The 54,334-nt window shown below is 68.4% G+C and carries 51 protein-coding genes; 20 read left to right on the plus strand and 31 right to left on the minus strand.

What is annotated here, in order from left to right; genetic code table 11:
• Positions 1 to 1,259, plus strand: a 1,259-nt coding sequence (locus PUN71_RS20140; RefSeq protein WP_277799834.1) for a C40 family peptidase, incomplete at its 5' end; no start/stop codon positions are given.
• 55 nt (positions 1,260 to 1,314) lie between these two features.
• Here the strand turns inward: PUN71_RS20140 and PUN71_RS20145 are convergent.
• Genes PUN71_RS20145 through PUN71_RS20165 form a run of 5 tightly spaced genes read right to left on the minus strand, consistent with a single transcriptional unit; the run spans position 1,315 to position 8,362 of the window.
• Positions 1,315 to 2,208: an ABC transporter permease gene (locus tag PUN71_RS20145; RefSeq protein ID WP_052260024.1), complete on the minus strand. Its 894-nt coding sequence runs from the start codon at positions 2,206 to 2,208 to the stop codon at positions 1,315 to 1,317.
• Positions 2,198 to 3,220 (minus strand): ABC transporter ATP-binding protein, encoded by a 1,023-nt coding sequence (locus PUN71_RS20150; RefSeq protein ID WP_043451272.1) that lies wholly within the window; start codon positions 3,218 to 3,220, stop codon positions 2,198 to 2,200. The genes PUN71_RS20145 and PUN71_RS20150 overlap by 11 nt, the downstream gene beginning before the upstream one ends.
• Before the next feature lie 16 nt (positions 3,221 to 3,236).
• Positions 3,237 to 4,364, minus strand: coding sequence for a LolA family protein (locus tag PUN71_RS20155; protein WP_277799835.1), 1,128 nt, complete (start codon positions 4,362 to 4,364; stop codon positions 3,237 to 3,239).
• A gap of 57 nt (positions 4,365 to 4,421) precedes the next feature.
• Positions 4,422 to 7,277, minus strand: coding sequence for a PEP/pyruvate-binding domain-containing protein (locus tag PUN71_RS20160; protein WP_277799836.1), 2,856 nt, complete (start codon positions 7,275 to 7,277; stop codon positions 4,422 to 4,424).
• A 44-nt stretch (positions 7,278 to 7,321) separates the two neighbouring features.
• Complete coding sequence (locus tag PUN71_RS20165) at positions 7,322 to 8,362, minus strand: universal stress protein (RefSeq protein WP_043451277.1); 1,041 nt, start codon at positions 8,360 to 8,362, stop codon at positions 7,322 to 7,324.
• Positions 8,363 to 8,790: 428 nt separating this feature from the next.
• Here PUN71_RS20165 and PUN71_RS20170 point away from each other — a divergent pair, with 428 nt between their 5' ends.
• On the plus strand, positions 8,791 to 9,429 hold the full coding sequence (locus tag PUN71_RS20170; protein ID WP_043451278.1) for an FAD-dependent monooxygenase: 639 nt from the start codon (positions 8,791 to 8,793) through the stop codon (positions 9,427 to 9,429).
• 55 nt (positions 9,430 to 9,484) lie between these two features.
• Here PUN71_RS20170 and PUN71_RS20175 read toward each other — a convergent pair whose 3' ends face one another.
• The gene (locus PUN71_RS20175; protein WP_277799837.1) at positions 9,485 to 10,135 is read right to left on the minus strand and encodes a copper resistance CopC family protein; all 651 of its coding nucleotides are present in this window, start codon (positions 10,133 to 10,135) and stop codon (positions 9,485 to 9,487) included.
• Positions 10,136 to 10,246: 111 nt separating this feature from the next.
• Between PUN71_RS20175 and PUN71_RS20180 the strand changes: the two genes are divergently transcribed.
• On the plus strand, positions 10,247 to 11,686 hold the full coding sequence (locus PUN71_RS20180) for an NCS2 family permease (protein ID WP_043451281.1): 1,440 nt from the start codon (positions 10,247 to 10,249) through the stop codon (positions 11,684 to 11,686).
• Here the strand turns inward: PUN71_RS20180 and PUN71_RS20185 are convergent, their stop codons facing one another.
• Positions 11,687 to 12,991, minus strand: coding sequence for a cation:proton antiporter (locus PUN71_RS20185; protein ID WP_277799838.1), 1,305 nt, complete (start codon positions 12,989 to 12,991; stop codon positions 11,687 to 11,689).
• Between the two features lie 196 nt (positions 12,992 to 13,187).
• Between PUN71_RS20185 and hutG the strand changes: the two genes are divergently transcribed.
• Positions 13,188 to 14,180: a formimidoylglutamase gene (hutG, locus tag PUN71_RS20190; protein ID WP_277799839.1), complete on the plus strand. Its 993-nt coding sequence runs from the start codon at positions 13,188 to 13,190 to the stop codon at positions 14,178 to 14,180.
• A gap of 19 nt (positions 14,181 to 14,199) precedes the next feature.
• On the opposite strand, the gene PUN71_RS20195 is transcribed toward hutG, so the two are convergent.
• Together PUN71_RS20195 and PUN71_RS20200 are read right to left on the minus strand one after the other, a co-directional pair.
• Entirely contained in the window at positions 14,200 to 14,868 is a 669-nt protein-coding gene (locus PUN71_RS20195) for a response regulator (protein ID WP_277799840.1), read from the minus strand.
• Positions 14,865 to 16,445 carry a sensor histidine kinase gene (locus PUN71_RS20200; protein WP_277799867.1) on the minus strand — a complete coding sequence of 527 codons (1,581 nt, stop codon included), beginning with the start codon at positions 16,443 to 16,445 and terminating at the stop codon, positions 14,865 to 14,867. Before PUN71_RS20200 ends, PUN71_RS20195 begins: the two co-directional genes overlap by 4 nt.
• Positions 16,446 to 16,752: 307 nt before the next feature.
• Between PUN71_RS20200 and PUN71_RS20205 the strand changes: the two genes are divergently transcribed.
• Genes PUN71_RS20205 through PUN71_RS20220 form a run of 4 tightly spaced genes read left to right on the plus strand, consistent with a single transcriptional unit; the run spans position 16,753 to position 20,234 of the window.
• A complete protein-coding gene (locus PUN71_RS20205; protein ID WP_277799841.1) occupies positions 16,753 to 17,763 on the plus strand; it encodes a Bug family tripartite tricarboxylate transporter substrate binding protein in 1,011 nt (336 codons plus the stop codon).
• On the plus strand, positions 17,760 to 18,263 hold the full coding sequence (locus tag PUN71_RS20210) for a tripartite tricarboxylate transporter TctB family protein (protein WP_043451292.1): 504 nt from the start codon (positions 17,760 to 17,762) through the stop codon (positions 18,261 to 18,263). Before PUN71_RS20205 ends, PUN71_RS20210 begins: the two co-directional genes overlap by 4 nt.
• Positions 18,264 to 19,802: a tripartite tricarboxylate transporter permease gene (locus PUN71_RS20215; RefSeq protein WP_043451293.1), complete on the plus strand. Its 1,539-nt coding sequence runs from the start codon at positions 18,264 to 18,266 to the stop codon at positions 19,800 to 19,802.
• Positions 19,803 to 19,841: 39 nt separating this feature from the next.
• Positions 19,842 to 20,234 (plus strand): universal stress protein, encoded by a 393-nt coding sequence (locus tag PUN71_RS20220; protein WP_277799842.1) that lies wholly within the window; start codon positions 19,842 to 19,844, stop codon positions 20,232 to 20,234.
• Here the strand turns inward: PUN71_RS20220 and PUN71_RS20225 are convergent.
• The gene (locus PUN71_RS20225) at positions 20,231 to 21,130 is read right to left on the minus strand and encodes a fumarylacetoacetate hydrolase family protein (protein WP_277799843.1); all 900 of its coding nucleotides are present in this window, start codon (positions 21,128 to 21,130) and stop codon (positions 20,231 to 20,233) included. The two genes, PUN71_RS20220 and PUN71_RS20225, sit on opposite strands and share 4 nt — an antisense overlap.
• A gap of 219 nt (positions 21,131 to 21,349) precedes the next feature.
• Here PUN71_RS20225 and PUN71_RS20230 point away from each other — a divergent pair, with 219 nt between their 5' ends.
• A complete protein-coding gene (locus tag PUN71_RS20230) occupies positions 21,350 to 21,610 on the plus strand; it encodes a hypothetical protein (RefSeq protein WP_052260025.1) in 261 nt (86 codons plus the stop codon).
• A gap of 116 nt (positions 21,611 to 21,726) precedes the next feature.
• Here the strand turns inward: PUN71_RS20230 and PUN71_RS20235 are convergent, their stop codons facing one another.
• From PUN71_RS20235 to PUN71_RS20250, 4 genes are all read right to left on the minus strand, one after another.
• Positions 21,727 to 21,972, minus strand: coding sequence for a hypothetical protein (locus PUN71_RS20235; protein WP_043451299.1), 246 nt, complete (start codon positions 21,970 to 21,972; stop codon positions 21,727 to 21,729).
• Positions 21,973 to 22,134: 162 nt separating this feature from the next.
• Complete coding sequence (gene hutH / locus PUN71_RS20240; RefSeq protein WP_043451300.1) at positions 22,135 to 23,739, minus strand: histidine ammonia-lyase; 1,605 nt, start codon at positions 23,737 to 23,739, stop codon at positions 22,135 to 22,137.
• Positions 23,740 to 23,835: 96 nt separating this feature from the next.
• Positions 23,836 to 25,545, minus strand: coding sequence for a urocanate hydratase (gene hutU, locus PUN71_RS20245; RefSeq protein ID WP_277799844.1), 1,710 nt, complete (start codon positions 25,543 to 25,545; stop codon positions 23,836 to 23,838).
• 195 nt (positions 25,546 to 25,740) lie between these two features.
• Positions 25,741 to 26,598, minus strand: a complete 858-nt coding sequence (locus PUN71_RS20250; protein WP_043451303.1) for an IclR family transcriptional regulator — start codon at positions 26,596 to 26,598, stop codon at positions 25,741 to 25,743.
• Positions 26,599 to 26,904: 306 nt separating this feature from the next.
• Between PUN71_RS20250 and PUN71_RS20255 the strand changes: the two genes are divergently transcribed.
• On the plus strand, positions 26,905 to 28,392 hold the full coding sequence (locus PUN71_RS20255) for an amino acid permease (protein WP_277799845.1): 1,488 nt from the start codon (positions 26,905 to 26,907) through the stop codon (positions 28,390 to 28,392).
• Between the two features lie 49 nt (positions 28,393 to 28,441).
• Positions 28,442 to 29,077 (plus strand): LysE family translocator, encoded by a 636-nt coding sequence (locus tag PUN71_RS20260; protein ID WP_277799846.1) that lies wholly within the window; start codon positions 28,442 to 28,444, stop codon positions 29,075 to 29,077.
• A gap of 67 nt (positions 29,078 to 29,144) precedes the next feature.
• On the opposite strand, the gene PUN71_RS20265 is transcribed toward PUN71_RS20260, so the two are convergent.
• A complete protein-coding gene (locus PUN71_RS20265; RefSeq protein ID WP_277799847.1) occupies positions 29,145 to 30,008 on the minus strand; it encodes an SDR family oxidoreductase in 864 nt (287 codons plus the stop codon).
• A gap of 118 nt (positions 30,009 to 30,126) precedes the next feature.
• On the opposite strand from PUN71_RS20265, the gene PUN71_RS20270 reads away from it, so the two are divergent.
• Together PUN71_RS20270 and PUN71_RS20275 are read left to right on the plus strand one after the other, a co-directional pair.
• Positions 30,127 to 30,501, plus strand: coding sequence for a winged helix-turn-helix transcriptional regulator (locus PUN71_RS20270; RefSeq protein WP_277799848.1), 375 nt, complete (start codon positions 30,127 to 30,129; stop codon positions 30,499 to 30,501).
• 167 nt (positions 30,502 to 30,668) lie between these two features.
• Positions 30,669 to 30,932, plus strand: coding sequence for a hypothetical protein (locus PUN71_RS20275; RefSeq protein WP_043451308.1), 264 nt, complete (start codon positions 30,669 to 30,671; stop codon positions 30,930 to 30,932).
• An 18-nt stretch (positions 30,933 to 30,950) separates the two neighbouring features.
• Here the strand turns inward: PUN71_RS20275 and PUN71_RS20280 are convergent, their stop codons facing one another.
• Complete coding sequence (locus PUN71_RS20280) at positions 30,951 to 31,700, minus strand: 3-hydroxybutyrate dehydrogenase (protein ID WP_043451309.1); 750 nt, start codon at positions 31,698 to 31,700, stop codon at positions 30,951 to 30,953.
• 51 nt (positions 31,701 to 31,751) lie between these two features.
• Positions 31,752 to 33,128, minus strand: a complete 1,377-nt coding sequence (locus tag PUN71_RS20285; protein ID WP_277799849.1) for an MFS transporter — start codon at positions 33,126 to 33,128, stop codon at positions 31,752 to 31,754.
• 127 nt (positions 33,129 to 33,255) lie between these two features.
• On the opposite strand from PUN71_RS20285, the gene PUN71_RS20290 reads away from it, so the two are divergent.
• Positions 33,256 to 34,152: a LysR family transcriptional regulator gene (locus PUN71_RS20290; protein ID WP_277799850.1), complete on the plus strand. Its 897-nt coding sequence runs from the start codon at positions 33,256 to 33,258 to the stop codon at positions 34,150 to 34,152.
• Between the two features lie 47 nt (positions 34,153 to 34,199).
• Here PUN71_RS20290 and PUN71_RS20295 read toward each other — a convergent pair whose 3' ends face one another.
• The 11 genes from PUN71_RS20295 to PUN71_RS20345 all read right to left on the minus strand — a co-directional run bounded on the left by PUN71_RS20295 (position 34,200) and on the right by PUN71_RS20345 (position 46,229).
• Positions 34,200 to 35,135 (minus strand): spermidine synthase, encoded by a 936-nt coding sequence (locus PUN71_RS20295; RefSeq protein ID WP_043451311.1) that lies wholly within the window; start codon positions 35,133 to 35,135, stop codon positions 34,200 to 34,202.
• 54 nt (positions 35,136 to 35,189) lie between these two features.
• Positions 35,190 to 36,722 (minus strand): D-glycero-beta-D-manno-heptose 1-phosphate adenylyltransferase, encoded by a 1,533-nt coding sequence (gene rfaE2 / locus PUN71_RS20300; protein WP_277799851.1) that lies wholly within the window; start codon positions 36,720 to 36,722, stop codon positions 35,190 to 35,192.
• Positions 36,719 to 38,176 (minus strand): aldehyde dehydrogenase family protein, encoded by a 1,458-nt coding sequence (locus PUN71_RS20305; RefSeq protein WP_277799852.1) that lies wholly within the window; start codon positions 38,174 to 38,176, stop codon positions 36,719 to 36,721. Before PUN71_RS20305 ends, rfaE2 begins: the two co-directional genes overlap by 4 nt.
• 82 nt (positions 38,177 to 38,258) lie before the next feature.
• Positions 38,259 to 38,975 carry an SDR family oxidoreductase gene (locus PUN71_RS20310; protein ID WP_043451317.1) on the minus strand — a complete coding sequence of 239 codons (717 nt, stop codon included), beginning with the start codon at positions 38,973 to 38,975 and terminating at the stop codon, positions 38,259 to 38,261.
• Between the two features lie 46 nt (positions 38,976 to 39,021).
• Positions 39,022 to 40,419 carry a PfkB family carbohydrate kinase gene (locus PUN71_RS20315; RefSeq protein WP_277799853.1) on the minus strand — a complete coding sequence of 466 codons (1,398 nt, stop codon included), beginning with the start codon at positions 40,417 to 40,419 and terminating at the stop codon, positions 39,022 to 39,024.
• A complete protein-coding gene (locus PUN71_RS20320) occupies positions 40,416 to 41,126 on the minus strand; it encodes a D-sedoheptulose-7-phosphate isomerase (protein ID WP_277799854.1) in 711 nt (236 codons plus the stop codon). Before PUN71_RS20320 ends, PUN71_RS20315 begins: the two co-directional genes overlap by 4 nt.
• The gene (locus tag PUN71_RS20325; RefSeq protein ID WP_277799855.1) at positions 41,123 to 42,376 is read right to left on the minus strand and encodes a glycosyltransferase; all 1,254 of its coding nucleotides are present in this window, start codon (positions 42,374 to 42,376) and stop codon (positions 41,123 to 41,125) included. The genes PUN71_RS20320 and PUN71_RS20325 overlap by 4 nt, the downstream gene beginning before the upstream one ends.
• Positions 42,373 to 43,407 carry a glycosyltransferase gene (locus tag PUN71_RS20330; protein WP_277799856.1) on the minus strand — a complete coding sequence of 345 codons (1,035 nt, stop codon included), beginning with the start codon at positions 43,405 to 43,407 and terminating at the stop codon, positions 42,373 to 42,375. Before PUN71_RS20330 ends, PUN71_RS20325 begins: the two co-directional genes overlap by 4 nt.
• Positions 43,404 to 44,492, minus strand: coding sequence for a glycosyltransferase family 9 protein (locus PUN71_RS20335; RefSeq protein WP_277799857.1), 1,089 nt, complete (start codon positions 44,490 to 44,492; stop codon positions 43,404 to 43,406). The genes PUN71_RS20330 and PUN71_RS20335 overlap by 4 nt, the downstream gene beginning before the upstream one ends.
• Positions 44,492 to 45,028 carry a D-glycero-alpha-D-manno-heptose-1,7-bisphosphate 7-phosphatase gene (locus PUN71_RS20340; protein WP_277799858.1) on the minus strand — a complete coding sequence of 179 codons (537 nt, stop codon included), beginning with the start codon at positions 45,026 to 45,028 and terminating at the stop codon, positions 44,492 to 44,494. Before PUN71_RS20340 ends, PUN71_RS20335 begins: the two co-directional genes overlap by 1 nt.
• 250 nt (positions 45,029 to 45,278) lie before the next feature.
• Positions 45,279 to 46,229, minus strand: coding sequence for a sigma-70 family RNA polymerase sigma factor (locus tag PUN71_RS20345; RefSeq protein ID WP_277799859.1), 951 nt, complete (start codon positions 46,227 to 46,229; stop codon positions 45,279 to 45,281).
• Between the two features lie 148 nt (positions 46,230 to 46,377).
• Between PUN71_RS20345 and PUN71_RS20350 the strand changes: the two genes are divergently transcribed.
• Positions 46,378 to 47,433 carry an NAD-dependent epimerase/dehydratase family protein gene (locus tag PUN71_RS20350; RefSeq protein ID WP_277799860.1) on the plus strand — a complete coding sequence of 352 codons (1,056 nt, stop codon included), beginning with the start codon at positions 46,378 to 46,380 and terminating at the stop codon, positions 47,431 to 47,433.
• 129 nt (positions 47,434 to 47,562) lie between these two features.
• Here the strand turns inward: PUN71_RS20350 and PUN71_RS20355 are convergent, their stop codons facing one another.
• Positions 47,563 to 48,408 carry a hypothetical protein gene (locus PUN71_RS20355; protein ID WP_277799861.1) on the minus strand — a complete coding sequence of 282 codons (846 nt, stop codon included), beginning with the start codon at positions 48,406 to 48,408 and terminating at the stop codon, positions 47,563 to 47,565.
• Positions 48,409 to 48,594: 186 nt separating this feature from the next.
• Here PUN71_RS20355 and PUN71_RS20360 point away from each other — a divergent pair, with 186 nt between their 5' ends.
• From PUN71_RS20360 to PUN71_RS20380, 5 genes are all read left to right on the plus strand, one after another.
• Positions 48,595 to 49,599 carry a hypothetical protein gene (locus PUN71_RS20360; protein WP_277799862.1) on the plus strand — a complete coding sequence of 335 codons (1,005 nt, stop codon included), beginning with the start codon at positions 48,595 to 48,597 and terminating at the stop codon, positions 49,597 to 49,599.
• Positions 49,599 to 50,030, plus strand: a complete 432-nt coding sequence (locus PUN71_RS20365; RefSeq protein WP_277799863.1) for a phage holin family protein — start codon at positions 49,599 to 49,601, stop codon at positions 50,028 to 50,030. The genes PUN71_RS20360 and PUN71_RS20365 overlap by 1 nt, the downstream gene beginning before the upstream one ends.
• Positions 50,027 to 50,695, plus strand: coding sequence for a DUF3618 domain-containing protein (locus PUN71_RS20370; protein ID WP_277799864.1), 669 nt, complete (start codon positions 50,027 to 50,029; stop codon positions 50,693 to 50,695). Before PUN71_RS20365 ends, PUN71_RS20370 begins: the two co-directional genes overlap by 4 nt.
• Positions 50,696 to 50,802: 107 nt before the next feature.
• Complete coding sequence (locus tag PUN71_RS20375; RefSeq protein WP_043451793.1) at positions 50,803 to 52,029, plus strand: YihY/virulence factor BrkB family protein; 1,227 nt, start codon at positions 50,803 to 50,805, stop codon at positions 52,027 to 52,029.
• A 381-nt stretch (positions 52,030 to 52,410) separates the two neighbouring features.
• Positions 52,411 to 52,668 carry a hypothetical protein gene (locus PUN71_RS20380; protein ID WP_043451791.1) on the plus strand — a complete coding sequence of 86 codons (258 nt, stop codon included), beginning with the start codon at positions 52,411 to 52,413 and terminating at the stop codon, positions 52,666 to 52,668.
• Positions 52,669 to 52,846: 178 nt separating this feature from the next.
• Here the strand turns inward: PUN71_RS20380 and PUN71_RS20385 are convergent, their stop codons facing one another.
• Positions 52,847 to 53,617, minus strand: coding sequence for a glycosyltransferase family 2 protein (locus PUN71_RS20385; protein ID WP_277799865.1), 771 nt, complete (start codon positions 53,615 to 53,617; stop codon positions 52,847 to 52,849).
• Positions 53,618 to 53,622: 5 nt separating this feature from the next.
• Positions 53,623 to 54,334: class I SAM-dependent methyltransferase (locus PUN71_RS20390; RefSeq protein WP_277799866.1), on the minus strand; the 712-nt coding region annotated here is incomplete at its 5' end.

The following is a 54,334-nucleotide window of genomic DNA, read 5'->3' on the forward strand; positions in this document are numbered from 1 at the left end:
CCGCAGCCCAGCAGGCGGCATTCGCGGTGGCCATGCAGGCCAACAACTCCTACAGTGAAGCCCTGGTGGAGCTTCAGCAGCGCACCGACGCGGCTTCTGTCGCGGCCGCGAAGGCTTCGGCGGCCCGCGGACAGCAGGACAAGACCCGGAAGCAGGTGGGACAGCTTGCCGGGGATCTCTACCGCAACGGCGGCCTGAACCCCACCCTTGGAACCCTGGCGGGCGGGGGCGACAGCCTGCAGCAGGCGGCCACCCTCGAGGCCCTTTCTGCCAGCCGGAGCCGGGCATTTGAAGCGGCCGACGCCGCGGCCACCGCCTACCGTTCCCTGACCGCGGCCGCCGACGATGCCACAAAGGCCGCCGACGATGCGGCGAAGACCGCGGAACAGCGGAAGTCCGAGGCAGAACAGGCGAACGCCGCCCAGCTGAAGGCCGTCGCGGATGCCAAGGCGCAGCGGACCGTGCTGGTGGACCAGCTGGCACAGCTGCGCAACACCACCGTGGCGCTGGAATCGGCCCGCGTGGATGCGTTGGACCGGCAGCGCGAAGAGGCCCGCCTGGCCGCGCTGTCCGCCGCCGCCGACAAGGCGGCCCAGGACAAGGCGGCCCAGGACAAGGCGGCACAGGACAGCGCTGCCCGTGGGAATGCCGCTCAGGACCAGGCATCCCAAAACCAGCGGCCCGCGGCACCCGCCCCTGTCGCGCCGGCCCCGGCGGCACCTGCTCCCGCGCCTGCGGCACCCGTTCCGGCACCTGCACCCGCCCCCGCACCTGCACCCGCTCCGGCCCCTGCACCCGCCCCCGCTCCGGCTCCAGTTATTCCTGCCCCGGCTCCCGCTCCGGTGCAGCCCGCCCCGGCGCCCACGCCTCCACCCGCGACCGGGGCAGGCACGTACGAGGCCGCCATTTCCGTCGCCATGGGCAAGGTGGGCGCGCCGTACTTCTACCAGTGGGGCGGCACCGGACCTTACGGTTTTGACTGCTCCGGCCTGGTCCAGAATGCGTTCGCCGCAGCCGGGAAGTACCTGCCGCGCACTGCCTCGCAGCAGTATGCCGCCGCCCCGGTCCACGTCCCCATTTCGCAGGCCCGCCGCGGCGACCTGCTGGTCTGGGGTTCGGCGCCGAACTTCTACCATGTGGCCATCTACCTCGGTAACGGCCAGGTGGTCCAGGCACTGAATCCGCAGGAAGGGATTACGGTCTCCACCATCAGCTCCATGGTCGGCATGGACCTGTGGCCCTACGCGGCACGGTTCTAACCGGCCCCGCATCAGCCCGGCCGGTTCCAGGCACCCACGCTGCGGGGCGCCGTCGTCAGCTCAGGATGTCCTTGGTGACGAACCGGCCATAAGCGAGCGCCCCGAACACCGCCACGTAGCCTGCCTGGAGCAGGGCATTGCTGGCGAAGGAATCCCAGACCAGGGGCTGGCGCAGCATGTCCCCGAAGCCAAGCCAGTAGTGGCTGAAGAGCCAGGGGTGCAACCACTCCAGCTGGGGAAGCTGGTCCAGGACCTGCGAAACCACGGAGACGACCACGGTGGCAGCCATCGCCCCCACCGGGACCACGGTCAGCGTGGACAGGAACAGCCCGATCGCCGACAAGCCCGCAAGGGACACGGCCAGGTAGCCGGCGATCAGCACGATGCGCAGGGCCGCCTCCCACGGTTGGACCACCCCGCCCGAAAGCAGGGTCACCGGACCAACCGGGAACAACGCCGCGCCGATGGCGGCCCCGGCGGCACCCACGGTCAACGGGGCAACAATGCAGAACGCCAGGGCGCCGGCGTACTTGACCAGGAGCAGGCGCACCCGGCCGGCCGGGGCCACCAGGAGGTAGCGGAGGGTGCCCAGGCCCGCCTCCCCGGCAATGGTGTCCCCGGCGACCACGCCCACCGCGAGTGGCATGAACAACGGAACGGAGACCAGCATTGCGGTAAAGGCCACGAACAGGCCGTTCTGCGTGATCCGGTCCAGGAACGCCGGCCCCCGGCCCGGCGGCACCGTGGAAGAGACCCGCACGGCGATGGCAATAAGCACCGGAATGGCGGCCAGCGCCACCAGCAGCGCCCAGGTCCGGCGGCGCCCGAAGAGGACCTTGAGTTCCGAACCCAGCAGGGACAGCCCGGACGTTCGCGGCGCGGCGGCCGGCTGGGCGGTTCCGGCTGCTCCGGCTGCTCCGGGCAGCCCGGCGGGGACACTACTGGGCAACGTCGAATCCTTCCCCGGTGAGGGCAACAAAGCGGTCCTCAAGGCTTTCACGTTCGACGGCGAAGCCCCGGACCCGGACGCCGGCCTGGACCAGGTGCGCCACAACATCCTCGGGAAGCACCGCTTGTTGCCCGGCAGCGGCAGCCAGCGCGGCGACCAGCGTTTCGCCGTCCGGCTGCGGGCGCGCCTGCCCGGTGTGGCCCGGTTCGAGCGCCAACCCGAGCCCGGCCAGGACCTGCCGGGCCACTCCGGCGTCGGGTGTGAGCAGCCTGAGGCGGGCGCTGCCGGCCTGCCGCAACTCGGCCAGCGGCCCCTGTGCCACGAGCTTTCCGGCGCTCATGACTGCTGCATGGCTGCACATCTGGTCCACCTCGGCCAGCAGGTGGCTCGAGACAAAGATGGTGGTGCCCTCGCCGGCCAGGGACCGGACCAGGTTCCGGACTTCCCGGGTGCCCTGCGGGTCCAGCCCGTTGGTGGGTTCATCCAGCACCAGCAGGTCCCGTGGCGACAGCAGGGCGTTGGCAATGCCCAGCCTCTGCTTCATGCCCAGGGAGTACGCGTGCACCCGCTTGCCGGCGGCGTGCTCCAATCCGACGCGTTCCAGGGCCCGGTCAACCCTGGCCTTGCGGGTGGAGGGGACGGTGTGCGGTCCGGCGGCGTCAAGCCGGTGCAGATTCGCCGCGCCCGATAGGAAAGGGTAGAAGGCCGGCCCCTCCACCAGGGCGCCCACGCGGGGCAGGACGTCATGCAGCTTCTCCGGCATCTCCTGCCCCAGCAGCCGGACCGTTCCGGCGGACGCGGCGGCCAGGCCCAGCAGCATACGGATGGTGGTGGTCTTTCCGGAGCCGTTGGGCCCCAGGAAGCCGAAGACCGTTCCGTGCGGCACGGCCAGGTCTACGCCGTCGACGGCGGCCTGCCGGCCAAAGTGCTTGCTGAGGCCCCGGGTTTCGATGGCCAGGGCGGCGTTGCCCGGGCCGGCCCCGGCTTCCCCCGCACTCCCCCGTTCAGCCACTGGCTTGAGCCGCCATTTACTGGGCCGCTGCTGCTGCCGACTGCAGTTTCTCCGCCGGCACCATCCCCGCGAAGACCCGGCCGTCGTCGGTGATCAGGACGTTGAGCAGGGCGGTCGAAAGCAGCCGTCCGCCTGGCACGGCGACGGCAGCCTGGGCCAGCAGCGGGTCCTGCAGCAGCTGCCCGGCGGCCGACGCTGATCCACGCGGCGTGCCCACCACGGTCTCCCAGCCGGTTCCGGTCACGGAAACGTCCGGATGGTGGTCCATGGCGGCCGGGTCATGGCCCGGAACGGGCTGGTGCGGTTTGTCAGGGACCGGGAGTTCCTTGATGGTGCTGCCCGGCGGCGGGGTGAAGCTGAAGACCGACGCGTCCGGGGCGTCCAGCGAGAGGCTGGTGAACCTGGAGACGAAAGCGGGCCCGCCCGCACCGCGGGCGGTGACCTGGACGGACAGGGGCAGGCCGTTTTCACCGTCGACGGCGATGGCCACCTTGCCCACCAGGGTTGCGTCCGTGCGGGGCTCAATCAGCAGGTTATAGGCGGCCCGCCCGGCCACCGAAACATCCGGGCCAACGGAAACGGCGGTACTGGCGTCGACCTTGGCCAGCAGTTGCCGGGCCAGTTCGTCCGGGCTGTGCATGCCCGGTTCACCCTGCCGGTCCCGGGAATGGGACGGGTCCTGCGTGTCCGCCGGCAGCGCCAGGTGCGCAGCGGTGTTGTCCTTTGAGGAATAGAACCAGACGTCGCTGCCATGGCGGACGATGTCCCGTTCGGCCAACTGGTCCATCACCTGCACCCGGGCGTTGTCCTTGCCGTCGAGGTAGATCCGCGCAGTGTGCTTGCCTGTCAGCAGTTCAATGGCGGATGCCACGCTGCCCGCGGAGGCAGGCGCCGACGGCTTTCCGGCGGCCGGCAGCTCCGGCAGCCCGAGATCCGCGGACTGCTCAATGGTCCCCGAGAGACTGTCCACCTTGTGGCTGGCCACCAGTTCCAGGACCTGGGCGGGAGTCTTGGCGGGCAGTGGGTTGCTGGCCCCTGCCGGCAGGGACCCAACCAGCGCGCCGGCGGCGATGACCACCGGAGCCGCGACGGCGGGCAGCCATCCCAGCCACGGCCTGCGGCCTGGTGTGCTGGCTCGTTGCACCTGAAAATGGTGGAAGCGTCCGCTGGAATCCAGCCTGTTGGAGCCCATAGGTAAAGACTACGCCCGTGCAGCCGGGTCTGCGTCCGCGGGCACTTTTCCATCCCCGGCGCCCGGATGGTGCGGAACAACGGTGCCCGCACCGCCGTCGACCGTTATTGTCTGCCCGGTCTCTATCGCGACGGTGGCGTCCGGGACTCCGACAACGGCCGGAATGCCGTACTCCCTGGCCACGACCGCACCGTGCGAGTTGGCCCCGCCCATTTCCATGACCAGGCCGCCGGCGGTCAGGAACAACGGTGTCCAGCCGGGGTCCGTTGACGGGGCTACCAGGATCTCCCCCGGTTCGAGGCGGGCGCCGACGGGATCCCGGATGACCCGCGCAGCCGCCGTGACCGTTCCTGCCGATGCAGGGCTCCCGGCAAGGGTTCCTTCCGGGACATGCCCGACGGCGGTACGCACCGCCTCGGGTTCGGTACCGTCAGAAAGCAGCACCCGGGGGATGTGGCGGCGTCCAAGCTCACGCTCATATTCCTCCCGCCGCTCCGCCACGCGTGCCCGCAGGTCCAGGGCGGGAAGGCCGTCACCGGCGCTGTTCGCGGTCAAGGCCTGGCGTGTCTCGGCGAAATCCAGGAAGAACACGTCATCCCGCCGTTCAATGCTGCCCGCTCGGGCAAGTTCCCCGCCCACCATCAGCAGCTGCCGGCGGACTTCCGCGAGCCCGTTAACCAGGTGGTATTTAGGCAGCTCCCGGAGGCCGGCGTACAGCCGCGCGCGGCGGAGGGCGGCCCGCACCAGGAGTCCGCGGAACCTGCCGTGCGCGGCAGCGCGGGCAACCAGGAGGTCGACCTGCGCTTCCGCGTCCTCGGCGGCCCTGCTGAACTGGATGTCGGGGGCGAGGGCAGGGTTGTCCAGCCGCAGGTAGTTTGCCAGGATGCCCAGGATATGGGCAGGCTCCTCCGACCATCGGGGCTGCCCGACGTCGATCTCCGCCACCGCCCGGTGGCCGTACCGGTCCAGGAACCGGGTCAGCCCGGCCTCCAGGCGCGCCGGCAGCTGGCCGGCCTCGAAAGCCTCCGCCAGGCCGGAGGGGTCGCCGGCCAGCAGCGCTGTCCGCGATTGGGCGTCGTCCCTGATCGATTCGGCCAACTGCCACAGTTCCAGGTCCATCTGGGTGGTGATGTTGTTGGGCAGGCCGCGGATCACGGGCTGCAATTCGTTCCACGCATCACTGCCCAGGAGTTTTCCCGCTGCCGCCAGCATGGCGAAACCCAGGGCTGGAAGGGGCAGGATGGCCGGGACAATCTGGAACAGCCGCGAGCCCAGCAGGGATTCGGAATGGTCAAGACGGGTCAGGGGGCCGGCCGGGGCGGCCGGTGCCAGGGATGCCTCGAATTCCCGTGTGAAACGGTCCATCCGGCGGAGGGCTGCGGCGGGACGGACCAGCGCCACTATCAGGGCAGCGGGGACCTTGGCCCGGGCCGCCACCGGCACGACATGGCGGAGCAGACCGAACGGCGTCCTGGTGGTGACCGAAAACGCGGGATCGTCGAAGAGTTGGCGCATGACGGCGGCCGTCCGCGCTTCCATGACGTCGAACACCCTGGGAACGAACCGGCGGCCTATGGCACTGCGGAGGGGGGTGGTGAAGTCGATGTAGATCCGTTGCCCCGCCTCTGCGTACGGTGATGGTCCGCGCCGGGGATCAGGGACCGGGAAGCCGGCGGCCGTGGCCACCGACGAGGCGATGAGGCGAACTGCCGCGAGGCCCATGGGCGTGAGCGGCCGGGTAAGCCCCTGGGCGAGGCTGAAACAGAGGTAGGCCCTCGTTCCGGCCACAGGATGCCTGCCCGGCGGGACGGTGCCTGCGGCACCGTTGCTTTTTGGGACGGGGTACAGCGTGGTGATCGGCCTGGACTGGGTGAGCCACATGGTGCCCGCGGCGTCGATGGCCCATTCGAGGTCCTGCGGAGCGCCGAAATGCGCTTCCGCCTGCAGGCCCAGCCGGGCCAGGGCCGCCACCTGCACGTCTGTGAGGCAGGCGGCGCCGCCCCCTTGTCCCCCGCGAAGGGGTGCCGTTACCTCCCGGGTTTCTGTTCCGCCGCCGGGCAGTGGCCGCACCTCCATGCCTGTACCGCCGGTTTTCCGTTCCAGGACCCTGCCGGTCAGCCCATCCACCACGAAATGGTCCGGATTGACCGTCCCCGAGACCACGGTTTCCCCGAGGCCCCGGGCGGCATCGATCACCACCTGCCGCCGGCTGCCGGTCAGGGGATTCGCCGTAAACATCACGCCCGCGGTCTCCGCTTCAACCAGCCGCTGGACCACCACCGCAAGCGCCACGCCTGCCGGTGCGATGCCCAGGGTTGCCCGGTAGGCGGTGGCCCGGTCTGTCCAGAGCGACGCCCAGCAGCGCCGGACCGCGTCAAGGACCGCAGGAACCCCCACCACGTTCAGGAAGGTGTCCTGCTGGCCGGCGAAGCTGGCGAACGGCAGGTCCTCCGCGGTGGCCGAGGAGCGGACCGCCACCGGGACGCCGGGGCCCAGGGCCGTGTAGGCCTGTTCCACCGCGGCCGCCACTGGCCCGGGTATCGGGGCTGCCAGGATCGCGGCCCGCGCCGTTGCCGCAAGTTCGTTGAGCCGGCCGGGATCCAGGGCGGGACCGCCGGCTGCGAGGGCGGCGCAGGCCTCGGCAAGCCCGGGAAGGAGGGAACCCGGGACGCCGACGGACTGCCGGTAGGCGTCCGTGGAGAGGCAGAAACCGCCGGGGACCGGCAGCCCGGCGGACAGCAGTTCACCGAGGTTGGCTGCCTTGCCGCCCACCAGGGGGAGCATCGCGGCGTCGAGCCGGCGCAGATCCAGGACCAGGCCGGTTTCCGTGCCGGCGGCTTCTGATGCAGATCCCTGCCGTTCCATGTCCCGGGCGCCTTATGTCCTGTCTGCCTTGGCCGGCCGGCGGGTCAGGCGGCGTCGCCGAGGATCGGGCCGAACCGCGCCCGGTCGGCCAGGCGGGGGTCCTCCCGGTCCGGGACCACCATGACGGGGCCCTTGGCATGGTGGAGAACGCCGTCGGAGGTTGACCCCAGGAGCATCCCGGTGAAGCCGCCCCGGCCCCGGGTGCCCACCACGACGAGTTCCACGTGCCGGCTTTCCTCGACGAGCACGTCCACGGGGGATCCGTCCTTGAGCTCGTAGTCGGCCTGCAAGTGGGGATAGTGGCTGCGGAGCCAGGCCATGCCGGCGTCCAGGGTCACCCGGATGTCCTCGAACAGGGCTTTCCGGTCCATGGGCGCGGGGACCCATGCCAGGGAGCCGCTGTACTGCGGCACTGCGCAGACCACACGAAGCGCCGCGCCCAGCCGTTGTGCCTGGTCGGCTGCTTCCAGGACCGCGACCCGCGCCTGCTCAGAGCCGTCCACGCCAACCACCACCACGTTCTCGACCGACCGGTGGCCGGATTTGGCCTGCTCCGCCCTGATCCGGCGGTCCTCGATGGTCTCGCCCAGCCGGTCCGAGCAGAACAGGGGCACGGTCACGGTGGGGCATTTCGCGTGGGCGGGCAGGGCACTGCTCACCGATCCCAGGAGCCGGCCCACGAAGCCGCCGCGGCCGCGCGTACCGACCACCAGGAGCTCAGCGGTTTCGGAGATCTCCAGCAGGACTCCGGCGGCGTCGCCGTTCTCGACAGAGGAAGTGACGTCGACGTCGTAGGTGGCGACCTTTTCCAGGGCCTGCCGGACGATCGCCTCTGCACCTTCGCGGATGACGGAATCATCAACGGTTGCATAGCCGCCGTCGAGGCCGGACGCGGCAAAGATCGGCACGGAGTAGGCGGTGACGATATGGAGCGGACGGCCGCGGCGCTGGGCTTCCCGCGCAGCCCACACCAGGGCGCACTGGCCGTGTTCCGAGCCGTCGACACCAACCACGATGCCCTGCGGACCGGCAGGCGCATCACCGCCGTCCCATGCCGGGTCGGGGTGCAACTCTCGTGAGCCCATGGGGGCCGCCTCCTCGCGATACGCCTGATGTTGCGGCTATTCTGCCAGAAAACGGGCTGCTCCCCGTGCACCCCGGCCACCGGCGATACGGCCAGGAAGCACCATCTTCCGATTTCAACTATTCTCCGTCCACCAGGCCTTAGCAAGCCTGTTCAACGCCCTCCCGCCGCGGTTATCCACAGGCACTTCAAGGGGCAGCGGAAACCGCGTTCAGGCACTCCGGAATGTTTTCTTCTTTGGGCTATCCACGGCCGCATTTGTTCTGTAGTCTTCAGGACATTGTTGGTCCGGGACGCCGACTGCATCTTCCTGCAAGGACGCTCCCGGGCCATGCTCTGCGTCCGTTCCTGGGGTAACGGGACGCGGGCCCGGCGAGGACGCCGGCACCTGCCAAAAGCTCCGAAGGAGGGAAAACTGTAGTGTCACGCATGCCTGGGGATGCCGGAACCGAACAGACCACCACTGTCATCATTGGCACCGGCCTGTCCGGACTCGCCGTGGCCGCGGAATTGCGCCGCTACGGGGTGGACTCCATCGTGGTGGACGGGCTGGACGTCCTTGGCGCCGGCCAGCCCGCGAACACGTCGTCGCTGCAGCGCTGCGACGCGGCTGACAGCGGCAGCCTCCGGGAACGGAACGAAATCCTGCGCCACCTGCGCAATTACGCGGCAAGCCACAGCGTTGACGTCCGCAACACCACGCGGGCCGTCCAGCTGACCATGCTGGAAGGCCCGGGTCGCGACGCCGCACCGCAATGGCAGGTCCACACCCCCACAGGCATCCTGGTGGCCGACCATATTGTCCTCACCCGGTGCGCCCACAGCCAGCTGCGCCGGATGCTGAACGACTTCGGCATCGCCGTCGGGCGGAACGTGGCCGCGGCGATGCGGGCCATCGGCATCTACTTGGTGGGAGTGGGCGAGCTGATCACGCCCTCGCCCAAGGAAGTGCTGCGCCAGGCCAAAACCGTGGGCCAGGCGATCTCCGCGAAGGTCAACCCGGACAGGCCTTACCCCTCCATCACGGCTTTCCCGGCAACGGGAAGCCTGGCGGCCCTGGGCTGCTGACGGACGTCCCGCTGCCCGGCGCCGCCCTGGACCAGGCCGATCCTCGCCGCGGCTGCTATTCCCCGTCGTTGTCTGCGGTTTCCCCATCGCCCGCCAGGCGGCGGCGCGCCAGGACGGCAAGGGCCACGAGCAGCCCCACGGCGACGGCAGCAAAGATCACGATGCTCCACTGGAAGGGCTGGCCCGCGTTGGCCGGCTCACCCGGCTCCTCCGTCACCCCGGGCTTTGCCGTACCGATGCCCGGAACTGCGGCGGCCGGCGTCGAACTTCCCGTCGACGATGTTCCGGGAGTGGAGGTTCCAGACGGACTGGCACCGGCAGCGCCGGAGGCAGCGGTGAAAGTGAACGTGCCCTCAATGGGATGCGAGTCGGCGCTGACCACCCGCCAGGTCACCGTGTATCCGCCGGCAGGTCCGCCTGGACGCAGCTTCTGCGTGGCAACCGCGTCCACTATCTGCACGGCACCATCTGCCCACTCGGTGCCGGCGGCATCCTTGACGGAGAACGAGGAGCCGATCCCCAACGGCGTGTTGCTGAAAGTCACCGAGACCTCGGCCGGCGGGGCCGGCACGGTGGCACCCTGGGCTGGGCTGGTGGACTCCGCAGCATCATGGGCCGACGCCGGACCGGCCAGGCCCAGGACCACGGCTGCAAGGACAAAGGAACCGAGCACAAGGCGCGGCAACTGGCGGCGGACTGGGCGCATATCTGGGCTGCTCCTCGTGTTGGATTCCTTACAGACTAGGCGAATTTGCCCGCCCCGGACCTGCTCTCCCCTTAGGATGCAGGTATTCCCACACACTTCCCCGGAGGACTAATGCTTAAGCAAGGCTCTGCCCTGGACCGGTATTTCAGGGTCACCGAGCGCGGTTCCAACCTGTCCCGCGAGATCCGCGGCGGGTTCGCCACGTTCTTCGCCATGAGCTACATCGTGGTGCTGAACCCGCTGATCCTGTCCGGTCCGGACTCGAACGGAACCACGCTGGGCTTCACCGCGGTGGCCGCCGTGACCGCGTTCGTGGCAGGCATCCTGACCATCCTCATGGGGGCGTGGGGACGGCATCCGTTCGCCCTGGCCACCGGCCTTGGCGTGAACGCCTTCGTGGCCGTCACCGTGGCAACCAATCCCGGGCTCACCTGGCCGGACATGATGGGCCTGGTGGTCCTCTCCGGCGTCACCATGCTGATCCTGGTCCTTACCGGGTTCCGGACCGCGGTGTTCAAGGCCGTGCCGGACGGGCTCAAGACGGCGATCGTGGTCGGCATCGGCCTGTTCATCGCACTCATCGGACTGGTGAACGCAGGCTTCGTGCGCCGCATCCCGGACGTCGCCGGTACCACCGTCCCCGTGGGCCTGGGCTTCGAAGGCAAACTGCTCGGCTGGCCCACCGCCGTGTTCGTGTTCGGCCTGATCCTGACCATCGCCCTGGTGGTGCGCAAGGTCAAGGGCGCCATCCTGATCGGCATCATCACTTCGACCGTGCTGGCCGTCATCCTGGAGATGACCCTGCACATCGGCCCCAGCTTCGACGGCAAGAACTTCAACCCCCAGGGCTGGTCACTGGTGGCACCAGCGTTCTCCGGCTGGGCCGCGCCCGACCTGTCCCTGATCGGCAAAGCCAATCCCTTCGGCGCCTTTGAACACCTCGGCTTCGTGGCGGCCACGCTGCTGGCCTTCGTGATCCTGTTGAGCATCTTCTTCGACGCCATGGGCACCATGGTGGGCCTGGCCAACGAGGCCGGCACGGTGGACGAACACGGCAACATTCCCGACGTCGACCGCGTCCTGCAGGTCGACGCCCTCGGAGCCATCATCGGCGGCGGCGCCTCGGTGTCCTCCAACCAGATCTACGTCGAGGCCGGCGCCGGCATCGGCGAGGGCGCCCGGACCGGCGTGGCATCGATCGTCACCGGCCTGCTGTTCCTAGTGGCCATGTTCTTCACCCCGCTGATCAACCTGGTCCCGTTCGAGGCCGTGGCCCCCGCCCTGGTGGTGGTGGGCTTCATGATGGTGTCCCAGGTGGGCAAGATCGACTGGCAGGACTGGGGCATCGCCATTCCGGCATTCCTCACCTTCACCCTGATGCCGTTCACGTACTCCATTGCCAACGGCCTGGGCGCCGGATTCATCGCCTACGTCCTGATCCGCACCGTCCAGGGACGCATCAAGGACATCCACCCCTTGATGTGGGCCGTGGCGGCGGCGTTCCTGCTGTTCTTCGCCATTGGACCGATCGAGGCCGCGCTGGGCATGTAGCTACACCGGGGTGTTCGGCGCGAGTCCTTCGTCGCCGGACACCGCCAGCGCCTTCCTTTGCCGCAGCCGGTCAAGCCGGTTCATCAGCGGCGAGGTGGTGGCCCCGTGGATCACGATCGACAGGGCCACCACCAGCCCCACGAAGGACCACAGCCACGTCGCCTGGCCCGCGAAGTGGCCTTCGCCCAGCGCGAAGGCCAGGTAGAAGATCGAGCCGATGCCGCGGATCCCGAAGAAGGACAGGGCGATCCGTTCCCGGGGCCCGGTCTTCCCGCCCAGCAGGCCCAGCCAGCCGGCGAGCGGACGGACCACGAGCAGGAACGCCAGCGCCACCAGCAGTTCCGCCAGTCCCACGCCGGCCAGCAGCCCCCTGGCGATGGCCCCGCCGAGCAGGACCAGGATGACCACCGTCAGGAGCCGCTCAAGCTGCTCCACATAGGAGTGCAGGACCCGGTGGTACCCATGGCTGCGTTCGGCGGCACGGATGGTCACGGCGCACACGAACACCGCAACGAACCCGTAGCCTTCCACCATCTCGGTGAGCCCGTAGGCCAGGAACGTTGCCGCAAGGGCCACGAACCCCTCCGAGTGGTTGGAAAGGCGCAGGCTCTCGCGCCGCGCCGAGAAGAACAGCGCAGCCAGCAACTTTCCGGTCAGGAAACCCAGCAGCAGCCCCAGGGCGAGGCGCCACAGCACGTCCATCCCGAACCACCCGGCCAACCAGCCGGACGACGAACCGCCCGCGGCGCTGATGGCGATGGCCAGGTACACGAACGGGAAAGCCAGACCGTCGTTGAGGCCGGCTTCCGAGGTGAGGCCGAACCGCACCTCGTCTTCCTTGTCGGTGCTGCCATCCTCATCTGCGGGTTCGCCCACCTGCACCTCGGAGGCCAGGACAGGGTCCGTGGGGGCCAGGCTGGAGGCCACCAGCAGCGCCGCCCCAAGGCCAAGGCCCAGGAACCACATCCCCAGCAGGGTCAGCCCCAGGATGCACAGCGGCATGGCAATGCCGAGCAACCGCCAGGTGGTGGACCAGCGCTTGCGGCCCACCGGCCGGTCCAGGGCCAGTCCGGCACCCATCAGCGAGATGATCACGCAGATCTCGGCAAGATGCATCACGAAGTCGGTGTGCTCCACCGGATTGGGGTCCGGCAGCGACGGAATCAGCGCGAACGCCCCCATCCCCGCGCCAAGGAAGACCATGGGCATGGACAGGGGCATGTCGCGCAGGAGCTTGGGCAGGACTGCGGCGGAAAACACCGCCAACCCGGCTGCGGCAAAGAGGATATCGGGGGCTTCGAACATGGGTGGCCCTCCAGCCTGGGTGGTTGGTGGTCCGCGGGCAGGTCACGCTGCTGCCCTGCGGATCGGTCTCACCATAACCCCTGCCCAGCCCGGCTGCCCTTTCCCGCATGCCGCCCCGGCGCGGGGTTCTTGGATCCCGGACAGCACGACGGCGGCGGCGCTGGTTTTCCTGTCCGGCATGCGGTGAGCTTGAGGCATGTCCCTCCAGCTCCCCGCCGTCGACGTCCCGCCCCAGCCCTGGACCGGGAGGGACGACGGCGACGGGCCCGGCCACCGCCGCTGGTGGCAGGCAGTGAACGCCGCCGGTGCGCCGGCCGTGGGCGGAACGGCAGCCGCAGCGGAGGCGGCAACAAGCACGGCCGCTTCTGTCCGGAAGCCGGCCGTGCTGCTCGGTTTTGCCAGCGACGAGGGAGTGCGCCGCAATAAGGGCCGCACCGGGGCGGCCGCCGCGCCGGCGGCCCTGCGGAAGGCGCTGGGCCCCTTGGCCTTCCACCTGGACCGGGCGGTGGCTGACGCCGGCGACGTCGCGGTGTCCGGCGGAGATCTGGAGGCCGGCCAGGAACGGCTCGGCCAGGCGCTCGCAGCGCTGCTGGCTGCCGGGCACCAGACCGTCGTCCTGGGCGGCGGCCACGAAACCGCATACGCCAGCTACCTGGGTGTCAGCGCCTCCCCCGCGGTCCGCAGCGGGCAGCGCCTGGGTGTTTTGAACCTTGACGCCCACTTCGATCTCCGGGACGAGCCAGTGCCCAGCTCGGGCACCCCGTTCCTGCAGATGGCGCGGGCGGAAGCGGATGCCGGGCGGGAATTCCGGTACGCCGTCCTGGGCATCTCCGAGCCGAACAACACCCGGGTCCTGTTCGACACTGCCGGCACGCTGGGTGTCCGGTACCTGCTGGACGAGGAATGCGACGCCGACCGGGCCCGGGACTTCGTGGCCGGCTTCCTGGCGGACATTGACGTGCTCTACCTGACCATCGACCTGGACGTCCTGCCCGCCGCGGTGGCCCCGGGAGTCAGCGCACCCGCAGCCTACGGCGTGCCGCTGCCGGTCATTTCCGCCGTGTGCCGGCAGGTGGCGCAAAGCGGCAAGCTAATGCACGTTGACGTTGCGGAACTGAACCCGGAGTTCGACGTCGATGGCCGGACCGCCAAAACCGCTGCCCGGCTGGTGGACACCCTGCTGCGCTGACCGGCACTGCTGAAGAGCCTTACGCACCCTTCAGCACGTACCGCCGTTCTGGCCGGCCCACCCCGTACTTGAGCCGCACATCCAGTGTCCCTTCGTCGTGCAGGTACTCGAGGTAGCGGCGGGCACTGACGCGGGAGGTACCCAGTGCCTCCGCGACTTCGGCCGCGGACACATCGCCCGGAGCAGCACTGAGCGCCGCCTCCACCAGCCTCAGGGTTTCGATGCTGCAGCCCTTGGGCAGCGGCCGCTCCGAACGGTCCAGGCCGAAGACCCGGTTCACGTCCGATTGCTCCGCCACGTCCTTGGCGGCATCCAGGCCCTGGTAGGCACTGCGGTAGTGTTCCAGCCGTTCCTGCAGGTCCGTCTGCGAAAAGGGCTTGATCAGGTAGTGGACAATGCCGCCCCGGAGCGCCCTCCGCACGGTCTCCACCTCGCGGGCGGCACTGATCACCAGCACGTCCAGTTCCGGCGCCACCGCCCGCAGCCGCTGCATCAGGTCCAGGCCGTTGATGTCCGGCAGGTGGATGTCCAGCAGGACCAGGTCCGGCTGAAGCCGTTCCGTTTCGGCCACCGCCTGCGCGCCGGTATGCGCCGCGCCCACCACGGAAAAGCCCGGTGTGCGCTGGATGAAGCCGGCATGCACCTTGGCCACCATGAAGTCGTCGTCGACGATCAGGACCTTGATCATGGCTGGGCACTCCCTCGTTTCAGCACGGCGGTAAAGACAGCCCCATTATCGTTGGCCACCGCCAGATCCCCGCCACTGCGGCGGCAGACCACCCGGGACAGCGCCAGCCCAAAGCCGCGGCTGCCCGCCGGCCCCGGTTCCTTGGTGGTGAATCCCTGGCGGAAGATGTGGTCGGTGGAGCCGCCGGGGACGCCTGGGCCGTTGTCGCGGACCGTCACCACAACGTCGTCCCCCGCCTTGCCCTCCACCAGCACGCTGACGGCTGCCTGCGGAAGCCCCGTGACGGCGTCGAACGCGTTGTCCACCAGGTTCCCCACCACGGTGGTGAGGTCCCGGGACAGCCCGTCATCAACCCTGTCCAGCACGGAGGCCGGGTCCAGCTGCAGGGCCGCACCCCGTTCCGTGGCGAGGCTCGACTTGGCGATCAGCAGGGCGGCGAGCGCGGGGTCCTTGATCCGGCCGGTCACCTCATCGTTGAGCCGTGTCCTGTCCACGGTGGCGCCGTTGACGAACTGGACCACGGAATCGTATTCGCCGATCTGGATCAGGCCGGAGATGACGTGCAGCTGGTTGGCGAACTCATGCGCCTGGGCGCGGAGGGTGTCCGTGGCGGTGCGGGTGGTGCCCAGTTCCTGCTCGAGCTCTGAAAGTTCGGTGCGGTCGCGGAGGGTGGTCACCGAGCCGATGACCTTGCCGCGGGACTGGATCGGCACCCGGTTCATCACCACCAGCCTGTCGCCCACCAGCACCAGCTGGTCCGGTCCGGGCTGATCGCGCGTGAGGACCTGCTTCAGGGCGGGCTCGACGGCGAGGCCCGCCACGCGCTTGCCCACACAGTCAGGCGGCAGGCCCAGCAGGGCGCGGGCACTGTGGTTGGCCACCGTGATGCAGTCATGCAGGTCCAGTGCAACCACGCCCTCCTTGAGTCCGTGCAGCATGGCTTCCCGGTTCTCCACCAGGCTGGTGATTTCGCTGGGTTCCATGCCCAGGGTCTGCCGCTTGACCCGGCGCGAGAGCAGCAGGGAGCCGGCGATCCCCAGCACGCTGGCGACGCCCAGGTAGGTGAGGAGGTTGGGGACGGCGTCGCCGAGCCGCTCCAGCACGGTGGGGTAGTTCCGGCTGATGGAGGCGATCCCGATCATGCGTCCGGTGTCGTCAAGGACGGGAACATGGGCGGACAGGAGCGGGGCCGGAGTGCCGCCCACCACCCCCGTCCAGGCCCGGCCTTCCATCACCCTGCTGGGCCCGAGCTCCAGCGGCTCGCCCACCATGCTGGGATCCGACGACGCCACCACGGTCCGGTCCACCCTCGCCAGCGCCACCCGCGATGAGCCGGAGACGATCCTCACGGACTCGGCCACGGACGGCAGCACCGCCCCGCCGCGCGGTTCAGCATCCGGCAGGAGTTCGCGCACCACGGGATTGCCGCCCAGGGCCTCCGCCGCGGAGAGGGCACGGCGGCCCTCCGTGCGTTCGAAGGCCGCTGCGGACTGGGCCAGCGAGATGGCCACCACGCCCACCAGGACGGCCAGGACGATGAGCAACTGCAGCAGAAGGTACTGCCCCGCAAGGGACATTCCTCGTCGTCGAGTCACGATGGTCTTCCTGGTGTTGGGGTGCAGGCCGGGCTGCGGCGGTTTTGGCCGGCTGCCACTGCGCGCACAATGATGGGACGCAAGGCCGGGGTGGTACGGGGAACTATATCCCAAAGCCTTCAGCGGGGCCGTTGTGGGGTTTTCGAAACGTGAACGCAATGAACACAACTTTCTCTGCGTACACAAGCGTGATCGCCGTCACGGCCGCCCCTAGCATCGGAACCACAAGGCACCGGAACCACACGTCAGCCGGTGCTGGTCGGATTTGTTTTTGAGAGAAGAGGAACACATGCGCCAGATCCGCGCATTGCGAGTTGCCGCCGTCGCCGCCGGCATCGCCCTGATGGCCACCGGCTGCGGTGCCACCGGCAAGAGCTCCACGGGTTCGGAAAGCTCCGGCGCTGCTGCCGGACCCATCACCGGCCTGCAGATCATGGTCCCCAACACCCCGGGCGGCGGCTACGACACCACCGCCCGCGCCGCTGCGAAGGTCCTCGACGACGAGAAGATCTCCACCAACACCGAGGTCTTCAACCTCGCAGGTGCCGGCGGCACGGTGGGCCTGGCCCGCGTGGTCAATGAAAAAGGCAACGGCGACCTCGCCATGCTGATGGGCCTGGGCGTCGTGGGTGCCAGCTACACCAACAAGTCAGAATCGAAGCTGACCGACACCACCCCCTTGGCCCGCCTCATCGAGGAGCCCGGCGCCATCATGGTCAGCAAGGACTCCCCGTACAAGACCATCGATGACCTGGTGAAGGCGTGGAAGGCCGATCCGGGCTCCATCGCCGTAGGCGGCGGCTCCTCCCCCGGCGGCCCGGACCACCTGCTGCCCATGCAGCTGGCAGGCGCCGTGGGCATCGACGCCACCAAGGTCAACTACGTTGCCTACGACGGCGGCGGCGACCTCCTGCCCGCAATCCTCGGCAACAAGCTCGGTTTTGCCGCCTCCGGTGCCGGCGAGTACCTGAAGCAGATCGAATCCGGTGAGGTCCGCGTGCTGGCCACCAGCGGCGAGAAGCGCCTGGACGGCGTGGATGCACCCACGCTGAAGGAATCCAACATCGACCTGGTCTTCACCAACTGGCGCGGCGTTGTGGCCCCTCCGGGCATCAGCGACAAGGACAAGACTGCCCTGATCGCGGCACTGGAAAAGATGCACGGCACGGACGGCTGGAAGGAAGCGCTGAAGACCCACAGCTGGACCGATGCCTTCATCACCGGTGACCAGTTCAAGTCCTTTCTGACCGAGCAGGACAAGCGCGTGGCGGATGTCCTCACCAAGCTTGGGCTGGCGTGACCTCCCTGACCACAGGTCTCAAAGGCCGCTCCGAGCTGGGAGTTGCACTCCTGCTCGGGGCGGCCGGCGTCATGGTCTTCCTGGACGCCAACGGCCTGGCAACCCCGTATTCGAAGTCCGATCCGGTCGGACCCAAAACCGTTCCGTTCATCGTGGCCGGAATGCTCGTGGTCTGCGCCGTACTGCTGGCCATCAACGTGCTGCGCGGCGGCAAGGGTGAAGCTGAAGGCGGCGAGGACGTTGACCTCACGCACCCCGCCGACTGGAAGACCGTCCTGCCACTGGCCGGGGCCTTCATCCTGAACATCCTGCTGATCGACTGGGCCGGCTGGGTGATCTCCGGAACCGTCCTGTTCTGGGGAAGCGTCCTGGCTCTCGGCAGCCGCCGCTACGTCCGGGACGGCCTGATCTCCGTCGCCCTGTCCCTGCTGACCTTCTACGGCTTCTACCTCGGCCTGGGCATCGCACTGCCGGCCGGCCTCCTGGAAGGAATCCTCTAAATGGACGTCTGGTCCTCCCTGATGGACGGCTTCGCCACCGCCCTCACCCCCATGAATTTCCTCTACGCCGTGATCGGCGTCATCCTGGGCACCGCCGTCGGCGTCCTGCCCGGCCTTGGCCCGGCCATGACGGTCGCCCTGCTGCTTCCCGTCACCTATGCCCTGGAACCCACCAGCGCCTTCATCATGTTCGCCGGCATCTACTACGGCGGCATGTACGGCGGCTCCACCACGTCCATCCTCCTGAACACCCCCGGTGAATCGTCCTCGGTGGTCACCGCCATTGAGGGCAACAAGATGGCCAAGGCGGGGCGGGCGGCGCAGGCGCTTGCGACGGCGGCCATCGGCTCCTTCGTCGCCGGCACCATCGGCACGGCGCTGCTGGCCGTCTGCGCACCGATCGTCGTGAAGTTCGCCGTCAGCCTCGGCGCGCCCAGCTACTTCGCCATCATGGTCCTTGCCCTGCTGGCCGTGACCGCAGTGCTGGGGTCCTCCCGGTTGCGCGGTTTCGCGTCCCTGGGCCTCGGCCTGGCGATTGGCCTGGTGGGCATGGACTCGGTCACCGGCCAGCGCCGCCTCACCTTCGGCCAGCCGCTCCTGGCGGACGGCCTGGACATCGTCGTGGTGGCCGTGGCCATCTTCGCGGTGGGCGAAGCACTCTGGGTTGCAGCACACCTGCGCCGCACTCCCCTGCATGCCATCCCCGTGGGCCAGCCCTGGATGGGCAAGTCCGACTGGAAGCGCTCCTGGAAGCCGTGGCTGCGCGGCACGGCCTTCGGCTTTCCGTTTGGCGCGCTGCCCGCCGGTGGAGCCGAGATCCCCACGTTCCTCTCCTATGTGACGGAAAAGCGCCTCAGCAAGCACCCCGAAGAGTTCGGCAAGGGCGCCATCGAAGGCGTGGCCGGTCCGGAAGCAGCCAACAACGCTGCGGCCGCCGGCACGCTGACCCCGATGCTGGCCCTGGGACTGCCCACCAACGCCACCGCGGCCGTGATGCTTGCCGCCTTCACCTCGTACGGCATCCAGCCGGGTCCGCAGCTCTTCGAGAGCCAGGGGCCCCTGGTGTGGGCGCTGATTGCCAGCCTGTTCATCGGCAACTTCCTGCTCCTGATCATCAACCTGCCGCTGGCGCCCCTGTGGGCCAAGCTGCTGCAGCTGCCCCGGCCCTACCTGTACGCCGGCATCCTGTTCTTCGCGACGCTGGGCGCCTACTCGGTGAACCTGCAGGCGTTCGACCTGGTGATCCTGCTGATCCTCGGCGCGCTCGGGTTCATGATGCGGCGCTTCGGACTCCCCGTGCTGCCGTTGATCCTCGGCGTCATCCTGGGACCGCGGATCGAGGGCCAGCTCCGCAAGACCCTCCAGCTGAGCGCGGGCGACCCGGCCGGGCTCCTGGGCGAGCCGATCGCCGTCGGCATTTACGTCATCATTGGCCTCATCCTGCTCTGGCCCTTTGCCTACAGGCTGTTCCGCCGGAACCGTCCGGAGCGCAAGCCGCTGGTTCCGGCCAATTCCGGCGCGGCGGACTACAGTGACTGAACAGCCGCCCCACTCATCTCCAGCAGAACAGGAAACAACATGACCGTCGTTGTGGGATACGTCCCGACCCCCGAGGGCGAAGCTGCCCTGACGCAGGCCATCGCTGAAGCACGGAGGAGCAACAGCACCCTGGTATTGATCAACTCCTCCAAGGGCGAAGCCGCCGTGGACAGCAGGTTTGCGCCGGAGGGTGAAATCCAGGACATCGAGCAGCGGCTGCCAGGCCAGGGCATCCAGTACCAGATCAAGCGCCCGGTCCGCGGCCACGACGCCGCCGCGGAGGTCCTGGACGCTGCCGAGGAGCACAACGCCGACCTGATCGTGATCGGCCTGCGCCGCCGCACCCCGGTGGGCAAGCTCATCATGGGCAGCACGTCCCAGCGCATCCTGCTGGAGGCGGACTGCCCGGTGCTGGCAGTAAAGGCCGGCTAGGCGCGGGGAGTGCCTGACGCTGCAGCGGCCGCCGGCGCCCGGAACAGTTCCTGGCGCTGGCGGCCCAGGCCTTCCACCTCCACCTCCACCACGTCGCCCGGCTGGAGGTAGGGGAACCGGCCGCTGAGGGCCACACCCTGCGGAGTGCCGGTGAGGATCACGTCGCCCGGTTCCAGCCGCATGTATTGGCTGCAGTGGTGGACCAGTGTGGGCGCATCAAAGATGAGTTCGGACGACGACGAATCCTGGCGCGGTTCACCGTTGACCCAGCTGCGCAGCGGAAGGGCGCCGCCGTCGATATCCTGCGCCGGAACCAGCCACGGGCCCAGCGGCGTTGACCCCGGGAGCGACTTCCCCTTGGTCCACTGGCCCGCAGCACCAGGCAACTGGTATTCACGCTCGGAGAGATCGTTCGCCGTGACGTATCCGGCGATGCAGGCCGCGGCGTCGCCAACGGAATCCAGGTAGCTGGCCTCCCGGCCGATCACGATGCCCAGTTCCACTTCCCAGTCGTACCGGGTGGACCGCGGCGGGAGCGGAGCGGGGTCATACGGACCGGTGACCGTATTGCTCGGTTTGAGGAAGACCACCGGAATGGTGGGCGGCTCGGCGCCGGATTCCGCCGCATGTGCGGCATAGTTCATTCCGATGCCCACCACGGTGCCGGGCCTGGCCACCGGCGGACCTACACGCAGTCCCGCGGCCTCCTCCAGCAGCGGCAACGCCCCTATCGCCAGGGCCTCCCGGACCTTCGCCAGGCCGCCCGCGGCAAGGAACCGGCCGTCAATGTCATTGGTCAGGGGCAGCAGGCTGAAGCAGCGGGATGCACCCCCTGCCGCATCAACCAGCACGGCCGGCTGCTCCCTGCCGGGTTCGCCCAGGCGCATGATCTTCATACCGAATACTCCTCCAGCTCTACTAAGGGGGCCGCACGACCAAGGGGCGGGCGCGGGCCCGGGGGCCCCTTCCATGGTGGTCGATTCCCTGCGGAGCCGCGAACGGACGGTTTGTGACTGCCCGCCAAGCCCGCAAATAGGGCAGTCATCTGACATCCGGCAGGAGCAGTCGGTAGAATAACGGAGCCATCCTGGCACGAAACACAGAAAGTTCAGTACATGACTACAGCCACTTTGGAGCGGATCCCCGCCGCTGCCGGGGCCACCGAGGGGCCGTCCCCGCGGTCCATCGACCTTGAGTTCTCCAGCGCCAGCGAGGTCCACGCGGGACTGGAAGGGGCGGTCGCAGAACTGATCGCGGTGGCAGCAAAAGACGCCACCTGCGGCATCCTGGTCACCAGGCTGCACCCGGGACGCTACACGGTAGCCCTGGATGAATCGGTACCGTTCGGCGAGACCTACGAGTCCATCGCCGCCTGACCGCCACCGGCCGGCCAGCCGTCCGCCCTTGGACGCGGCAACAGCCGGCGCCGCCAACAGAAAACCCCGCACGCCATAGAGGCAATGCGGGGTTTTGTGTTGCCGCAGCAGGGCTCCTAGGCGCGGCGGACCTGAACGCCGTCGGACTTCAGGAAGAGCTGCTTCTCGGCGGGGCCTGACGGACCGGCCGGAACCAGCCACAGGACGTTCCCGCTCTGGGACACCTCTTCCACCTCCCCGGCAGCCACCACATGCGCATGCTTGATGATCTCGACGCGGTCCCCGGCCTGGAGGGCTTTCCAGTTGGACACCGCAGCGGAATGGGCATTGCGCCTCGACAGGACTGCCCCACGTGCTTTCATTTGAACTTCTACCCCTTTGTATCGTTCTGCCGCCACAGCTTCTTTGATGTGACTTTCACTACATCTTCAGTTCTACTACAGTCCCGGCGCCGCGGTGGGCCGCGGCGCCGGAAATTCCGTCCTTTGGACGGAAGAACCGCGGGAACTGAAGATTCTTCGGTGTCAGGCGAGGGGCCCGACGGCGGATTCCGCCGCCCGGCGCACGTCACCGGAGGCAACCAGCCGGTCCGCCGCTTCCAGTTCCGGAGACAGGAAACGGTCCGTCCCCGGCCCGTCCACCACACCGCGGAGGGCAGCCACGACGGCGGCACCGGCCGGGCCGGGCGTCAGCGCGCCGCCTGAGAGCTGGGTGCGGATGTCCAGGGCCCGAGCCGAGGTCACCAGTTCGATGGCCAGGACCCGGCGGAGGTTCTCCACCGCCTTGCGCAGCTTCCGCGCAGCGTGCCAGCCCATGGACACATGGTCCTCCTGCATGGCCGAGCTGGGAATCGAGTCAACGGACGCGGGAACGGCGAGCCGCTTGTTGTCCGACACCAGGCCGGCCTGGGTGTACTGGGCGATCATCAGGCCGGAGTCCACCCCGGGGTCTGCTGCCAGGAACGCGGGCAGGCCGTGGGAACGGGCGGGGTCCAGCATCCGGTCGGTCCGGCGTTCGGCGATGGAGCTGAGGTCGGCGACGGCGATGGCCAGGTAGTCCAGGACATACGCCACCGGAGCGCCGTGGAAGTTGCCGTTGGAGCTGACGCGGCCGTCGGGCAGGACCACCGGGTTGTCGATGGCGGCCGCCAATTCCCGGGTCGCCACCAGCTCGGCGTGGTCAACGGTGTCTCGGACCGCGCCGGCAACCTGCGGGGCGCAGCGCAGCGAGTACGCATCCTGGACCCGGGAATCCCCTACCCGGTGCGACGCGACAATGGGTGAATCGGACAGCACGCGCAGCATGTTGTCGGCACTGGCCGCCTGGCCGGGGTGGGGACGAAGTGCGGCGTGCAGTTCGGGGAGGAACACCTGGTCCGTTCCCAGCAGTGCCTCGACGCTGAGCGCGGCGGTGATGTCCGCCGTCGCCAGCAGCTGGCGGAGGTCGGCAATGGCCATCAGGAGCATGCCCAGCATGCCCTCCGTGCCGTTGACCAGCGCAAGCCCTTCCTTCTCAGCGAGGATGACCGGCTCGATGCCGTGCGCTGCCAGCAGCTCGGCGACAGGCCGCTCTCCCCGCCCGCCGTATGTGACGCCGTCGGGCCCTTCCGCCTCTCCCTCGCCCATCAGGACCAGGGCGCAGTGCGACAAGGGGGCAAGGTCACCCGAGCAGCCCAGCGACCCGAACTCGCGGACCACCGGGGTGATGCCGGCGTTGAGGACATCCACCATGGTCTGCAGGACCACGGGGCGGACGCCGGTGCGGCCGGAGGCCAGGGTCTTGGCGCGCAGGAACATGATGCCGCGCACCACTTCCCGCTCCACGGCCGGCCCCATCCCGGCGGCGTGGCTGCGGATCAGGGACTTCTGCAGCTGGGTGCGCAGTTCGTTGGGGATATGGCGGTTGGCCAGGGCACCGAAGCCGGTGGAGATGCCGTAGGCGGGGGTGTCGCTGGCGGCAAGGTCATCGATATGGGCCCGGACCTTGGCGACGGTTTCCAGGGCGTCCGGAGCGATGGCCACGGTGGCGCCGTGTCGTGCGACGGCGAGCACGTCCTCCGCAGTGACGCCGACGGAGCCGAGGGTGACGGTCAGCGGTTCGTGGGTTGTTTCGTGGGTTACGAGAGTCATGGAAGTTCCTTGCTGTATTCCCATCGACTGCTCCGTACTTGTCGTTTTCAGGGTTCTAAACGACAAGTACGGAGCAATCGATGTGGGGAGCCTGGGTTAGCGGGCCTGGGCGGGGTTCTCTTGCATGGGGATGCGGACGCCGCGTTCCTTCGCGACCTCAAGGGCACGGTCGTAGCCGGCGTCGGCGTGGCGGATAACGCCCATGCCGGGGTCGTTGGTCAGCAGGCGTTCGAGCTTCTGGGCGGCGAGATCGGTGCCGTCGGCGACGGAGACCTGGCCGGCGTGGATGGAGCGGCCGATGCCCACGCCGCCGCCGTGGTGCAGGGATACCCAGGTGGCGCCGGAGGCAGTGTTGAGCAGGGCGTTCAGCAACGGCCAGTCGGCGATGGCGTCGGAGCCGTCCGCCATGGCTTCGGTTTCACGGTACGGGGAGGCGACGGAGCCCGAGTCCAGGTGGTCACGGCCGATCACGATCGGGGCCTTGACCTTGCCCTCCTTGACCAGCTGGTTGAAGAGCAGCCCGGCCTTGGCACGTTCGCCGTAGCCCAGCCAGCAGATGCGGGCGGGCAGGCCCTCGAACTCGACGCGCTCCTGAGCGGCGTCGATCCACCGGTGCAGGTGCTTGTTCTCGGGGAACAGTTCCTTGATCGCTTCGTCGGTGACGCGGATGTCTTCGGGGTCGCCGGACAGGGCCACCCACCGGAACGGGCCCAGGCCTTCGCAGAAGAGCGGGCGGATGTAGGCCGGGACGAAGCCGGGGAACTCGAAGGCGCGTTCGTAGCCGCCCTTGCGGGCCTCGTCGCGGATGGAGTTGCCGTAATCGAAGACTTCGGCGCCGGCGTCCTGGAATTCCACCATGGCCTGGACGTGGCGGGCCATGGAGGCCTGCGACTTCTTGGTGAAGCCTTCCGGGTCCGCCTCGGCTTCACGGTGCCACTCGTCCACCGAGATGCCCTCGGGCAGGTAGGACAGCGGATCGTGCGCGGAGGTCTGATCGGTGACGATGTCCACGGTGAGTTCGCCGGCCTTGTGGCGGCGGAGGATCTCGGGGAAGACTTCGGCCGCGTTGCCCACGTAGCCCACGGACCAGCCGCGGCGCTCTTCCTTGGCCTTGAGCACCTTGGCGATGGCGGCGTCGAGGTCGGTTTCCACCTCGTCCAGGTAGCGCTTGCCGGCGCGGCGGCGCAGGCGGGTCTCGTCGACGTCGACAATCAGGCAGGCGCCATCGTTCAGGGTGACGGCGAGCGGCTGGGCGCCGCCCATGCCGCCGCAGCCGCCGGTCAGGGTCAGTGTGCCGGCGAGGGTGCCGTTCTCGTCGCCCGTGAGCTTGCGGGCGATGGCGGCGAAGGTTTCGAAGGTACCCTGCAGGATGCCCTGGGTGCCGATGTAGATCCAGGAGCCGGCGGTCATCTGGCCGTACATCATCAGGCCCTCGGCCTCCAGGCGGCGGAATTCGGGCCAGTTCGCCCAGTCGCCAACCAGGTTGGAGTTGGCCAGCAGTACCCGGGGCGCCCATTCGTTGGTGCGGAAGATGCCGACCGGCTTGCCGGACTGGACCAGCAGCGTCTCATCCTTTTCCATGGTTTCCAGGGTGCTGGTGATGGCGTCGAACGCGGCCCAGGAGCGGACGGCGCGGCCGGTGCCGCCGTAGACCACCAGGTCATCCGGGCGTTCGGCGACCTCGGGGTCCAGGTTGTTCATCAGCATGCGCAGCGGCGCTTCGGTCTGCCAGGACTTGGCGGTGAGCTCGGTGCCGCGGGCTGCTTTGACCGGGCGGGCACCGGTGGTGAAATCGGCGGGTGCCATGATGGGCTCCTTCGTGTGGTGTCTGTTGGAGGAAAGAAGTTCTGTATCAACTAAAGCCCTTGGCGGACGGGCTTCACAGGGCTTTTGGCGGGGTGGTGTCCGGTATTCCAGACGCGCCCGGCTTGCCAGGTTGCTCTATCACTTACGGCTCCCATTCCAGGGTTTTAGCAGCCGTAAGTGGTCGGGCAACGATGGTTATTTGACCGGCCGCCCGTGGATGCGGACGGAGAGTTCGTCAGCCACCTTCTGGACGCGGGCAGCCAGCACAGGCCACTCCTCCGAGGGCAGCTTGTCCTCGAGGAAAGTGACTGCGACGGCGGCAGTGGGCCAGCCCAGGTGGTCGGTCACAGCGGCGGCGATGGAACCAAAGCCCGGCGTCACCTCGCCGTGTTCGGTGGCGTACCCACGCTGGCGCACCTGGTCCAGGTGCGAGGACAGCGCCGAGTACTTCATGATCGCGCCTTCCACCTCGTGCCGGGCCGTGAAGGCGGCGGCGTTCGGGTACAGCGCCCGCACCTGGGACTTGGGCAGGGCGGCCAGGATGGCGCGGCCGCTGGCGGTGAGGTGGCTGGGAAGCCGGACTCCGACGTCGGTTACCAGGGAGGGGCGGTTCTTGGCCCGCTCCTCGACGATATACAGGACATCGCGGCCGTGGAGGACGGCAAGGTGGGCACTCTCCCCAATTGCGTCCACGAGCGAGGCAAGCAGCGGCCGGCCCAGCCGGGACAGCGGTTCCTGCCGCGAGTAGGCGGAACTGAGTTCGAAGGCGCTGATGCCCAGCCCGTAGCGCTGTTCCTCGTGCAGATGGAGGACGAATCCATTGGCCTCCATGACGCCCAGCAGGTGGTAGACGCTGGACCGGGGCAGGTCCAGGCTGGAGGCGATCTGGGAGGCGGCCATCGGCCCCCTGCGGGAGGCCAGCAGCTTGAGGATGCGCAGGGTGTTCTCAGCGGCAGGAACTTTTGACGACGCCTTGACGGATGCGCGGGGCGTCCGGGGTTCGGCACCTGCTGGATCGGTGCCGCGCGTTTCGGCGCTTAGTGCAGTGCTCATGGGTTCGAAGGGTCTTTCTGGTTAGCTCTGTCCGGAATCCCGTACTTAAGCTTGCGCCCCCGACGCCCACAATCGCTGCTCCCCCAGTCCCACAGTGTCTCGAATCCCAGACTCACGGCCGTCCTGTGGGCCGCCCCTCGGCGAGATAGCGGTCAGCCGCAATGTTCCGCCCCCCATTGCCGCTAAGTGCCATGTCGCAGACAGTCTGAGATGAAAGACACCAAGGCGCCGTGAGCCTCATCACGGTGCCGTGGAAAATGGTCTGCTGGTTAGCGGCTCCCCTCCCAATGACGAGAAGGTATTTCCATGCAACCAGCTCCAACCCCCACCCGGACCGACAGTCCGGCGGACCGGCAGAAGCCGGCCGACGCCGTCGGACGCGTCCTCGACCGCGGCCTGAACGTGCGGCACATCCGCTTCATGGCACTGGGCTCCGCGATCGGCACGGGCCTCTTCTATGGCTCCGCGTCCGCGATCCAGAAGGCTGGCCCCGCCGTCCTGCTGGCTTACATCATCGGCGGCGCCGCGGTGTTCATGGTCATGCGGGCCCTCGGCGAGATGGCAGTGCGGCATCCGGTCTCCGGTTCCTTCAGCCAATACGCGGGCCGCTACCTCGGCCCCCTGGCCGGCTTCGTGACCGGATGGACGTACGTGTTCGAGATGGCCATCGTGGCCATTGCCGATGTCACTGCCTTCAGTATCTACATGGGCTTCTGGTTCCCCCAGGTGGACCGCTGGATCTGGGTCCTCGCCGTGATCTGTTTCCTGGCCGCGCTGAACCTCCTGAGCGTCAAGGTCTTCGGCGAGCTGGAGTTCTGGTTCTCGCTGATCAAGGTCGCGGCCATCATCGCCATGATCGCCGGCGGCGCAGCCATCATTGCCTTCGGCTTCCAGGCCGGCGATTCAAGCGTGGCGCCCGGACTGGGCAACCTGGTGGAGCACGGCGGCCTGTTCCCCAACGGGTTCGAAGGCCTCCTGGCCTCCTTTGCCGTGGTGATGTTTGCCTTCGGCGGGATCGAAACCCTGGGCATCACGGCTGGCGAAGCCGCAGACCCCAAGAAGGTCATCCCCAAAGCCGTCAACACTGTCCCCGTCCGCGTCCTGCTGTTCTATGTCCTGACCCTGGGCGTGCTCATGAGCCTCTTCCCCTGGAACGAGGTGGGCAGCAACGGCAGCCCGTTCGTGCAGATCTTCAGCAGCCTCGGCATCCCGGCCGCACCGCACATCCTGAACGCCGTGGTGATCACGGCCGCACTCTCCGCCATCAACAGCGACATCTTCGGTGCGGGCCGCATCCTCTTCGGGCTGTCCAACCAGGGCCACGCCCCCGCCGCGTTCGGCAAGGTTTCCCGGCACGGGGTTCCGTGGATGACCGTGGTGATGATGGCCGGAATCCTGCTGGTGGGCGTGGTCCTCAACGCGGTGATTCCGGAGGACGTGTTCCTGGTGATTGCCTCGATCGCCACCTTTGCCACGGTCTGGGTGTGGGTCATGATCCTGGCCTCCCACGTGGCAATGAAGCGCGAAATCGCGCGCAAGGGCCTGCCGGCGTCGGAATTCCCGTCTCCGTGGTGGCCGGCAGCGTCCGTCCTCACCATCGCCTTCATGGCGCTGGTGATCGCGGTCCTCGGCGCCTTCGAGGACACCCGGATCGCCCTGTACGTCGGGGCGGTGTGGCTGGGCCTGCTGGTCCTGGCGTACCGCCTGTGGGTCAAGGGTGATGGACGACGGCGGGCCCACCTTGAGGATGAAACCTCGCCGCTGCCCGTGGTCGCCCCCGGCCCGGGCAGCTAGGCCGAAAACACCCGGCGCCGGACACCAGTTCGCGGGGCTAAAATCAGCCATGGTTCCCGTGTCCAGCCTGGTGGCATTCGCCGTGGCATCCGTCGTCCTGATCGCCGTCCCCGGCCCCAGCGTGCTGTTCGTCATTGGGCGTTCCCTTGCGCTGGGGTGGCGGGGCGGCGTCCTCACGGTCCTCGGAAATGCGACCGGCCAGTTGGTCCAGGTCATCGCCGTGGCCCTCGGCGTGGGCGTGGTGGTGGCTGAATCCGTGGTCCTGTTCAGCATCGTGAAGTTTGCAGGTGCCGCCTACCTGGTCTCCCTGGGGATCCGGACCATCCTCCGACGGGGGCATGCTGCCCGCCAGCCCGCGCCGGCTCCGCCCTCCAGCCGCTGGACTTTGGTCCGGCAGGGGGCGCTGGTGGGCGCCACCAACCCCAAGTCGGTGGTGTTCTTCGTGGCAATCCTGCCCCAGTTCGTCGACTACCACGCCGGCAACATTCCGTTCCAGCTGGCCCTGCTCGGCGCGGTCTTCCTGCTGATCGCGCTGGTCTCGGACAGCCTGTGGGCCATCGCGGCGGGGTGGGCCCGGCTGTGGTTCGTCCGTTCGCCCCGGCGCGTCCCGGCGGTGGAGGCCGTGGGTGGGGCCATGATGATCGGCCTCGGCGGAACCCTGGCGCTGGCGGGATCGAAATCCTGAAACAGCGGCTGCACAACAGGAGGTGCCCGGACCCCGAGGGACCGGGCACCTCCTGAAGTCCGTCCTGTCAGGCCCCGGCAGCGGCTGACCGAACCGCCTGGCCGAGGGGCGTCGTCGGCCGGCCAATCAGCCTGCGAAGGTCCCCGCTGCTGACCAGCAGGTCACCCCGGGCAATGCCGAGGTCCGAATCCGCCAGGATCTCCGCGAAAGCGCCCGGCACGCCCACCCCGGTGAGCAGCCCGGCGTACTCCCTGGCCGGCAGGTCGTTGTAGCTGATGTCCCGGCCGGTGGCGGCACTGATTTCAGCCGCGAGGTCCGCCATGCTGAACGCGTCGTCACCGCCCAGTTCGTAGACTTTGCCGGCCTGTCCATCCGCAACGAGGACGGCGGCCGCAGCGTGGGCGTAGTCGGACCGCGCGGCCCCGCTGACCCTGCCCTCCCCGGCGCTGCCCGCCAGTGCGCCCTGGGCCAGGGTGCCCGGCAGCTGCTCTGTGTAATTCTCCAGGTACCAGCCGTTGCGCAGCAGGACAAAAGGAACACCGGACTCCCGCAGCAGCGCCTCGGTGGCCTTGTGCTCATCCGCCAGCTTCATACCGGTGGTATCGGCATTGGCAATGCTGGTGTAGGCCAGCAGCTCCACGCCCTCGGCTTTGGCAGCTTCGATCACGGTGCGGTGCTGCTCCACCCGCTTGCCCACTTCGCTGCCGGAGATCAGCAGCACCCGCCGGGCGCCTTTGAGCGCTGCGGCCACGGAGACGGCGTCGGCATAGTCCATCTGCTTCACCTGCACCCCTTGGGCGGCGAGGTCTGCCAGCTTTTCAACCGACCGGCCGGCAGCCACGATCTCCGCCGCGGGGACGCCCAGCTCCAGGAGGGCTTTCAGGACATGGCGGCCCAACTGGCCGGTGGCGCCCGTAACAACAATGCTCACGATGATTCCTTTCGGTTTTTGCTCTGTCACGGGCATAACCCAGGACGGGCCACCATGCTTCCCGATAGTTAGTACGCACTTTGAGGTAAGGTACTGACCTTTAGGTAAGCTATACGGTATGGAAGCCCCTGCACATGCCGCTCCCCTCCCCCAGGCCTTTGCCGACGGCGTGTTCCCGTCCGGGTGTCCCAGCCGGACGCTGCTTGACCACATCACCAGCAAATGGGGTGTCCTGATCCTGCTTTCACTCTCCGAAGGGGAACAGCGGTGGAGCGACCTGCGGCGGCGGGCCGAGGGCATCAGCGAGAAGATGCTGGCACAAACGCTGAAGACCCTGGAGCGGGACGGCCTGGTGAGCAGGAAGGCCCAGGCTGTGATTCCGCCGCGCGTGGACTACAGCCTGACGGACCGGGGGTATGAATTGAGCACATTGCTGGTGCCGCTGGTCGCCTGGGCCTTCGAGAACGCGGACGAGATCATCAACGGCAAGTAGCCGCCTGCACCAAAGACAGGTACCTGTTACTGGTGTGGCTGGTGTGAATAGCGCATAGCGTGTGCGTACGGTGGCGGCCGGAATGGGAGGACGATCCTCCGCTGGGAGCATTCCGCCAACCAGCACCGTTAGCAGGCGGCAGGACGCCGCTTGGAGGAGTCGGTCTTATGGCCAAGGGCTACGCACAGGATCTTTCCGGCATGGGCCGGCCCATCAGCCTCGGCGCTTTCCTGGCCAAGGCATGGGGCGGGGTGGCAGGGGCTTTGGGGCCCCGCTGCCCTTACCGCGTGGGTGACACCGTCATAGGCGACGACCCCTTCAGCGGCAGGCGCGAAGGGGTCGTCGTATGGCAGGACCGGCGGTCGGTGGGCGTGAAGACCGCGTACGGCATCTTCTTCTTCGACCACCGCCTGGTCAGGCCCCTGGATTAGCGACAGGCGTGGCCGGCGTCAGCGCGCGGACCAGCCGCCGTCCATCGTGTAGCTGGCACCGGTGACCATGCCGGCGTCCGGTGAAGCGAGCCAGGCGACCAGGGACGCCACTTCCTCCGGTTCCACCAGGCGCTTGATGGCCGCTTCGGTCAGCATCACTTTGGCCAGGACCTCGGATTCTGGAATTCCGTGCACCTTTGCCTGGTCGGCCAACTGGCTTTCCACCAGGGGCGTCCGCACGTAGCCGGGGTTGATGCAGTTGGACGTGACACCATGTTCCCCGCCTTCGAGCGCGGTCACCTTGCTCAGCCCTTCCAAACCGTGCTTCGCGGAAACATACGCGCTCTTGAACGGCGAGGCGCGGAGGCCGTGCACGGAGGAGACGTTGATGATGCGGCCGAACTTGTTGGCGTACATGTGCGGCAGTGCGGCACGGATGAGCAGGAACGGCGCCTCCAGCATCAGGGTGATGAGCCTGCGGAAGTCCGCGGGGTCGAAATCCTGGATCGGGCTGATGCGCTGGATCCCGGCGTTGTTGACCAGGATGTCGCAGTCCAGGCCCAGGCCGGCCAGCGCCTCAGTGTCCAGCAGGTCCACGCCCCAGGCTGTGCCGTGCACCTCCCCGGCGAGCTTCTCCGCGGCAGAGGCGTCGACGTCGGCCACCACCACCTTCGCGCCCTGGGCGGCAAGTGCGCGCACGCAGGCGGCTCCAATCCCGCTGGCGCCGCCGGTGACCAGTGCCTTGCGTCCATTCAACGTGTTGTCCATTGCGGTTCTCCTTCTGCGCTTGTGGGGTCCAGGGGTTCCATCACTGCCTGGTCAGCGCTGCCCGGCCAGCAGCCCTTCGCGGGCCGCATCCTCCCGGTCCACGTCTTCCAGGGCTACGCCCTTGGTTTCGCGCAGGCTCAGGACGGCGACGGCGGTGATGGCACACGCGACCACCAGGTAGATGGCGGTGGGCACCCACGACCCCGTGTCCTTCAGCCATTGGGTGGCCAGCAGCGGTGCCAGTGAACCGGCGAAGATGGAGGTCACCTGCGAGCCGAGGGACGCTCCGGAGTACCGCATGCGGGTGGGGAACATCTCGGCCATGATGGCGGGTTGCCCGGCGTACATGAGGCCGTGCAGGCACAGCCCGATGGTCACGGCCAGGACGATGACCACGGCGTTGCGGGTATCGAACATCGGGAAGGCGAAGAACGGCCAGGTGGCACCGAGGATGGCGCCCGCAAGGTAGACGGGTTTGCGGCCGATCCGGTCCGCGAGGCGGCCGTACTGCGGAATGACGGCGAAGTGGATAACGTGGGCGATCAGCAGCGCCAGCAGGAGTGACGAGGTGTCGTACTTATGCACGCTCTTGAGGTAGACAATCGCGAAGCTGACCACCAGGTAGTACATGATGTTTTCCGCGAACCGCAGGCCCATGGCCTGGAAGATGCCCTTGGGGTACTTGCGCAGGACCTCGAAGACGCCGTAGCTGACGGCCTGTTCCTTCTCCACCAGTTCCTTGGCTTCGAGGAAGATGGGCGACTCGCTGACGTTGGTGCGGATGTAGTAGCCCACGAAGACGATCACGGCGGAAAGCCAGAACGCCACGCGCCAGCCCCAGCCGAGGAACGCCTCGCTGCTCAGGGTCGTGGACATGATGTACAGCACCAGGGTGGCCAGGAGGTTGCCCACCGGAACGGCGGCCTGGGGCCAGCTGGACCAGAAGGCGCGGGTCTTGTTGGGGCTGTGTTCGGCCACGAGGAGCACGGCGCCGCCCCATTCGCCGCCCAGCGCGAAGCCTTGGATGAAGCGCAGGGCAACCAGCAGGGCAGGGGCCAGGTAGCCGATGTCGGCGAAGCCGGGCAGGCAGCCCATCAGGAAGGTGGAGATGCCGATGATCACGATGGTGAGCTGCAGGGTGGGTTTGCGGCCCAGTTTGTCGCCGATCTGGCCGAACACGATGCCGCCCAGCGGGCGGGCGATGAAGCCCACGGCGTAGGTGAGGAAGGCCTGGATGATCCCGTCCAGCTCGTTGCCGGTGGAAGGGAAAAAGTATTTGCCGAAGACCAGGGTGGCGGCGGTGGCGTAGAGGAAGAACTCGTACCACTCCACCACCGTTCCCACCATGGAGGCGGCGACAATCCTCTTCAGTCCTGATCCTTCGGGTGCATGCCCGGCGTTGTTGGCCGGGCGCTGCTCTACGCTCATGGTTTCTCCTAGTGTCCACATTGACACGTGCTGTGATCCCCAGCACAAGTGACTCAGATGAGTATTGCTGCACAAATCCTGCACTTCAATGCCCAAAGGGGCACCAAGTGCGTGCACAATTGCAGACATGGATGCGAACCCCGATGACCTCCTGGTCCTCCTGGCGGTGTCACGCTCGGCGAAGTTCACGACGGCGGCCCAGGCGCTGGGCATGAACCACACCACGGTCTCGCGCCGGATCGCCGCGCTGGAAAAGGCGCTGGGCGGCAGGGTCCTGTCCCGGGCAGCGGGCGGCTGGGAACTGACCGAGCTGGGTGCACGGGCCGTGCGGGCGGCCGAACAGGTCGAGGCCGTCATGGGCACCCTGGGCCCGGCCGGCCAGGCACCGGACCCCGTCGCGGGCGTGGTCCGGATGACCGCGACGGACGGGTTCAGCGCCTACATTGCCGCCCCGGCGGTGGCGCGGCTGCGGCGGGACCATCCCGGCCTCAGTGTCGAAGTGGTGACCATGACCCGGCGGGCGCTGCAGCAGCGGTCCGGGCTGGACATCGAGGTGGTGGTGGGCGAGCCGCAGGTGCACCGGGCGGAGGCCATCCGGCTCGGCGAATACCGGCTGGGAATGTACGCCTCCCGCGCCTACCTCGCGGAGCACGGGACACCGGCCACCGTGGCCGAACTGAACGCCCACCCGCTGGTCTACTTCGTGGATTCGATGCTTCAGGTCGATGACCTGGACGCACCGCGCCGGCTGGTTCCGGCCATGCGGGACGGGCTGACCTCCACCAATGTGTTCGTCCATGTGGAGGCCACCCGGGCAGGCGCCGGCGTCGGGTTCCTGCCGTGCTTCATGGCGGACCTCCACGACGACCTGGTCCGGCTGCTGCCCGACAAAATTGGTGAACTGCTTCCCTACTGGATGGTCCTGCGCCCGGACTCGCTGCGGCGCCCGGCCGTTGCCGCCGTCGTGCAGGCCCTGCGGGACCGGATGGCCGAACACCGCGGCGCACTCCTGGGCAAGGGTTAGCCCATCGATTGCTGAGTAAATGCCGTTTTGACCGCTGAAAACGACGATTACTCAGCAATCGATGGGGGTGAATCGTGGCGGACCGGGGTGCCGGCCGCGAACGCCCGGACCTGCGCATCATCCCAGAGGTGTGCCGGGACGGCGCCGCCGAGGAGCCTGCGGCGCAGCTGGGGGTCGTCGGCAAAGGGCACGTCGCTGCCGGCCATCACCATGTTCCCGTACCGGCGGCCCTTGAGCATGGCGGGATCGGCGATGATGACCGTGTGCTTGAAGCTTGCCGCGATGGTGGCCGCGTCTTCCCGGGCATTCTTCAGGTCCGGGGCATCACCGGAGTTCGCCACATAGAGGCCTCCCGGGGCCAGGACCCGTTTGACGTGCTGGTTGAATTCCGCCGTGGTGAGCGGCCGCGGGGTCAGGGCGCCGGCGAAGACGTCGCGGATGATGAAGTCCCGGGTCTGGGCGGTAAGGGTCTCCGTTACGGCCCGGGCCTCCCCCACCCGGATGCGCAGCAGCGGCGCCTTGGGCAGGTCGAACCAGCCGCGGACGTATTCGGCGAGCTTCCCGTCCAGTTCCACCACCACCTGCCGGGCATCCGGGTAGGCGGCGGCGAGGTACCGGGCCATTGAGCAGGCCCCGCCACCCAAATGCAGTCCGCGCAGCTTGTGTTCCTGCGGCCCGCGCAGCTTGGCGGAGGACTGGTCCCGCGGCGGCCAGCGGGACTCGATGAGTGCCGCCATCCAACGCATGTACTCGAAGTCCAGGAACAGTGGATCGGCAAGGTCGATGTGCGAGCTCATCACGCCGTTGATTTTCAGGAGCCAGCCGGTGGAGTTGTCCTGGTCCGCGATCAGCTCGCAGTCGCCGGTGTCGATGTAGTAGACGCCCTCCACCGGGCCGTCGACAGCTGCCCCCTTGGGGACCTCCACCACGCCTGCAACCGCCCGCATACTGTTCCTGGCCCCCGACCGTCCGCGTTTTGCCATTACCCGTGCCACGCCTCAGTCATGCTTCAACCTTAGTTGGTTGGGACTGCACCTTCAGTTGGTTGGCACTGCCCCTTCGCCGTCCCGGATGCGCTTGACCACGGCAGTGGTGGACCGTTCAGCCACGTAGTCAAGGATGGCCACGCGGCCGCCGTACTCCTCCACGGCGGGGGTCTCCTCCAGCATCTCCGGGGTGTAGTCCCCGCCTTTGGCGTATACCTCAGGGCGGAGCCGCCGGATCAGTGGCGTGGCCGTCGGGGTGTCAAACACGGTGACGTAATCCACGCAGCTCAGGGCGGCCACCACCGCCGCCCGGTCTGCCATGGAATTGATGGGCCTGCCGGCGCCCTTGAGCCGGCGCACCGAGTCATCGCTGTTCAGCGCCACCACCAGGATGTCCCCAAGTTGCTTGGCCTGGTTGAGGTACCGGGTGTGGCCGCTGTGCAGGACGTCGAAGCATCCGTTGGTCAGCACGATCCGCTGCCCCTGGGCGCGGTGCATTTCCATCTGCCGCTCCAGTTCCTCTTCAGTGAGGGCAGTGTCCGCGAAGGCCTCCAGGTACCGGCTGAGCTGGGCTGTACTGCAGACGGACGTGCCCGGCTGGTGCACCACCACATCCGCTGCCGATTGGGCCAGGTCCAGGCTGGCGGTCAGCGGCAGCCCGGCGGCGCGGGCCAGCGTCAGGGCCGCGACGAACGTGTCACCTGCCCCGGACGCCTGTTTCTCGGCAGCCGGCCGTGCCCACGTCCGGTGCCGCACGCCGTCGGGCGTCAACAGCACGGTGCCGTCACGGTCCAAGGTAACCACTACGGCGCGCGCGCCGGTGGCCGCCAGCAACGCCGCCGACTCCGCACCCACGGCGTCCACCCGGTCCTGGCCGTCGGGCAGTTTGTGGTCCAGCAGCCGCGCGGTTTCCTGGGCGTTCGGGGTCACCAGGTCAGGCTGCAGGGCGGCCCAGGGCCGCGGATCGTGCGCGTCAACCACCACCAGCGGGCGCTCCCCGGCGTCACGGCGGCTGCCAAGGGCGTCGGCGAGCGCCGTCCGGACGGGCTCCGCGAGCACGCCGGTGCCGTAGTCACAGACCAGGACGGCGTCCCGGCCGGCGACGGCGGCACGCACCGAGGCGGCGAGCGCATCGAGGGCGTCGGCCGGGACGGTCTTGGCGGCGTCATCGAGGCGCAGCATCACCTGGCCGCCGCTGCTGATCCGGATCTTGGTGGTGGTGACCATGTCCGGGTGGGTCTGCAGGTCCCGGACGTCGATGGCCGCGGCGGCAAGCTGGGTGCGCAGGTCCCCGCCGGCGTCGTCGGAGCCGATGATTCCGGCCACCGACACTTTCGCGCCCAGGGCGGCGAGGTTCATCGCGGTGTTGGCCGCGCCGCCGGGGACCGATTCGCGGGACTGGATATCCACCACCGGGGCCGGGGCTTCCCGGCAGAGCCGTTCAATGCTGCCGCTCCACCAGCCATCCAGCATCACGTCCCCGATCACCAGGATGGACAGCTGTTCCGCTGCCAGCCGGCCCGGCAGCCAGTCGGACAATGCCCGCTGGGTGGAGAGGTCGATCGGTTCCCGGGAGGCGCTCATGGCAGGTCCTGCCCACCGCTGCCGTCCACTGGTCCGGCGGCGGAGCCCGCGCGCGCCGGCGGTGCGCTGATGTGCACCACCTTGACCTGCGTGAACTCGTCCAGCAGCTCGGGACCATAACCGAAACCTGCACCGCTTTCGCCGCGCGGCTGGGCTGCGCCTCCGGGGGCGCCGCCGAAGACCGCGTTGACCTTGACGGTTCCCACCGGCAGCGCCGCCACGGCCTGCTGGATGTGGGCGATGTTGCTGCTCAGGACGGTAGCGGCAAGCCCGTACCGGCCGCTGCAGGCAAGGCGCAGGCCGTCGTCGAACGAGTCCACTACCTGCACCGGGGCCACGGGCCCGAACGTTTCCTCGGTCATGACCTGCATCCCGTCGGTGCAGTCGAGCAGGACGGTGGCGGGGTAGAACGACCCCGGCCCGTCCGGCAGGGCGCCGCCTTCCACCGCCCGCGCCCCCTGCTTCAGGGCTTCCGCCACCTGCGCGTGCACGGCGTCGCGCATCCGCAGGTCCACCAGCGGCGCAACCGTGCCCTTGCTGTTCCGAAGGGCGGCCTCGGCTTCGAGGGCGTTGCAGAATTCGGCGGCGATGTCGCGATGGACGTAGATGCGCTCCACGGCCGTGCAGATCTGGCCGCTGTTGCTGAAGGCACCGACGGCGGCTTGTTCGGCAGCCCATCCCGGATCCACGTCGCGGTCCACCAGGAGGGGGTCATTGCCGCCGTTTTCCCTGATCACATGGGCGCCAGTCAGGGCCCCGGCGCCGGCAATCCGGGCCCCGGAGGCGCTGGACCCCACGTGGGCGATCACGTCGACCTCCGCCTGAGACAAAGCGGCCCCCACCGCGGCGCCGCCGGAGATGGTCAGGAAGACACCGGGTGGAAAGGCAGGTGCCAGGACCTCGCCCAGCGCCTCCCCCAGCCGGGGGCAGCGCTCGCTCGGTTTATGGATAACGGTGTTGCCGGTGACCAGGGCAGCGCCGATCAAGCCGCAGGCCACGGCAACGGGGTCGTTCCACGGGGTCAGCAAGACCGCCACGCCGCGCGGCTCAGCCAGCGTGTAGTCGGTGGCGAGCCGGTTGCCGCGGAGGCTGTGGCCGCGGTGGACGGGCCCCAGCTCTGCGTACTGCTCGAGGGTGGAAACGGCGGCGCCGATTCCTGCCAGTGCCTCGTCCTCCGGGCGGCCGGTTTCGCTGGCGTTCAGCCCGGCGAGTTCCCGGGCGGCCGCGTCGAGGGCCTTGGCGGCAGCCCGGAGTGCGGCGCCGCGCTCCGCGGGAGCCGTTGCCGCCCAGGCGGGTGCCGCCCTGCGGGCTACGCGGACGGCATCCTGCACGGCGTCCGGTTCCGCTTCGGGCACGGTCCAGAGCACTTCACCGGTCCGCGGGTCCTGGATGGTGATGCCGGAACCGTCGGTTGTCCCGGTGCCTGCGGCCGTTTCGGTGACTGTGGTGGGCATGGTGTTCCTCCCGCCTTTCAGGGCTGGCGTGTCAGTGCTGGTGGTCCTGCTGCGGCCACCAGGAGTGGCCGGCGCTTCCGGTTTAGGGCCAGGAGCCCTCTTCCTCGTGGCAGATCAGCATTTCGCGGACCTCGCAGCCGGTGGGCTGGTTCAGGGCGAACAGGATGGCCTGCGCCGTGTTGGCGGGGTCGTTGAGCCTGGAATCGTCCTGCGGCTTGTACTGCTCGGTACGGTCGTCGAAGAAGCGGGTCTTCATGCCGCCGGGGATCATGGTGGTCACGCCGATTTCGCCGCCCGTTTCCGCGGCCAGCGCGTGGCTGAATCCCACCACGCCGAACTTGGAGGCGCAGTAGGCGGTGGCGTCGGCAACGGCGCGCTTGCCCAGGGTGGACGCGACGGTCACCACGCGGCCGTGGGTTTCCTTGAGGTAGGGCAGGGCTGCGCGCACCACGGACACGGTGCCCATCAGGTTGACCCCGATGACCTTTTCCCACTCTGTGGCTTCGACGTCGGCCAGTTTGCCGCAGCGGTCGATGCCGGCCGCGGTGACCACGGCATCCAGGCCGCCCAGGGTGTCAGCAGCCTCGCGGACCGCATGCTCCACGGCTGCGCGGTCCGCGACGTCCACCTCAAAGGCTTTCACGCCGGAGACGCTGCTGATGTCGCGGTCCAGCACCACCGGGGTGCCGCCGGAGCGGAGGACAGCCTCGACGACGGCGGCGCCCAGTCCGGAGGCGCCTCCCGTCACCAGGACGCGGCCGGGCGTGGTGGAGGCAGGTGCAGTTGATTCTGCGGTCATTGGTGTTCCTTTCAGTGGGGAGAGCAAGTCAGGGGCACAGGCGGGGTCAGCTCACCTTGGCGAGCGCATCCGCGAGGCCGGTGGTGGAACGGGCGGGGTGGAACGGGACGGTGAGGCAGCGGCCGCCCCAGCTTTCCACGAGGTCTGCTTCGGGCAGGCGGGCGCCCTTGTAGTCCCCGCCCTTGACCCAGATGTCGGGCCGCAGGCGGTCCAGGGCGGCTTCGGGCGTGTCCTCGTCAAAGACCATGACCGCGTCCACGCATTCCATCGCCAGGAGCAGTTCGGCCCTGTCGTGCTGGCCGATGATGGGCCGTTCCGGTCCTTTCAGGCGCCGCACGGAGTCGTCGGAGTTGAGGCAGACGATGAGGCAGTCGCCCAGTTCCCGGGCGGCGGCGAGGGACCGGATGTGACCGGCATGGATCAGGTCGAAGCAGCCGCCGGTGGCCACCACTTTTCCGCCGCTTTCGCGGATCGCGCGGGCCAGCAGCAGCGGTTCTGTAGTGGTGCGGGGCCGCAAGGCCGGTCCAGGCTTGCGGCTTTCGGCGGCGTCAGCACTGCCGGCATCGGGCAGGGCCGAGACTCCCCCGGCGGCGAGGAAATCGGCGGCGTCGTGCACCGCGAGGGCGGCAGCGTCCGGCAGGTCGCGTCCTGCGAGCAAGTGCACCGCCAGGCTGGCTGCCAGGCGGTCGCCGGCTCCACAGGGGTCCCCCGCCTCCACCCGCGGGGCCGGGACGGACGTGGCGGATGCGCCGCCCTGCTGCAGCAGGACAGCTCCCTCTTCGCCCCTGGTGACCATGACGGCCTGGCTGCGCCACCGCTCCAGCAGGATTCCGGCAATGGCAGCGGGGTCTGCGGAGGGTGGATTTCCGGCGCCCTGGACAGCCTTCGTGGCCTCGGAAATATTCGGTGTCACCACCGCAACCCCGGGCACGGGTTCCGGGCCGGACGGGTGCGGGTCCCAGATGACGGGCACCTGGCGGGCCAGCCGCGCCAGCAGGTCCCGCAGGTGCGGGTTGGCTGCCAGGCCCCGGCCGTAGTCGGCAACGATGACCACCCCGGCCTGCTCAACGGCGCGGAGCATTGCCGGACTCACCTCGGGGACCGGCGTCTTTTCGCAGCCCTGGTCGAAACGGACCACGGGGTGGGAGCCTGCGCGGACCCGGGTCTTCACCGGCGAGGGGTAGCCGCTGCTGCCCGCCACAAGACGCACTCCGGCGAGCTGCCTGCGCAACTGGCTGCCGGCGTCGTCATCCCCGATGACTGTTACCAGCGTGACCGGCCAGCCGTCCTGCGCCAGCATCCGCGCCACCAGGCCCGCTCCGCCGGCGCGGCGGCGCACGCCGGACACGTCGACCACGGGGACGGGGGCGTCCGGGCTGAGCCGGGTGGCTTCACCGAAGAGGTCGACGTCGAGCATCACGTCGCCCACCACAACGATCCTCATGGCCGGCCGCCGTTCGCGAGCCCCGGGACAAGGGACGGGGTGTGCCGGGCGACCTCAAGGTCGAAGGCGCGGCACACCGCGTGCAGGGCGATCAGGTGCCCTTCCTGGGCGTTGGCGTTCAGGGCGTCGATCATGACGGCCTCGTCGCAGGCGTCGGAGAGCGGGTTGGGACCCGTGCCGGTGAGCGCCCAGGTGGTGACGTTGAGCCGGGCGGCCGCTTCCGCGGCGCGCAGCAGGTTGGGGCTTTTGCCGCTGGTGGACAGCAGCATGAGCACGTCACCGGAGCGGCCGTGGGCCCGCACCTGCCGGGCGAAGACGTCGTCGTAGCCGTAGTCGTTGGCAATGGCTGTCACGGCGGACGATTCTGCGTGCAGCGAGATGGCGGAGAACGGGACCCGCTCGGAATCGAACCGGCCCACCAGCTCAGCCGTCAGGTGCTGGGCCTCGGCTGCCGACCCGCCGTTGCCGGCAGCAAGGAGCCGCTGGCCGCGCAGCAGGCGCTGGGCCAGCTCCACGCCCCAGGCGGCGAGCCGGCCGGACTGGCTGCGCAGGCTGTCCAGGGCCGGCAGCACGTTGTCCAGGTGGGTCCGGACGGCATCGGCACTGGCCGGATCAACGAAGGTGGCGCCCGGGAGCACGGCCGGCAGCGCCGGCGGCGTGGTCAGGGTGCGCAGGTCTGCTTCGCGCAGGGACCATTCGGCAGTCACAGTGCTGCTCCTTCCATGGGTACAACACCCGCCGGGACGCCAGCGATGGCGAGCTGGTAGGCCTTCTCGGTTTCCGCGGCCACCCGGTCCCAGGAGTAGCGGGTGCGGGCACGGCGCTCGCCGGCCTGGCCAAGTTTCTTCCTCAGGGTGGGGTTTTCGAGCAGCAGAGACAGCGCGGACGCGATGGCCTCCGGGTCCCGGGGCGGCACGTGCAGGCCGGTGGCGTGGTCCACCACCGTGTCCCGCAGCCCGCCAACGGCGGCTGCGACCACCGGCACTCCGCAGGCCATGGCCTCCAGCGGCACGATGCCGAAGGGCTCGTACCATGGGGCGCACACCACTACGTCGGCGCTGCGGAAGATGCCGGGCATTTCGGCCCGGGACACCTGCCCCTGCAGCGTGACGTGGCTGTCCACGCCAAGTTCCGCGGCAAGGCCCAGGAGGCGGCGGATTTCCGGGTCGGCATGCATTTCGGCCGAGTCGGCGCCGCCGCCCACGATCAGGAGTTCGACGTCGTCGATCCCTGCCGCCTTGAGGTATGGAAGAGCGCGGATCACCAGGTCCACGCCCTTGCGCGGGACCAGGCGGCCCACGGAGAGGATGCGGTAGCGGCGCTTCCGTGGCGCCACCGGCCCGTCGGGCGAGAAGAAGCCCAGGTCCACGCCGCAGGGCGCGATGGAGATCTTGCCGGTGGCGATGCCCATGGCCTTCAGTTCGAAGACCTCGTCGGAGCAGGTGGCGATGATCCGGTCGGCTGCCCGCCCTACGCCCGGTTCCAGCCAGCGGCGCGCTTCCGGGCTGGTGTCCTCCGCGCCCTGGTGCCTGCGCTTGACGGTCCCCAGCGCGTGGAAGGTCTGGAGCATGGGCACCCGGTAGCCGGTGTCGGTGCGCCGGGCGGCGTCCAGGGCAGCGAGGCCGGACATCCAGAAGTGGCCGTGCACCACGTCCGGGGGCTGCTGTCCCCAGTCCCTGGCCACGCCGTCGGCGAGTTCCCCCATATAGGGCAGCAGTTCGTCCTTTGGCACATGCCGGGCGGGGCCGGCGTCCACATGGACCACCTCGAAGCGGCGTCCCACCCTGACCCGTTCGGGAAGCTCCTTTGCGTCCCTGCGGGTGTAGACGGTGACGTGGTGGCCGCGCTTGGCGAGGGCCTCGGAGAGCGCCGCGACATGCACGTTCTGCCCGCCGGCGTCCACCCCGCCCAAGGCTGCCAGCGGACTGGCGTGCTCAGAAATCATGGCGATTTTCATGGAGTCTTCCTCTCCCGCGCCGGAACGAGGATCCGCTCGTCCGGCCGTTCGTTGACGGAGTGCCGGGGCCTGGTGCGCAGGTCTGCCAGCAACTCATCCCAGCGGTCCTGGAACTTGCCCAGGCCATAACGCTCCAGCGCCGCCTCGCGGGCGGCGAGCCCGCGCCGTCGGGCTTCATCCGGATTGGCGATCAGCCGCTCCGCGCAGCGGAGCAGCTCGTCGACATCGGCGGAGACGATGCCGGCCTCCTGGGGCACCGCCCTGGGGGCCTCCGTGGTGGCAAGCACCACCACCGGCATGCCCAGGTGCATGGCTTCAAGGAGGGACAGCCCCAGCGAGGTCCAGCGCATGGGGTGTACATAGACCCGGCAGCGTGCCAGCTCCCGGTGCAGGTCCCGGGTTTTCAGGTCGCCCCGGGACGTCAGCCGTGCGGCGTCGATGCCGGTGGCTGCCGCCAACCCGTCCGTCTTCATGCCGAACACGTGCAGGGGCGCCACCGAGGCGAAGGCCGGCAACAGGTCCGTTCCCGTGACGCGGCCCCTGCGGACCGGCTCATTTACCACCACGCCCAGTTCGGGAAGTTCACCGGTGTAAAGCTGCCCCGGGTCCGGGATTCCATGCTCGATCACGGTGGTGGACGCGGACCCGTTGTCCCAGGCCAGCCGGTTGAAGTGGGTGACATGGACAACGGGGATGCTGGCTTGCTCCGCGAGCGGGTGGCTGGTGTTCGGGAAGTTGCCCTTGGGCGTGTTGTGCTCGACGAAGACTGCCGGCAGGTCGACGCCGGGCATCCGGCCGAGGGTGCGGACCACTTCGTCGATTTCTTCCGGCCGTTGGAGGACGACGGCGTCCACGGCGTCGGCGTCGAGCGTCGCCAGGTCCACCTCCCGCACTGATTCCGGCCAGTCCCTGCCGGCGCGGCCCAGCCCCCATGCCCCGCCTTCGGGCAGGACGGGAAGCAGGTACTCGTGGCGGCCGCGCACAAAGGCGTCCGTCCAGGAACCGTGGACATGCCAGAGCAGGATTCTCATCTGTTGCGGGCCTTTCTACGGGTGCTGACGTGGGTGCTGAAGGAGCTCACTCCGCTGATAAGGCGTTCCACCGCCGCCACCACTTCCTCCGGCGAAACCGAATCCAGGCAGGGGTGGCCGGGGACCGGGCATACCCGGGCGCGGGACATGCGGCAGGGCGCGTTCTGGTCGCCGAGCAGTTCCAGGGACACCCCGTAGGGTGCCCAGCGGATGGCGGGAACAACGGGGGAAAACAGGCACGCCACGGGTGTGCCCACCGCGGCGGCGAGGTGGGCGGGCCCGGTGTTGCCGCTGACCACGGCATCGGCGCCTGCCATGACGCCGGCCATGGTGGGGAGGTCGGTGCGTCCGCCGAGGTCCAGGGCCGAGGGACCGGCCACCGTGGCGGTCAGCGACTTTTCGCCCGGCCCGCCGGTCACCACCACCCGGTGTCCGGCACCTTGGAGGAGTTCGACGGCGGCGGCGTGGTGCAGTGGGGGCCAGGCCCTGGCAGGGACAGCGGCTCCAGGATGGACCACAATGTACGGTTCCCCACCCACCAGGTCCGTCACGTCGGGAACGGAGCCGACGCGCAGCTTTCCGTCGTCACCGGCCGGCAGGCTGAAACCTGCGGCCTCGGCGATGCCCAGGGCCCGTTCCGCCTCCGGCTGGTCTTCGGGAAAGTCCTCGCCCGGTTTGAGGCGCACATCCAGCAGCGAGCCGGCGTAATCCGTTGAGGCACCCGTGATCCGTTCCACGCCGGCCAGCCGCAGCAGGAGGGCCAGCGGCAGCGGTGACTGGTGGAAGGACGTGAGGATGACAGCCTCGGTAATGCGCGAATTGCGGACGTAGTCGATCAGCCTGTCAGCGTGCGGCCCCGTCATCTTGGGCGCAGGATTCATGATCCAGGGGCTGTCCCAGCTGTATACCTCGGCAACACCCGGGAGCATGGCGGCCGCGGCTTCGCCCTGGCGCCCGCAGAGCATTACCACGTGGTTGGAGCTGCCGCCGTACTGGTGCCGGCCATTCGCCACTGCGCGCACGGCAGGGCCTGCCAGCAGGACATCGCCCATGCTGTCCAGCCGGGCCACCAGGACGCGGCCCATCAGGGTGTCCCCTTCAGCAGGCCCACGGCGGACGCCAGATCCGGGGCGACCAGCCGCGCCGCGGCCACCTCCTCGGCCCGTGTCACCGGTGTCGGCACCAGCACACCCGTGGCACCGGCAGCTTCCGCCGCCCCCACGTCGGCACCGATGTCCCCGACCAGGGCAGCCTCCGATTCGTGGATGCCCAGCTTCCGGCAGGCGCTGTGGACCATTTCAGGGGCCGGTTTGCGGCAGGAACAGCCGTCCTGCTCCGCGTGGGGACACACTTCCCACACGTCAAATGGTCCCAGCAGTTCCTCCACCCGGGCGTTCACGGCTGCCACGTCCGCTTCAGTGATCAGGCCCCGGGCTATGCCGGACTGGTTGCTGATGACTCCGGTGGCTATGCCGTCCGCGCGCAGGCTGTCGAGCACTTCCTTAGCGCCGGCCATGGGCCGTACTTTGCCCGGGTCGCCGTTGTAGGGCACATCGACCACGAGGGTCCCGTCCCGGTCGAACAGGACAGCCCGGAGCTTGGAGGTTTCAGAGCTTCCCATAACGAACCTGTTCCCTCCTGCTGCTGCTCCTAAACACGGCCATCTTCTTTTTCGGCTGCCGGGGCAGCTTCCTACGGCCCGCTGAACAGGCAAGATAGGAGTTCTTCCGGCCCAGTACTCCTCCCGGGCTCCCCCTTCGGCGGCCGGCCCAGGCGTCGCCGGCGCTGGTACGCCTGCGGCCGCCGTCCGCCGTCGTCGAATCCCGGCCTGGCGCCGGAAGCCGCGTTCTGGTTGGCGAAAGAGCGGCGTGCTACCTGGTCCGTGTGCCGCTGATGCGGCGTCCGGCACCGCTGCCGGCAGTGCCGGCAGCGGTGCCGCGGACCTGCCGGAAGGGTGCGCCATGGCTGGAAACTGCATCGCCCGGCGTCATGCGGGACCGTGTTCCGTTGCCGGTTTCGGTGCTGCAGGGCTGGTTTCCCGGCTCCAGCCGCCGCTGCAGCTCCACCAGCACCTTGGCCAGGCGCCGGGATACCTGCATCTGGGACATGCCCAGCCGCTTCCCCAGCTGGACCTGCGTTTCCTCGCAGAAGTAGCGGCGGTACAGAAGCTCCCGGTCCGACTCGCTGAGGTCCTGCATCGCTTCCCGCAGGCAGGCGAGCTCTTCAAGCCGCTCCAGCGGTGTGTCCGGGCAGGCAAGCACGTCACCGATCGAGGGTGCGTCCGAGTTGGGGTTCGCGGCGTCAAGGGAATCCGGGTGCATGCTGCTGGACGCCGAAATGGCCTCCTGTACCTCTGCCGGGTCAGTTCCCAGCTCACCGGCGAGTTCGGCAACGCTGGGATTACGGCCCAGTGACTGGGTCAGTTCCGGCTCCGCCCGGAACAGCCGTGTCCTCAAGTCCTGGATATGCCGCGGTGGACGGACAACCCACGTCCGGTCGCGGAGGTATCTCTTGAGCTCGCCGGTGATGGTGGGCGCCGCATAGGCGGGAAAACTTTCGCCTTTGGCCTGGTCGAAGCCCCGTGCGGCCTTCACCAGGCCCAGATAGGCCACCTGGTTGAGGTCCGCCCGTTCCCGGCCGCGGGCCTCAAACCGTGCGGCAAGGGCTTCCGCGAGGTCAAGATACCTCAGGACCAGGTCGTTTTCGAAGGTCTCGCGCAGCCGTCCCGAGGGGGCTGGCGGGTTTTGTTGTTGCGCCGTTCCCGGCTCCGTAGGGTGGGCAGGGGCGGCGTGCATGGCAAGGGCGGCAAAGGATTCGGGCATGGATTTTGGTTTCCCTCGGTCTGGTTCCGAAAGCCTGCGGCAAGACTTAGAAGTAGGAAATCATAAGGTTGCTTATAAAACAACACTCCTCCGCTGTACGCTCGGAATGTAGGGGACACCCAATCCAATCTGCCAAGGAGTCCTTGCCATGCGCATCGCCATCACCGGGGCCAGTGGAAATGCCGGAACTGCACTGCTGCGCAACCTGCAGCGCCAGGAAGCCCGGAAACCCGGCACCCTGCAGCTTGTGGGAATCAGCCGCAGGCTGCCCGACACCACCCGGCAGCCCTACAGCGGCGTCGATTGGCACACCCTGGACGTGGGCCTGGAGCAGGACAGGCCACTGCTGGCGAAGTCGCTTTCCGGCGTCGATGCCGTAGTCCACCTGGCATGGCAAATCCAGCCGAACCGCAACCTGGACCTCCTGCACCGTACGAATGTCACCGGCACCCGCAACGTCCTGGAGGCCGCAGCCGCAGCGGGCGTCAAGCAGGTGGTGTGCGCGTCCAGCGTGGGCGCCTACGCCAAGGCAGGCAAGGACCAGCGGCGTGACGAGTCGTGGCCCGCCACGGGGATGGCAGGCTCGCATTACAGCCGCCACAAGGCGGAGCAGGAGCGGCTGCTGGATGACTTCGCCGCAGCCGAACCGGGCATAGCCGTTGCCAGGCTGCGGCCCGGGCTGATCTTCCAGGGAAATGCGGGCAGTGAAATCGGCAGGTACTTCCTGGGCCGCGTCCTGGCGCGGTTCGTGCCGCCAAAGCCCTGGCTTCCGCTGCTGCCGGTTCCGGACAACCTGGTATTCCAGGCGGTCCACGCAGACGATGTGGCGGAGGCCTATTGGCGGGTGGTGGATCAACGGGCCAGCGGCGCGTTCAACATCGCGGCCGAACCGGTCCTGGATCCGCAGGAACTTGCCCGGATCCTGGGGGCCAAGCGGATCCTCCCCATCCCCATGCGGCTGCTGCACGCCGCCGTTGACCTCACCTGGCGGGCGAGGCTCCAGCCCACGGATTCAGGCTGGGTGGAGATGGCGGCCGGGGCACCCATCATGGACACGGGCCGCGCCCGGCGGATCCTCGGCTGGGAGCCGCGGGTGTCCTCGATTGCCGCCGTCCAGGAGGTCCTCGCGGGCGTGGGAACGGGGGAAGGCTTAAACCCTTCCCCCGTCCTCAAGCCACGCAGCGGGCCGGCTGGCAGCGACTGACGAAGCAGCCTGGACAGGCAGGCGTGCCGCCACCCCGCGGACTCCGGACCGGCTTCCGCCGAAACGGTTTCCGCAGGGTTTGCCTTTGGCCGCGGGGTTCTGGATGCCTGTTCCTGGATGCCCGTGTTCCTAGATACCCGTGCGGGGGCTTCCGTCCTCCCGCGCATCCTGTGCGGCGGAAGCGTCCGCCGCGCGTGCTTCGCGCCGCCGGCCGGGTTCAGCCTCCGGAGCACCCGGGCGTTCGTCCGCGGCGGGAATGCCCTGATGCAGGCCGTTGCCCTGACCGGCCCCGACACCCTCGACGTCCCTATCGCCCTGCCTTGCTGCATCGCCGCGCCGAACTTCCTCGTTCCGCAGAGTTGCATCATTCGATCCAACTGCATCGCTGCTGTAGGCGTCGCGGTCACGACCCGCAACGTCCGGACCGTGCCCGTCCCGGCTAACCGCCCGATCCCGGGCAAGGCCGCCGCCCACTCCGGCGTCGCGTTCCGTCCGGCCAGCCATCCCGCCGTCATGCTCCACGCGGCGGTCCCGCTCGTCCCGTCCAACCACAGGGCGGTCCCGCTCGTCCCGGCCAGCCATCCCGCCGTCAGGCTCCACGCGGCGGTCCCGCCGGCTGTCGTCGGTTCCGACATCGGGATCGAGCTCGTCAGCCTTCCGGGTACGGCTGGCAACGTCTCCGCGCAGTGACTGGGCTTCCTGGCTTCGCTTCTCGGCTTCCTGCCGCAGCCTCGCGGCATCCACCTGGGCCTGCTCGGCATCAGCCCGGGCCCGGATGGCTTTCGCCTCCCGTTCGCGGGCGTCAATTTCCATGTTCTGGGCCTCACGCCGGATTTCGGCAGCCTTTTCCCGGTGCTCCTGGTCCCGCTTTTCCTGCATCGCCTTCCGGCGCCGTCCGCCGGCCAACAGCAGCACCACAATCAGCACCACCACGACGACGGCAACCAATACCCATACCCATGGAGCTGTGTCCACGTTTCCCACCACTTTCCACTTCGTTGTGACCGGGCAGGCCCTCGCCATTCCGGCTGACATTTTTTGGAACCGTTATAACTCGTTTAGCAAGGGTACTTACCTTTTATTGGTAATCATGCTTACTATTTTACGGCCAGTATTGCTGGTTCTTGATCAACAACCGGCCTTCTTGGAAAGAGAGCGAAGATGACAGAGAACCAATGGCCCGAGGACCCCGCTTACACGGCACCTCCGGCCAATACAGGAATTCCAGGTGAGCGGGAACCCGCCACCTTCCCATCAGCCGCTACTCCCCTCACCGGCGAGAGCCAGTCCGGCTACACCCAAACGACCGGTGTCCAGACTGCAGACACGTCGGGCACGTCCCGCAAGGATGCCGCCAAGGAAGAGGCAGCCGATGTGGCCCGTACGGCCGCAGGATCCGCGCAGAGTGTTGCGGAGACTGCCAAGAGCGAGGCCGCGAACGTGGCGCACGAGGCCAAGGCCAATGCGCAGGACCTGCTGCACCAGGCCAGGACCGGCCTGACCAGCCAGGCAGGCACGCAGCAGCAGAAGGCCGCCGAAGGCATCCGCAATATTTCCAGCCAGCTGCACAGCATGGCCAGCGCCCCGGACCAGCAGGGCATGGCCAGCGACCTGGTCCGCCAGGCAGCCGACCGCGCGTCCTCGGTGGCGTCCTGGCTGGAGAACCGGCAGCCCGGCGACCTCCTGACCGAAGTCCAGCGGTACGCCCGCAACAACCCCGGAACCTTCCTGCTCCTCGCGGCAGGCGCCGGCGTCCTGGCCGGACGCCTGACCCGCGGCCTCACCGCAGGAGCCCCGGAATCCTCAAGCCGCACCACAGGAACCGGCGCTGCCGGCCTGTCCGGCCAGTATTCCGGCACTGCGTACGGCGACCAGTACAACCAGTCCTACCCTGTGGCCGGTGGCACGGTTCCGCCCCCGCCCGTCCAGCTGCCGGGGCCGGCCACCACCACCGCCGGTTATGACGGCGGTGCACCGGGCAGCAGCTATCCGGAAGCGGCCGGTCCGGCCAGCGGCCTTGACAGCCCGCAACTGGTGGAAGAGCCCTGGTCCGGGAACCAGGAATCGGATGACCCGCTGCGCGACCGTGCCCGCGCCGATGACCCCATGGCAAACGACCCCCTGACGCAGGAACGCACCCGGGGCGGCCAGACGGGTGGCCTGTGATGAGCAGCCAGATTCCGGAGCCGCCGCCCAGCGCGGCGCACGTGAAAGCGGACAACGCGTCCCTGGGTGAACTGCTCGGGGACGTCACCCGGGACCTGTCCACCCTGATGCGCCAGGAAGTGGAACTGGCCAAAGCCGAAGCCAAGCAATCCGCCACCCGCGCCGGGAAAGGCGCCGGCATGCTCGCCGGCGCCGGCATCGGCGGACACTTCGTCCTGCTCTTCCTCTCCCTGGCCCTGATGTGGGCCTTGGGCGCCATCATGCCCCTGGGCTGGTCCGCCCTGATCGTCGCCGTTATCTGGGCCATCATCGCCGCGGTCCTGGCCTCGATCGGCCGCAAGGAACTCAAGCAGATCAAGGGCCTGCCCCAAACCGGCGAAACCCTCTCAGAAATACCCCCCACCCTCAAACCAGGCGAGGTAAACCGATGAGCGAAAACCCCGACGTCATCCGCGCAGACATAGAAGCCACCCGGGCACGCCTGGGCACCAACGTCGACGCCGTGGCCGACAAAGTCACCCCGTCCAACATCGTCCACCGCCAAACCGACAAGGTCCGGGACGCCGTGACCGGGGTCAAGGAGAAAATCATGGGAGCAGCAGACCACCCCGAAAACCGCACCCACAACACCACCTACACCGACACCACCTACACCGGAACCGGCACGGGCACGCACTCCGCCGCCGACACCCTGCACGAGGCCAAAGACAACGTCGCCGCCAAACTCTCCGACGCCGGCACCGCCGTCTCCAACGCCCCGGACCAGGTCAAAGCCAAAACCGCCGGCAACCCCCTCGCCGCCGGACTCATCGCGTTCGGCGCCGGCATGCTGATCTCCTCCCTGATCCCCGCCAGCCAAAAAGAACGCGAAGCCGCGGACCAACTCAAAACCGCAGCCCAACCCCTGGCCACCCAGGTCACCGACGCCGCCAAAACCGTCGCCCAGGACCTCAAGGAACCAGCCCAGGAAGCCATGGAAAACGTCAAGGCCACCGCCACCGACGCCGCCCAAAACGTCAAAACCGAAGGCCAATACGCAGCCAACGACGTCAAAGACCGCGCCACCGACGCCAAAGACACCATCCAAAACACCTAGACCCAACCCCCACGGCACCACAAGCCGATAACTCCAACCAGGCAGGCCGGCACCGCCACCCGCGGAGCCGGCCTGTCCCGCTTCGCCCCTGATTGAGAGGACACCCCATGGCCACTCACGACGACTCCGAAACCAGCACCGCGAAGGCGGACCAGGCTCCGGCTCCAGATGACGCAAGGAAGCCTGGCAGTCCCCGGGACCTGGACAAGCCGTCCTGGAAGTACATCACGAGGAAGACGCTCCGGGAGTTCAGCAAGGACCAGTGCCCGGACCTGGCCGCGGCCCTGACCTACTATGCGGTCCTCTCCCTGTTTCCGGCCCTGCTGGCCCTTGTCTCCCTCCTTGGCCTTTTTGGCGACCCGCAGAAGACCACCAATGCCTTGTTGGAGATTGTGCGCGGATTCGCTCCTGCCGAGACGGTGAACACCATCAGCGGCCCTGTCTCCGAACTGACCAGCGCCCCCGCCGCCGGGTTCACCCTGGTGATCGGCCTGCTGACCGCGCTGTGGTCTGCCTCCGGCTATGTGGGGGCTTTCGGCAGGGCCATGAACCGGGTCTACGAAGTGGATGAAGGCCGGGCCTTCGTGAAGCTGCGCAGCACCATGCTGGCCGTCACGCTGCTGGCCGTTGTCATCGTGGCACTGCTGGCCGGCATGCTGGTCCTCAGCGGGCCGGTTTCCGAGGCGGTCGGCGGTTTGATTGGCCTCAGCGGCCCCGTCCTCCTGGTCTGGAACATCGCCAAATGGCCGGTCATGGTGCTCCTGATCATTGCCATCATCGCGGTCCTTTACTACGCCACCCCCAACGTCAAGCAGCCCAAATTCCGGTGGATGAGCATGGGCTCGGCCATCGCCCTGTTCGTCTTCCTGATCGCTTCGCTCGGTTTCGGCTTCTACGTGGGGAACTTCGGGAACTACAACAAGACCTACGGCGCCCTGGGCAGTGTCATCATCATGCTGCTGTGGCTCTGGATCCTGAACATGTCGTTGCTTTTCGGCGCGGAGTTCGACGCCGAGGTGGAGCGTGGACGTGAACTGCAGGCCGGGATCAAGGCGGAGGAAACCATCCAGCTGCCGCCGCGCGACACCAAGAAGAGCGAGAAGCTGCAGCAGCAGATCGAGGAAGACATCAAGCACGGCCGTGAACTCAGGGAGAAGTACAGCTCGGAGAATGGCCAGTCCGGTTCCGGTGAGGACCGCGACGGGGAGCCTGGTGGGGACGGCCAGGACCGTTACCCGGGTGAGCGGCACCGCGACCGGGTCCGCGAAAAGGTCCAGCACCGGGCCGCGCAGGACGGGTCCGACGACGGGCGGCGGCCGGGCGCCGGCGCTTAGGAGGCCATCCGCTCCCCGGAGCAGGGGACACCGAGCTGAAGGGGCCACCACAGCAAGGGCCGCCACAGCAAGGGACTAGGCAGGACCTTCACAATGGAGGAAAATTCATTGTGAAGGTCCTGTTGAGGTTTCCCGGGCTGTTGGAGGTCCGGGGCTATGCGGGGTCGGCGGTGAGATGGCCTCTTCTGAGACCGAGGCCAGTCCCCCCAGTCGCCGTCGGCCCCCTCATCCTCGTTGTCCGGCTCGTCCCCGGTAAGCCCCGCGACTGGACAAAAAGCAGTGAACTGCAATACTTTCGTGTGTACCTCGCCGGGATCCTCGGATACCGGTTGGTCCGCTGAAGCAGACGGCGGCATCATGGTCAACCCTTTATGAGCGGACATGCCTGCTACCCATTTTGAACAGTTTCTTGCCGAAGCAGTTGTCCCGGACAGGGAGCCCGGCCTGGGCCTCGGACGAGACGAGCTGTATGGCCTTTATACGAGTTGGTGCCTCCTGCACAAGGCTGAACTCCAGCCACCGGCCGCCCTCTGGGAGGCTATGCAGGACGCCGGAATCAACCCGGACAGCAACAACCTGTCCATGACCGGGCCAGCCGCTGCCGACTACATCGTGGCCAGCGCTCCGGACCTGGTGTAGCGTCCGGTAAACCGGCCTGAAGAACCAGGGCACCTGAACAGCGCCCGGCGAATCAGGCCGCCAAGAACCAAAAGCAGGAACCATAAGACCGGGGACCAAGTCCCTGAAGCGAAGGGCTGTTGCCGTCCAGGCAGCAGCCCTTCCGCCGTCCCCGTACGGCCGGATTGTCCGGGGACTGCTATGGCTGCGCCAGTGCCAGCAGGTAGGCGGCGAAACCGCGGGGCGCCCTGCCTGCGGTCCGCCCCGAGGTGAGTACCCGCGTGCTGTCAGTGCTGACAACGGCAGCTCCGCTGCTGCGCAGCCGATCCACCAGCGCGCGGTCCTCGTCAAAGTCAACGGCGGGAAAACCGCCCACTGCAAGGTAGGACGAGGCGCGGACTCCGAGGTTGGCCCCATAAACATGGGCGTGCTGCTCCACAAACACATGCCTGGCGTGCCAGCGGGCCAGCAGCTCGTGGTGGGTGCTGGCGGGGTCCGGCTGCACGGTGCCGAGGACCACGTCGGCTCCGGCGGCAGCCAGCTCCAGCTGCCGCACCAGCCAGTGTTCCGGGACGCTTGAATCGGCGTCCGTGTTGGCCAGCCAGACATCCCGCAGCGCCTCAGCTGCCGCCGTTGGGCCCGCATCCGCAGGCCTGCCGGCGCAGGCCAAGGCTGCCTGGACCCCGGCCCGCCTGCTGTTGCCCACGCTCCGGTGACTGACGGGCAGGATCAGCCAGCGGTCGTCCTGCTCAGCACATGTTTCGGCCAGCTGGAGGGACCGGTCCGTACAGCTGTCCAGGACAAGGACCACCTGCACGGCCACACCCGGAAGTTCAGCATCGACGCGGGCCGCCGCGGCGCAGACAGCTGCGAGCGCCCGTTCCAGATGCACTTCCTCGTTGTGCACGGGAATGACCACGGCCACCTGGTTAATAGCGTTCGGCCCTGCGCCGATTCCCCCGGGAGCCATCAGTGTCAGGCCCTGTCCCCGCGGTCCGGGCCAGCAAGCACTTCCAGTACGAAGTCACGTTCCTGGTAAAGGCCTGTGGTCCGCCAGCCGAGCCGCTGCCGGGCCAGCGCGTGGACGGTATCGCCGTCGAGTTCCCAGCCCGCGATGGGGTGCCGCCAGTGGCACAGCAGCAGGGTGCCCCCGGGGTCCACGGACGCTTCGATCCGGTCCCACAGCTGGCCCAGCTCCTCCCGGGACAGGTAGTAACCAACTTCGGAAACCACCACCAGGTCAAAGGAGCCCTCAGGCCAGGAAGCGGGAAGGACCATTTGCTCCACCCGGACACCCGGACGGCCGGCCAGCAGTTGCCGGGCACGCCGCACCGCAACCCCACTGGCATCCACTGCCAGCAGGCTGCCGCAGTGGTCAGCCAAACCTTCGGTCAGCATCCCGATGGAGCAGCCCACTTCGAGGCCGTGCGCATAGGATTCAGCCGGCAGCACAGCCAGGGTGAGTGCTCTTTTGCGGCGCTCGTACCAGCTTCCGGCGTAGTTCCAGGGGTCCGGAGCGCCGTTGTGGACGCCGTCGAAGACGGCCTCGGCATCGTGGCTGGAATAGGGGCGCCGGGATGCGTCCTGCGCCGGCGTCCAGGCGAAAACCTCGTAGCCGCGCGAGAAGTGCTCCAGGAAGTCACCGCCCAGCAACGCCTCGTCCCCGGGCAGGGGCGACAACGGCTGC

Origin of the sequence: Arthrobacter sp. NQ7 (assembly GCF_029581595.2) — a bacterium.
Lineage (GTDB): Bacteria > Actinomycetota > Actinomycetes > Actinomycetales > Micrococcaceae > Arthrobacter > Arthrobacter phenanthrenivorans_B.

What these genes read in the sequence shown, in the direction of transcription:
- PUN71_RS20160 (WP_277799836.1), bottom strand. Translation starts at nt 7,277, where the DNA reads ATGGAACGGCAGGGATCTGCATCAGAAGCCGCCGGCACGGAAACCGGC.
- PUN71_RS20165 (WP_043451277.1), bottom strand. Translation starts at nt 8,362, where the DNA reads ATGGGCTCACGAGAGTTGCACCCCGACCCGGCATGGGACGGCGGTGAT.
- PUN71_RS20170 (WP_043451278.1), top strand. Translation starts at nt 8,791, where the DNA reads ATGCCTGGGGATGCCGGAACCGAACAGACCACCACTGTCATCATTGGC.
- PUN71_RS20175 (WP_277799837.1), bottom strand. Translation starts at nt 10,135, where the DNA reads ATGCGCCCAGTCCGCCGCCAGTTGCCGCGCCTTGTGCTCGGTTCCTTT.
- PUN71_RS20180 (WP_043451281.1), top strand. Translation starts at nt 10,247, where the DNA reads ATGCTTAAGCAAGGCTCTGCCCTGGACCGGTATTTCAGGGTCACCGAG.
- PUN71_RS20185 (WP_277799838.1), bottom strand. Translation starts at nt 12,991, where the DNA reads ATGTTCGAAGCCCCCGATATCCTCTTTGCCGCAGCCGGGTTGGCGGTG.
- hutG (WP_277799839.1), top strand. Translation starts at nt 13,188, where the DNA reads ATGTCCCTCCAGCTCCCCGCCGTCGACGTCCCGCCCCAGCCCTGGACC.
- PUN71_RS20195 (WP_277799840.1), bottom strand. Translation starts at nt 14,868, where the DNA reads ATGATCAAGGTCCTGATCGTCGACGACGACTTCATGGTGGCCAAGGTG.
- PUN71_RS20200 (WP_277799867.1), bottom strand. Translation starts at nt 16,445, where the DNA reads ATGTCCCTTGCGGGGCAGTACCTTCTGCTGCAGTTGCTCATCGTCCTG.
- PUN71_RS20205 (WP_277799841.1), top strand. Translation starts at nt 16,753, where the DNA reads ATGCGCCAGATCCGCGCATTGCGAGTTGCCGCCGTCGCCGCCGGCATC.
- PUN71_RS20215 (WP_043451293.1), top strand. Translation starts at nt 18,264, where the DNA reads ATGGACGTCTGGTCCTCCCTGATGGACGGCTTCGCCACCGCCCTCACC.
- PUN71_RS20220 (WP_277799842.1), top strand. Translation starts at nt 19,842, where the DNA reads ATGACCGTCGTTGTGGGATACGTCCCGACCCCCGAGGGCGAAGCTGCC.
- PUN71_RS20225 (WP_277799843.1), bottom strand. Translation starts at nt 21,130, where the DNA reads ATGAAGATCATGCGCCTGGGCGAACCCGGCAGGGAGCAGCCGGCCGTG.
- PUN71_RS20230 (WP_052260025.1), top strand. Translation starts at nt 21,350, where the DNA reads ATGACTACAGCCACTTTGGAGCGGATCCCCGCCGCTGCCGGGGCCACC.
- PUN71_RS20235 (WP_043451299.1), bottom strand. Translation starts at nt 21,972, where the DNA reads ATGAAAGCACGTGGGGCAGTCCTGTCGAGGCGCAATGCCCATTCCGCT.
- hutH (WP_043451300.1), bottom strand. Translation starts at nt 23,739, where the DNA reads ATGACTCTCGTAACCCACGAAACAACCCACGAACCGCTGACCGTCACC.
- hutU (WP_277799844.1), bottom strand. Translation starts at nt 25,545, where the DNA reads ATGGCACCCGCCGATTTCACCACCGGTGCCCGCCCGGTCAAAGCAGCC.
- PUN71_RS20250 (WP_043451303.1), bottom strand. Translation starts at nt 26,598, where the DNA reads ATGAGCACTGCACTAAGCGCCGAAACGCGCGGCACCGATCCAGCAGGT.
- PUN71_RS20255 (WP_277799845.1), top strand. Translation starts at nt 26,905, where the DNA reads ATGCAACCAGCTCCAACCCCCACCCGGACCGACAGTCCGGCGGACCGG.
- PUN71_RS20260 (WP_277799846.1), top strand. Translation starts at nt 28,442, where the DNA reads ATGGTTCCCGTGTCCAGCCTGGTGGCATTCGCCGTGGCATCCGTCGTC.
- PUN71_RS20270 (WP_277799848.1), top strand. Translation starts at nt 30,127, where the DNA reads ATGGAAGCCCCTGCACATGCCGCTCCCCTCCCCCAGGCCTTTGCCGAC.
- PUN71_RS20275 (WP_043451308.1), top strand. Translation starts at nt 30,669, where the DNA reads ATGGCCAAGGGCTACGCACAGGATCTTTCCGGCATGGGCCGGCCCATC.
- PUN71_RS20280 (WP_043451309.1), bottom strand. Translation starts at nt 31,700, where the DNA reads ATGGACAACACGTTGAATGGACGCAAGGCACTGGTCACCGGCGGCGCC.
- PUN71_RS20285 (WP_277799849.1), bottom strand. Translation starts at nt 33,128, where the DNA reads ATGAGCGTAGAGCAGCGCCCGGCCAACAACGCCGGGCATGCACCCGAA.
- PUN71_RS20290 (WP_277799850.1), top strand. Translation starts at nt 33,256, where the DNA reads ATGGATGCGAACCCCGATGACCTCCTGGTCCTCCTGGCGGTGTCACGC.
- PUN71_RS20295 (WP_043451311.1), bottom strand. Translation starts at nt 35,135, where the DNA reads ATGGCAAAACGCGGACGGTCGGGGGCCAGGAACAGTATGCGGGCGGTT.
- rfaE2 (WP_277799851.1), bottom strand. Translation starts at nt 36,722, where the DNA reads ATGAGCGCCTCCCGGGAACCGATCGACCTCTCCACCCAGCGGGCATTG.
- PUN71_RS20305 (WP_277799852.1), bottom strand. Translation starts at nt 38,176, where the DNA reads ATGCCCACCACAGTCACCGAAACGGCCGCAGGCACCGGGACAACCGAC.
- PUN71_RS20310 (WP_043451317.1), bottom strand. Translation starts at nt 38,975, where the DNA reads ATGACCGCAGAATCAACTGCACCTGCCTCCACCACGCCCGGCCGCGTC.
- PUN71_RS20315 (WP_277799853.1), bottom strand. Translation starts at nt 40,419, where the DNA reads ATGAGGATCGTTGTGGTGGGCGACGTGATGCTCGACGTCGACCTCTTC.
- PUN71_RS20325 (WP_277799855.1), bottom strand. Translation starts at nt 42,376, where the DNA reads ATGAAAATCGCCATGATTTCTGAGCACGCCAGTCCGCTGGCAGCCTTG.
- PUN71_RS20330 (WP_277799856.1), bottom strand. Translation starts at nt 43,407, where the DNA reads ATGAGAATCCTGCTCTGGCATGTCCACGGTTCCTGGACGGACGCCTTT.
- PUN71_RS20335 (WP_277799857.1), bottom strand. Translation starts at nt 44,492, where the DNA reads ATGGGCCGCGTCCTGGTGGCCCGGCTGGACAGCATGGGCGATGTCCTG.
- PUN71_RS20340 (WP_277799858.1), bottom strand. Translation starts at nt 45,028, where the DNA reads ATGGGAAGCTCTGAAACCTCCAAGCTCCGGGCTGTCCTGTTCGACCGG.
- PUN71_RS20345 (WP_277799859.1), bottom strand. Translation starts at nt 46,229, where the DNA reads ATGCCCGAATCCTTTGCCGCCCTTGCCATGCACGCCGCCCCTGCCCAC.
- PUN71_RS20350 (WP_277799860.1), top strand. Translation starts at nt 46,378, where the DNA reads ATGCGCATCGCCATCACCGGGGCCAGTGGAAATGCCGGAACTGCACTG.
- PUN71_RS20360 (WP_277799862.1), top strand. Translation starts at nt 48,595, where the DNA reads ATGACAGAGAACCAATGGCCCGAGGACCCCGCTTACACGGCACCTCCG.
- PUN71_RS20365 (WP_277799863.1), top strand. Translation starts at nt 49,599, where the DNA reads ATGAGCAGCCAGATTCCGGAGCCGCCGCCCAGCGCGGCGCACGTGAAA.
- PUN71_RS20370 (WP_277799864.1), top strand. Translation starts at nt 50,027, where the DNA reads ATGAGCGAAAACCCCGACGTCATCCGCGCAGACATAGAAGCCACCCGG.
- PUN71_RS20375 (WP_043451793.1), top strand. Translation starts at nt 50,803, where the DNA reads ATGGCCACTCACGACGACTCCGAAACCAGCACCGCGAAGGCGGACCAG.
- PUN71_RS20380 (WP_043451791.1), top strand. Translation starts at nt 52,411, where the DNA reads ATGCCTGCTACCCATTTTGAACAGTTTCTTGCCGAAGCAGTTGTCCCG.
- PUN71_RS20385 (WP_277799865.1), bottom strand. Translation starts at nt 53,617, where the DNA reads ATGGCTCCCGGGGGAATCGGCGCAGGGCCGAACGCTATTAACCAGGTG.